Consider the following 47019-nt stretch of genomic DNA (forward strand, 5'->3'; position numbering starts at 1 on the left):
CTTCGACGCCGACCGGCGGCACCTGAGTGCGGTCGCGTTCCAGCTGTTGGGCTCGGCCGCCGATGCCGAGGACGCGGTCCAGTCGGCGTGGCTGAAGGCCAGCCGCGCGGATTACGGCGCGGTCGACAACCTCACCGGCTGGTTCACCACCATCACCGCCCGCGAGGCGTACGACCAGCTCCGCGTCCGCAAACGGCGCGCCGAACATCCGCTCGCCACCACCGAGGAACTGGATCGGCTCGAAGCGGCCGCGTCGCCGGCGGACGAGGAGACCCTCCTGACGGAGTCGGTCAGCAATGCGCTGCTCGTGGTGCTCGCCCGGCTCTCGCCCGCGCAGCGCGTCGCATTCGTGCTGCATGACGTGTTCGCGGTGCCATTCGAGAGGATCGGCGACCTGCTGGACCGCTCGCCGGAAGCGGCGAAGAAGTTGGCGAGCCGGGCGCGCGGGCGGCTGCACGGCGACCCGGGCGGCGAACCGGATCGCGCGGCAAAGCACCTGGAGATCGTGGAAGCGTTTCTCGCCGCGTCCCGCGGCGGTGACATCGCGTTGTTGCTTGAGCTGCTGGCCCCGGACGTGGTGCGCACGGTCGATCGCGCGCTGGTGCCCGATGACGTGCCGACCGAGCTGCGCGGCGCCGGGCAGGTCGCCGAGGAGACCCGCCGATTCGCCCAGCGGGCCCGCGCCGGTGTGGTCATGCTCGTCGACGGGGCACCGGCCATCGTGATAGCGCCATACGGGCACGCCGAGGCGCTGCTGCTGATCACCGTCGGAACCGATGACCGCATCCACGCGATCGACATCACCGGGGATCCCACCCGGATCCGGTCGGCCGCGCTGGCACTCCCGGGCGGGCCGATCCAGCAACACCACAGCCGCATCGGGTACCAAGGACATCAGACGCCGCCGGCCGGGCGGCCGGCAACGGGGCGAGAACGGAAGGACCATGCTCGATAAGCCGTTCCCGCGGCGCCGCCTGCTGCGTGGCGCCGCCGCGCTGACGGCGGCATCGGTGACGCCATGGGCCGCCGGCTGCGCCCCGCAAGACGACGCGTTGACGTTCTTCTTCGCGGCCAACCCCGACGAACGCGATGCCCGGATCCGCATCGTCGACGAGTTCACGCGGCGCCACCCCGACATCAAGGTTCGTCCGGTGCTTTCGGCCCCGGGCGTGATGCAGCAGCTGTCGACGTTCTGCGCCGGCGGCAAGTGCCCGGACGTCTTGATGGCGTGGGATCTGAGCTACGCCGAGTTGGCCGCGCGCGGCGTGCTCCTGGACCTCAACACGATGCTGTCCCGCGATCAGGCCTTCGCGGCCGGGTTGAGATCCGATGGCATCGGGGCGCTGTACGACACCTTCACGTTCAACGGAGGCCAGTACGCGCTTCCCGAGCAATGGTCCGGCAACTACCTGTTCTACAACAAGCGGCTCTTCGCCGAGGCCGGGGTCCCCGCGCCGCCCACTTCGTGGCAACAGCCGTGGAGCTTCACCGAATTCCTGAACACCGCCACCGCGCTCACCAAGCGAAACGGAACCGGGCGAGCCGGCCAATGGGGGTTCGTGAACATGTTCGTGTCGTACTACTCGGCCGGGCTGTTCGCGATGAACAATGGGGCGCCGTGGTCCGCCCCGCTGAAGAACCCGACCCACTTCAATTTCGGTGACGATGCCTTCACGGAGGCGGTGCAGTTCTACGCCGACCTGGCCAACAAGCATAAGGTCGCGCCCAACGCCTCCGAGGTGCAGTCGATGTCGACGCCGGACCTGTTCGCGACGGGCAAGGCGGCCATGGCGATGGGCGGCCACTGGCGATACCAGACCTTCATCCGGGCCGAGGGCCTGGACTTCGATGTCACGTCGTTGCCGGTGGGGCCACGACGGCAGGGGCAGGCCGCCCACTCCAACATCGGCTCCACCGGACTGGCCATCTCCGCCAGCAGTCAACGCAAGGAACAGGCGTGGGAATTCGTGAAATTCGCGGCCGGCCCCGTCGGGCAGGCGTTGATCGGTGAATCCAGCCTGTTCGTTCCGGTGCTGCAATCCGCGCTCAACTCGCCCGGATTCGCCGCCGCACACCGCAACGTCGACAACCTCACCGTGCTCACGCAGGGCCCGGCCTATTCCGAGGGGCTGCCGGTCACCCCGGCGTGGGAGAAGATCGTCGCCTTGATGGACCGCAGTTTCGGGCCCGTGCTGCGCGGATCGCGGCCCGCGACATCGCTGGCCGGCCTGGCGCCCGCCATCGACGAGGTGTTGCGCGCACCATGACATCGGTCGAAACCAGCCCCGCCACCCGCAAACCCGCCCGGGGCGCGGGCCCCTGGCGCCGGCGCGCCTGGGCCGGCCGCCTCTTCGTGGCGCCGAACCTGGCGGCCGTCGCGTTGTTCATGCTTTTCCCGCTGGGATTCTCGCTCTACATGAGTTTTCAGCGGTGGGACGTGTTCAGGCCACCGAAGTTCGTGGGCCTGAAGAACTTTCAGGAGCTTTTTACCTCCGATCCGCTCTTCCTCATCGCCATCCGCAACACCGTCATCTTCACCCTCGGGACGGTCGTGCCGACCATCGTCGTCAGCCTCGTCGTGGCCGGTGTGCTGAACCGCAAAGTCAAGGGCATCGGCATCTTCCGTACCATCGTCTTTCTGCCGCTGGCCATCTCGTCGGTGGTGATGGCGGTCGTCTGGCAATTCGTCTTCAACACCGACAACGGGCTGCTCAACATCATGCTGGGCTGGGTTGGGGTCGGTCCGGTGCCGTGGCTGGTCGAACCCCGCTGGGCCATGGCCTCACTGTGCATCGTCAGCGTGTGGCGCAGTGTGCCGTTCGCCACCGTCATCCTGCTCGCGGCGATGCAGGGCGTTCCCGAGACCGTCTACGAGGCGGCCCGCATCGACGGGGCGGGCGAGATACGGCAGTTCACCTCCATCACGGTGCCGCTGATCCGTGGGTCGATATCATTTGTCGGCGTCATCTCGATCATCCACGCGTTCCAGGCTTTCGACATGGTGTACGTCCTCAACGGCGCGAATGGCGGGCCCGAAACCGCCACGTACGTCCTGGGCATCATGCTGTTCCAGCACGCGTTCTCCTTCCTGGAATTCGGGTACGCGTCCGCGCTGGCGTGGGTGATGTTCGCCATCTTGCTGGTGCTGACCGTGGTGCAGCTGCGGATCACTCGGCAACGGTCCTGGGAGACTTCTCGTGGCCTCAGCTGAGCGCCTGTTCACGCGCAACGTCGTCCGCGCAGTGCTGGTCTACACCGCGCTGATCGCCATCGCCTGGTGCTGGTTGTTCCCGATCGCCTGGGCGGTGTCCGGTTCGTTGAAGAGGGAAGGCGAGATCACCGAGCCGAAGCTGCTGCCGGCGCACCCGCGCTGGTCGAACTACACCGAGGTGTTCTCGCTGATGCCCTTCGCGCGGATGTTCTTCAACACCGTGCTGTACGCCGGGTGTGTGACCGCCGGGCAGGTCTTCTTCTGCTCGTTGGCCGGATACGCGTTCGCGCGATTGGAGTTTCGCGGACGCGACACGTTGTTCGTGCTGTATCTGGGCACGCTGATGGTGCCGCTGACCGTGACCGTGATCCCGCAGTTCATCCTGATGCGGACCGTGGGGTGGGTCGACACACCCTGGTCGATGATCGTGCCGGGCCTGTTCGGCAGCGCTTTCGGCACCTACTTGATGCGTCAGTTCTTTCGGACGCTCCCAACCGACCTGGAGGAGGCGGCGATACTCGACGGTTGTTCGCCATGGCAGATCTACTGGCGAATCCTGTTGCCCCACGCCCGTCCCGCGGTCATGGTGCTCGCGGTGCTCACCTGGGTCAACGTCTGGAACGACTTCCTGTGGCCGCTGCTGATGTTGCAGCGCAACAGCCTGGCCACGCTGACACTCGGCCTGGTACGACTGCGGGGGGAATACGTCGCGCGCTGGCCGATCATCATGGCGACGTCGATGCTGATCATGCTGCCGTTGGTGCTCATCTACGCCATCGCACAACGGTCCTTCGTCAGGGGCATCGCCGTCACGGGACTCAACGGATAAGGCATGGCCTCAGTAACTTTCGAGCAAGCGACGCGGCGCTACGCCGGAACGGATCGCCCGGCATTGGACAGCCTCGACCTGGAGGTCGGCGACGGCGAATTCGTCGTGCTGGTCGGCCCGTCCGGATGCGGAAAGACCACCTCGCTGCGGATGGTGGCGGGGCTGGAGACGCTGGACTCCGGCCGCATCAGGATCGGCGACCGCGACGTCACCACCGTCGATCCCAAGGACCGTGACGTGGCGATGGTCTTCCAGAACTATGCGCTCTACCCGCACATGACCGTCGCGCAGAACATGGGCTTCGCCCTGAAGATCGCCAAGACACCGAAGGCAGAAATTCGTGACCGCGTCCTGGACGCGGCCAAACTGCTTGACCTGCAACCCTATCTGGGCCGCAAGCCCAAGGACCTCTCAGGCGGGCAGCGCCAGCGGGTGGCGATGGGACGGGCGATCGTGCGCCGCCCGCAGGTCTTCCTGATGGATGAGCCGCTGTCGAACCTCGACGCGAAGCTGCGCGTGCAGACCCGCAACCAGATCGCGGCGCTGCAGCGGAGGCTGGGCACCACCACCGTCTATGTCACCCACGACCAGGTTGAGGCGATGACCATGGGGGACCGCGTCGCCGTGCTGCGCGACGGCGTGCTACAACAGTTCGCCGCCCCTCGCGAGCTGTACCGCAACCCGGTGAACGTCTTCGTCGCGGGGTTCATCGGGTCGCCGGCCATGAACCTGTTCACGCTGCCGATCGTTGATTCCGCTGTGTCGTTGGGGGATTGGCACATCCCGCTACCGCGGGAGCTCGCCGACCCCGCGAGTGAGGTCGTCGTGGGGGTGCGCCCCGAGCATTTCGAGCTGGGCGGTCAGGGCGTCGAGATGGAGGTCGACGTGGTCGAGGAGCTGGGGGCCGACGCCTACCTGTACGGCCGAATCACCGGTTCCGGCAAGGTCATCGATCAGCCCGTCGTGGCGCGTGCCGACGGGCGCCGGCCGCCGGAGAAGGGCAGCCGGGTGCGCCTGCACCCGGAACCGGGGCACCTGCACTTCTTCGGCATCGACGGCCGACGAATCTGCTGAGGGGGGTATGGCTATGCCCGACGTGAGCGCATCCCGCGCCGACCTGGTTTGCGAAGGCGGCGGCGTCCGGGGCATCGGGCTGGTCGGCGCGGTCGACGCGCTGACCCAGGCGGGCTACCGGTTCCCACGGGTCGCGGGCAGCAGCGCGGGCTCGGTCGTCGCGTCGCTGGTGGCGGCGCTACAGGTCGCGGGCGAACCGCTGAGCCGGCTTGCGGAGGTGATGCGGTCGATCGACTACCGGAAGTTTCTGGATCGCAGCGTGATCGGGCGCGTACCGCTGATCGGCGGCGCGCTGTCGCTGCTGGTGTCCGACGGCGTATACCGCGGGGCCTACTTGGAGCGGCTGCTCGAGGGACTGCTCGCCGACTTGGGCGTGCGGACCTTCGGCGACCTGCGCACCGGCGAAGAGCCGCAGCAGTTCGCGTGGTCGCTCGTGGTGACGGCCAGTGACCTGTCCCGCCGCCGGCTGGTGCGCATTCCCTGGGATCTCGGTTCCTACGGCATCGACCCCGACGACTTCCCGGTGGCCCGCGCCGTGCACGCCTCGTCGGCGATTCCGTATGTCTTCCAACCCGTCCGGGTGGGCGGCGCCACGTGGGTCGACGGTGGCCTGCTGTCCGACTTCCCGGTGGAGCTGTTCGACCGCCCGGGGGCGCAGCCGCGCTGGCCGACATTCGGGATCCGGCTGTCCGCGCGTCCGGGGATCCCGCCCACCCATCCGGTTCATGGTCCGGTCTCGTTGGGAATCGCGGCGATCGAGACGCTGGTGAGCAATCAGGACAACGCCTACATCGACGATCCGTGCACCGTTCGCCGCACCATCTTCGTTCCCGCCGAGGAGGTCAGCCCAATCGACTTCGACATCGCCGCCGAGCAGCGCGACGCCCTGTACCAACGGGGAGTGCAGGCGGGCGAGGAATTCTTGCGGACCTGGAGCTACCCGGACTACCTGGCGGCCTGCGGCGGCCCGGGGAAGGGCGGGACTGCGCAGAGCCAGAATCCGCGGTGAAGGCTATCCGCGCGCGCAGCGGATCTGATTGAGGCGGTGCTCAATCCGCTCGACATCGGCGGGCAACGGCAATTGGTTGGTGACACGCGTGATTTCCACGCCGATATCAACGGGGTTGATCGGCCAGAATTGGCGTCTCATGAGTTTGGTTGCGATGGCGCGGATCTCGTCGTCGGAAAGTCGCCGGCGAGCCAGGGCCGCCAAGGGGGAATATCCGGTCGTCGGCATGCCGGCGGGGTATCCGGCCCGCACGAAAGCAACGATGCTCGACACCCACAGGGCCAGATCCATCATCCCACCTCGCTCACCGCCGCTTGAGAATTGGCGGCAGATCTTACGACTAGCAACGTACCATCGGCAACGTCATCAGCTCGGTAACGCCACACAGTTAAAACGCACTTTTTACACGCCCGCGAAGTCCGAAAACGAAAAGCGATCTTCGCCACGATGTGCCCTGGCGGGCGCGCCCTAACGACGTTTGACCGCAAGGCTTTCTACTATGGCCGCGTGGCTGATCGCTATGGAACCGATGTCCTTGCCGCGGGCCGGCGCAAGCCCCGCTCGACCGAGCACCCGGCCGAGCTCGGCCTGGTGGTCGAGGACGCGCAGACGGGCTACGTCGGTGCGGTGGTGCGAGTCGAGTACGGGCGGGTCGACCTGGAGGACCGCCGCGGGCACGTGCGTGGCTTCCCTTTGGGCCCAGGCTATTTGCTCGAGGGCCGTCCGGTGATCCTCACGGCGCCACGCCGTGTGGCGCCGGCCGGTTCCACGCGAACGGCGTCGGGCTCGGTGGCAGTTCCGGGCGCCCGCGCCCGGGTCGCCCGCGCCAGCCGGATCTACGTCGAGGGCCGCCACGATGCCGAACTCGTCGCGCAGGTGTGGGGCGAGGACCTGCGGATCGAGGGGGTCGTCGTCGAGCACCTCGGCGGCGTAGACGACTTGGTGGACGTGGTGGCGGAATTCGCGCCCGGTCCGGAATGCCGGCTCGGTGTGCTCGTGGATCACCTCGTCGCGGGTTCCAAGGAGGCACGGATCGCCGATGCCGTGCGGCGGGGACCTGGTGGCGCCCACACCCTGGTGGTCGGTCATCCCTACGTTGACATCTGGCAGGCAGTCAAGCCCGAGCGGCTCGGCCTGGCGGGCTGGCCGGACGTGCCGCGCCACATCGAGTGGAAACACGGCGCATGCCAGGCGCTCGGCTTGCCGCACGGGAGCCAGGCGGACATCGCAAGGGCCTGGCGCCATATCCGTTCCCGGGTGCGCGACTGGAATGACCTCGAGCCGGCGCTGATCGGCCGGGTCGAGGAACTGATCGACTTCGTGACTCAGCCGGGCCCGTGACCGACCGGCGTCCGGCCGGGGGAAGACGCTGTCGTGGATTACCGCTGGCGGCAGCGGCCTTGGTCGTCGCGGCGGCGACCGCCTGCGGTCCGTCCGGTCGCGAGGTGAGCCGCGGGACGCCCGGCGGCCCGAGCGCGGTGAAGGTGACGCTCGCCAACCGGGGCGGCAAAGACGCCTGCACGGTGGACAACGCGAACGTCGCCGCCGGCCCGGTGACGTTCACGGTCGCCAACACCGATGCGCCCGGCATCAGCGAAGTCGAGTTACTCAGGGGTGAGCGGATCGTCGGCGAGAAGGAGGACCTCGCTCCCGGGTTGGCCCCGGTGTCGTTCACCGTGACTCTCGATGGCGGGCCGTATCAGCTGTATTGCCCCGGCGCGGTGGACGAATACCAGACGCTGACGGTCACGGGCCGGGCGGCGCCGGGGCTGGCCGGCGGCGTCGCGGACTCCCTCGACAGCGCCACCAAGGACTACGCGGCGTATGTCGTCCAGCAGATCGGTCAGCTCGGCGACGGGGTCAACGCACTCGACGCGGCGGTGCGGGCGGGCAACATCGACGCCGCGAAAGCCGCTTACGCCAAAGCGCGCCTGTTCTGGGAGCGTTCCGAGTCCGCCGTCGAGGGCTTCATCTTGCTGGGTTTCGCGGTCGGCGACAACGCGGGCCGCCTCGACTATCTGATCGACATGCGCGAGTCCACTCCCGTCGACGCCAAGGTCGGCTGGAAGGGGTTCCACGCCATCGAACGCGACCTGTGGCGGGGCGGAGCGATCACGCCCGGGACGCAGGCCCTCAGTTCCGAATTGGTCGGCAACGTAGCCAAGTTGACCGCCATCGTCGCCCTCCTGCAGTACAAGCCCGAGGACCTGGCCAACGGCGCCAGCGACCTCGTCGAGGAGATCCAGAACACCAAGATCACCGGGGAGGAGGAGGCTTTCAGCCACATCGACCTCGTCGACTTCTCCGCCAACGTGGAAGGCGCTCGGCAGGCCTACGCATCGCTGCGGCCCGGGCTGGAGAAGATCGACGGCAATCTGGTCGCCCAGATCGATCGCGAATTCCACACGGTGCTGGCCACTCTGGACGGATACCGCGATCCGTCTGAGTTGGGTGGCTTCCGGACCTACACCGCGGCGCTGCAAGCCACCGACGCCGCCAAGCTGACCGCGGTCATCCAGCCCCTGCACCAGAGCCTGTCGGCGGTCGCCCCAAAAGTGGCTTCGGCGGGCCGACCATGAGCGAGGTCAGGGCCAAACCCGATGAAGGCGAGGCGGTTTCGCGTCGGCGTATGCTCGGTGGCGCCGTCTTGGCCGGGCTCACCGGCGTCGCCGGGGGAGGGGTGGCCGGTTACGCGCTGGCTGCCGGACACGATGGCGGCGCGGCCGGCGGCGGCGACGACGACGTCGACTTGCGCCGCAGTTACCCCTTCTACGGCCAGCCGCATCAGGGTGGAATCGCCACGCCGCCACAGCGTTACGCCATGTTCATGTCATTTTCGCTGGCCGCCGGAGCCCAGCGCGCGGAGCTGCAAACGCTGCTGGCACGCTGGTCGGCCGCGGCCGCGATCCTGCAGCAGGGAAAGCCGGTCGGCACCGTGCAGCCCCGGGTCGACGTGCAGCCACCTGTCGATACCGGCGAGGCGGTCGGGCTGAGCCCGGCCAGCCTCACCGTAACCATCGGCTTGGGACCGTCGCTGTTCGGCGACCGGTTCGGGCTCGCCCTGCGCCGACCCGCCGTGTTCACCGAGTTGCCCCCGCTCAACGGGGACAACCTGGACCCCCGCCTGCGCGGCGGCGAACTGTCCGTCCAAGCTTGCGCCGACGACCCGCAGGTCTGCTACCACGCCGCGCGAAACCTGGCCCGCCTGGGCCGCGACGTCGTCTCGCCGTCCTGGGCGGTGCTGGGATTCGGACGGGCCTCAGCCGGCCCGGGCCAACACACCCCGCGAAACCTGCTGGGATTCAAGGACGGAACCCGCAACGTCGTCACCGATGCCGAGTACGACCGATTTGTCTGGGTCCGCGATAGTGACCAGCCGTGGATGAACGGCGGAACGTATCAGGTGGTGCGCAAGATCCGGATGCTGCTCGAGACATGGGACGTCGACCGCATCGGCAATCAGCAGCGGATATTCGGCCGCACCAAAGAAGAGGGCGCACCCCTGAGCGGCGAGGGCGAATTCGATGCCCCCGATTTTGCCGCCAAGGGCGGCGACGGCAACCCGCTCATCGATCCGATGTCCCACGTCGCCCTGGCCGCCCGCGAGAACAACGACGGCGTCATGATCAGGCGCCGGTCCTACAACTACACCGACGGCCTCGACGCCAACGGCCAGCTCAACGCCGGGCTGCTGTTCGTTTCGTATCAAAAAGATCCGCAAGATTTTATCCGCCTGCAGAACCGGTTGGGCGCCCACGACCTCCTCAACGAATACATCCGCCACATCGGCTCAGCTATCTTCGCGGTGCCACCCGCGCCCGCCGAAGGCCACTACATCGGGCAAAGCCTTTTCGGCTAAGCAAATCTCGCCGAGCGCGGGTCGCCGTCGGGTGGGGGCCGCGTTTCGGCTGTGTGAGCAGTCGTGTCGGTCAGGTAAATCAAAACCCTCCGCCGTCACGCATCGGCCGCCGCCGAGCACTAACTCCGTGAAGCCGCAAGATCAGCGAGAACGGAGGGATCACATGACCGACGCGCTAGTCATCGACGCAGAAGGCCTCGACAAGCTGTCGTGTAACGCCAGGGCCAACCCGGAGACCGGCAGGAAGACCCTGAAAGCCAAGACGGTCTGCGAAACCGGATTCCGCAACATGACCTACGTCCGCGACCTGGCGCCGATGCTGGTGGGTGAGCCGCCTGCCCTGCTCGGTGACGACTCCGCGCCCAACCCCTCCGAGACCGCCCTGGCCGCCCTGGGCTCGTGCGTCTCGGTGGGCCTGCTGGCGAATGCGACGCATCGCGGGGTCACCCTGACCAAGATCGAGGTCGAGATGGAAGGCGACATCGACATCTCCGCGGTGTGGGGCGTGGGCGACACCCCCGAGGGGAAGCGCCTCGGCTTCAGCGCGGTGCGCTGCAGGGTGACGCTGGCCGGAGACGCCGACGAGGCGACCCTGAAGGAGATTCACGACAACGCCATCGCCTGGTCACCCGTCGTGAACACGTTCCGCAACCCGGTCGCCGTCGACTCGACGCTGGCCACGGAATAGCCACGGGGAAGCTGCTGTGGCAACGGTATTGACGAAGCCCGCTCTCGCCGAGGCCATCAGGTTGGCCCGCGCCAAGCGCGGACTGAGCTGGGTGAAAATCGCAGAATCCATCGGGAAGGACCCGGTGTGGACGGTCGCGGCGTTACTCGGGCAGCACCCGATGACGGCCGGCGACGCGTCAACGGTCGCGGCACTGCTCGGCCTCGACGACGAGGCTGTCGCTGTCCTGCAGCTGATGCCGTATCGGGGTTCGGATGCGACCATGACGACAGACCCGACGATCTACCGATTCCATGAGGCGCTGACCGTCTACGGCCCGGCGATCAAGGAACTCATTCACGAGGAATTCGGTGACGGCATCATGAGCGCGATCAACTTTCAGCTGAGCGTGCAGCGGCGCCCGCACCCCGAGGGCGACAGAGTGGTCGTCACTTTCGACGGCAAGTTCCTCGACTACGCGTGGAAGCACTCGGCACAGGAGGTTTTATGACGGCGACGATGAACCCGGCGGCCGGCCAGCTGGATGCCGGACTGTTGGAGGACATTCGGGCCCACGCCGGGGGACTGGACCGGGGGGAGCATCAGTCCCGCCGCAGCTTCACCGCCCTGGGCGCGGCCGGGCTTCTCGGGGTGGGCGCACCCGCCAACGCCGACGGCAGGCTGCCCGAGATGGCCGAGGTGATCCGGCGTATCTCCGGGGAATGCATGAGCACCGGGTTCTCGTTGTGGGCGCACCGAATGGCGGTGGAATACTTGCTCAGGGCGGCAACGCCTTTCAGCGTCGACGCGGCTCAGTCACTGCTCGCCGGCACCACGCCGGGGGTGACCGGCATGGCGTCGGCGTTCAAGGAGGCGGCGGGCTGCGGCAGCGTCGAGTTGACGGCCACGCCGATCGAGGGCGGCTACCGGGTGTCCGGTCCTATCAGGTGGGCGAGCAACCTATACCCCGACTCGACCATGGTGACCGCGGTGCGCACCGATGCGGGCGAGCGGCTGATCGTGGCCCTGCCGTTGAGCACGGCGGGGGTGGTGGTGGGCGATCACTTCGAGCTGCTGGCAATGGGTAGCACCGCCTCGTCATACCTGAACCTGACCGACGTGCCCGTGCCCTCGGCCCAAGTGTTGTCCCGAGACTTCGAGGGATTCCTGCAGGCGGTCCGCCCGACGTTCCTGGTCCTGCAGTCCGCCATGTGCCTGGGTCTCACCAGGACCGCGGTGGAGCAGGCCAAAGGCGGCCTCGGCGGCGTCAACTCGGTGTTCGCGGCGGAGGTCGACAACGTCGCGGAGAAGCTCGCCACCGCGGAGGCCACCCTGGCGGGTCTGGCCGCGGCGGTGGGCGGGGATGACCCGCCCACCAAGCGGGAGCTGTTGTCGCTGCGCCTCGCCGCGGCCGAGCTGTCCAGCGCCAGTGCCGATCTCGAGATCCGCACCGCCGGCGGCAAGGGCTACGCGAGCAGGACATCGGCGAGCCGCCGCTACCGGGAGGCGGCGTTCATTCCCGTCCAGTCCCCGTCGGAAGGGCAGTTGCGCTGGGAGCTGGCCGCATGCGGCTGAGTGCGAGACGATGGTGACCCCGGTGGCGGTGCCGCCGGGTGGCACCGAATCCGAACGGGCGGTCGGCGGCATCCCGCTGGCTAATCTGGTGCGCGACTTTCACCGGCCGATGATCAATTTCGCGCGCACCATGGTGGATTCGCCGGCGGTGGCGGAAGAGGCGGTGCAGGAGGCGTGGGTGCAGGTCCTGCAGTCCGCGGATTCCTTCGAGGGCCGTTCGTCGGTCGGGACGTGGCTGTTCGGGATCGTCAAGAACACCGCCTCGCGGCACCGGCGCCGGGAATCCCGCATTCGCGACCACGAGGTGCTTTCCGCGGAAGACGTGGACCCCCTGGCGGGCCGCATGCATCCCGCCGGCCATCCCGATGCCGGGCACTGGAGCCTTCCACCGTCCCGGCGCTTCCTGCCGGAGGACCGCACCGTGGAGAACGAGCTCGTCGGTTACGTCCGCACCGCGCTGGACGCGCTGCCGGAGCGGCAACGGCAACTGGTCATCCTGCGTGACATCGTCGGCACCCCGGCCGAAGAGGCCGCCAAACTTCTCGAGCTGACCGCCGAAGGGCAGCGCGCGCTCCTCTACCGCGCCCGGGGAAATCTTCGCAACGAATTGGAAAAGCGGTATCGCCGATGACCGTGCACGACAACACTGTCCCCGCCATCGACTGCGTCGACTTCGTCCGACTGGTGGATGAACTCGTCGATTCCGACCCCCGGCAGTGGGGCCCCATCGTCGCCAAGCACCTCGACGAGTGCCCCCCATGCCTGGTCTACCTGCAACAGATGCTCGACCTCAAGATCCTGCTCAACCACGTCTTCGAAGGGGAGAGGCTCAGTGATGAGCACATCTCGGGGGTCATCAACGCGATCAACGCTTTACGGAAGGACGAGCACCCATGACGATCAATGCGCCAGCGCCGCAACTGGATGGCAAAGCGTCACCACCAAAGCTGTTCGCAGACATCCCGTCTGACACCAAGGCGACGATCCCCGACGATCCGTTCGAGCCGCTGAGCGTGGGCGCCATGGTCGACCGGGTGGCCGCCATGGCGGTCGAGAAGGCTACGCACCCGTGGGCGTTCCTGATGCGTTCCCTGGTCGGCGGCGTGATGGTCGCGTTCGGAGCGCTGCTGGCGCTGATGGTGAGCACCGGGGTCAAGTCCCCGGGCATCGCGAGTTTGCTGATGGGGCTGGCGTTCGGCATGTCCTTCGTCCTGATCCTGGTGTCGGGCATGTCTTTGATCACCGCCGACATGGCCGCGGGATTTCTCGCCGTCCTGAATCGCACGATGAGCGCCGGTGGTTATGCCTTCCTGGTCGTCGTGGGCCTCATCGGCAACGTCCTCGGCGCGCTGCTTTTCGTCACCGTTTGCGGCGCCGCGGGAGGCCCGTATCTGGGTGCCTTCGCCGAGCGGGCCGCTACCGTGGGCACCCAGAAGGCCGGCCAGCCCTTCTTGACCGCACTGCTCCTCGCCGTCGTGTGCACCTGGTTTCTGCAGACCTCGATGTGCATGTTCTTCAAGGCCCGCAGCGACGTCGCCCGAATGGCATTCGCGTTCTACGGCCCGTTCGCGTTCGTCATCGGCGGCACGCAGCACGTGATCGCCAACGTCGGCTTCCTCGGTATTCCCCTGCTGCTCAACCTGTTTCACCCGGCGGCACCCCGGGGCACGATCGGTTGGGGATTCGGCGACCACGGCTTGCTCACCAACCTCGGCGTGACCACCGTCGGCAATCTGATCGGCGGGACATTGTTTGTGGCGTTGCCCTTCTGGGTCATCGCGCAGCTGCAACGGAAAGCCGTCTGACCGGCGAGTGACCGTGGCGTTAAGGGCGCCTTAACGCCACGCCGGTAACAGCCCTCCGTCCCGGTGGTTAGGGACTTAAGCCTCACGACCCACGCCCGTCGGGTTTATAGCGTCGTCGGTGATGGAGGGAGAACGAAATGTCAGCACCTGACCAACAGCGCGGCATCGTCGTCGCGGTCGACGGCTCGACGGCATCGAACGCTGCGGCACGTTGGGCCGCGCGCGAGGCGGCCATGCGGAAAGTTCCACTGACCGTCGTCCACGCGGTGACGACGCCCACCGCCACCTGGCCGCCGGTCCCATACCCCGACTCTCTGGCAGTGCGGCTGGAAGACGAGGGCAAGAAGGCGATCATGCACGCGATCAAGCTCGCCGAGGAGGCGCTAGCGGCGGACCGTGAGATCGCGATCAACCGGGAACTCGTGTATTCCAGCCCCGCGCTGGCCCTGATCAAGATGTCCGACGAGGCGGAGATGGTCGTCGTCGGCACGGCGGGACGCGGGTTACTGGCGCGTGGCGTGCTGGGCTCGGTCAGCGCGACGGTGGTGCGGCACGCGAATTGTCCCGTCGCGGTGATCCATGGGGACGACCTGCCGGACAACGGGGACGCTCCCGTTCTGGTGGGGATCGACGGCTCGCCGGCCTCCGAGCTCGCGACCGCCGTCGCGTTCGACGAGGCTTCCCGGCGCGGCGTCGACCTGATGGCCTTGCACGCATGGAGCGACATCGCGATCAGCGAACTCCCCGAAGCGGATTGGTCGTCACTGGAAGAGGAGGCCCAGCGGAGCCTCGCCGAGAACCTGGCCGGTTGGCAGGAGCGCTATCCCGATGTGACGGTGCAGAGGTTGGTCGAACGCGACGCGCCGGCTCGGCAGCTTGCCGAAAAGTCGGAATTCGCCCAGCTTCTCGTCGTGGGCAGTCACGGCCGTGGCGGCTTGTCCGGCATACTCCTGGGATCGGTCAGCAACGCCGTGCTGCACTCGGTACGGATACCCGTGATCGTCGCCCGGCCGTCCGCGTCCGGCTGACGCTCGCCGGGCGACAGGGCGGTGGCGGTCCACGCGCAAAGGGCGGCCAGGTCGCGCCCGGCGCGCGCCACCGTTCGGTCGGGGCGCACCAGCGCGGCGGTGACGCGACCCCGCCGCAGCCACGTCTCCAGAGCGCTGCCGGGGTCGGCGACCAGCACGGTGACGTCGCGCCGCCGCAGGGCGGCCTCGTCGGCGGCGCCGGGGCGAGTGACGGCGATCAACGCGAAACCGGTGCCGAGGACGTCGTCCACCCGTCGACCGTCGTGCAGCGGCGGGTTGGGGCACAGCGTGCCCGGTAGCTGATGCGGTCGCCGCGATTTAGACACCCACGCTGAGCGGTGCAGCGGCGGCGTTGTGGAGTCGACGACCTTGTCGCGCAGGCCGGGGATGAGCCGCAGCCGCGGCAACAGCGCCCGGCGCGCTGCGTTGCCAAGGTGGCCGCCGCCGGTCATCGCCCAGCCGATACTCAGCGCGAGGCGAATCATGTAGCGAGCGTGCGGCTTTCGTTCGCGCTCATAAGTCTCGAGCACGTCCGGGGTAAGGGCGCCGCGGTGGACCCCGGCGATCTTCCAGGCGAGATTGTCGGCGTCGCGCAGCCCGGCGCCCATGCCCTGGCCGATGAACGGGGGAGTGAGGTGCGCCGCGTCGCCGAGGAGGAAGACGTTGCCGTTGCGCCAGCGGTCGGCGATCTGTGCCCGGAACGTGTACTCGGCGACCCGCACCAGGGTGAGCTCGGCGACGGGTACGGTGCTGGTCCATGGTTTGATCAACGGTCGCAGCCGCTGGAGCGTGCCGAAGTCCGCCGCGGTTTCGCCGGCGAGCAACTGAAACTCCCACCGGTAGCGGGCCGGCCCGATGCGCATGTACGTTCCCGCGCGATCCGGGTCGCACACTTGGTGCACCCCGTCCCACTGGCCCAGGTCCGCCTCGCTGGCGATGTCGACGACCAGCCAGCGTTGCTGAAAGTTCAAGTCCCGCATGGTCGAACCGATCCGTGCCCGCACCAGGCTGTTGGCGCCGTCGCAGCCCAGCAGGTAGTCGGCGTCGACGTGGTGACGCCCACCGTCTGAGCGGTCGGTGAACGTGACGCGGATGCGCGTTCCGTCCGCCACAACATCGGTGACTTCTGCGTTCCCGCGCAGTTCGGCATTGGGATGGCGCTCGAGGTTGGCCCGCAGCAGGGTCTCCAATTCGGGCTGGTCGAACATGTTGGCCTGCGGGAAACCGTGCACGCTGTGCTCGGGGTCGCGGTTGAATTCGGCCAGAGTGCGGAACCGGCTGTCCACCAACCGCAAACCCAGCGTCGGCCGTGATATCGCGGCGAACTCGCCGCCCAACCCGAGGCGGGCGATGATGCGATAGATCTCGTCGTCCAGATGCACCGCTCGTGGCTGGGGGTACACGTCCGTCCAGCGATCGAGCACCAGGCAATGGACGCCGCACTGCGCCAGCCGGGTGGCCGCGGTGACGCCGGTCGGTCCGGCGCCGACGATGACGACGGGTACCCGCCGCGTAGCCGGGGTCGTCATGTGTATCGCACTGGGGTGCGCTGCGTTCCGAGATCGATGGCGCCGTCGTCGGTGGCCACCGACGCCTCGACGATGTCACCGTCGTGCAGGTAATTGCGGTTGGCGGCCTGCCGCGAGAAGAACATCTTCCATTTGAGTCCCGGCGGCAACAGGTTTCCGACGAACTGTACCGGCTTCGGTGGGGCGCTCAGCGCGGTGCCGACCGGGGTGCCGGTGAGCACCAGGTCACCCGGGGCGAGTTCTTGGAACTGCGTGAGCGACTGCAGCGCCTGCAGTGGCCGGTACAGCATGTCGCCCTCGACGAGCGCGTTCTGGCGTTCCTCGCCGTTGACGCTGAGGCGCAATCGCAGGTCACCGAAGCGCTTGAGCTCGTCGGCGGTGAGCAGCACCAGTTCGGGGCCGACCGGGGTGAACGTCGGATACGACTTGGCCTCGTAAAACTGGGTCTGGGGGAGTTGGACGTCGCGCGCGGAGACGTCGTTGGTGACCACCAGCCCGGCGACGAAATCGCCGAGGTTGGCGTCCGAGATGGTGGTGCCGATCGGGACGGCGCGGCCGATCACCAGGCCGATCTCGACTTCGTAGTCGAGCAGCTTCACGTGCGGGGGCTTGACGATGTCGTCGAACGGCCCGGTGATGGAGGCGGACGCCTTGCGGAAGAAGGTGAGGGGGATGGACGCCGGATCCATGCCCGCGTCTTTGACGTGCGACTCGTAGTTGGTCATCTGAGCTATCACCCGGCACGGCCGGGTCACCGGTGAGACCAAGGCGAGGGTGTCGAGGGCGACGGCTTCGGTTTTCGTCGCCGCACTCTCGATGGCGGCCCGGTCGGCCAGCAACGCGGCGGTGGTGGTGGCGGTGGTGTCGATTCTGACTGCGCCCTCGGCGGTTTTGAGCCACCAGGCGCGGTCGGTTTCGGAAGCGGTGTGCAGCACGGAAAGGGTCATGAGGTAGGAACTTTCAGTAGGCCGATCAGGCGGTTGAAATCGAATTCGTTGTGCGAGCGGAGGGCGGTCATCATCGAAACCAGTTCCCGGCGTGCCGACTTGGGGTCGGTTCCGAGGAAATCTCTGCTTGCCGGCGGCCCCCACTGCGCCAACCCGGATGCGGTGAAGGGCGCCCAGCCCGGGTCGAGCGTGTTGTCGAACAGGTCGCCATCGGTGAAGTGTTCGAACAAGTCGCCGTCGGGGTCGCGCCAGTAGTCGAAGATCTGACTGCCCTGGATGTGCCTGCCGATTCCCCAGGACCGGGAATAGCCGTGCGCGCCAAGGTATTCGCCGCCAGCAGCCAGCGCGTCGAGATCGCTGACCTGATAGGCCGAGTGCACGTAGCGGTTGGCCGGCCCCAGGGCCATCGCCAGGGTGTGATGGTCGGCCGGTATCGAACCGCGGTCGCAGCGAATGAAACTCATCGCCGGGCCGCGGTGCCGCTGGCCGGGGAAGTACAGAAAGTCGCTGACGATCATGCCGAGGTTGTCGAGGTACCAGTTGAGGGTCTCGAGGTACTTGGTCGACTGCACCACCAGGTGGCCCAGGCGCTCGACCCGGGCGGGCACCCGCGGGGGACGCTGGCCGGCATTGGTGCGCCGCACCTCGGGGCCGAAGTTGAAGACGTGGGCCTGTTGGCCCGGCAGGTCCGGGAGCTCGTGCATGCCGGCGACGACCCGAACCAACATTCCGCTGGGGTCTGTCAGGTCGACCGACACCCCGCCGATGGCCTCCGGTAGCCGTCGCATCGGTGCCCCGGCGTTGCCCGCCAGCCGGAGCACGTCGGCCTCGTCGCAGGCCCGGAACGCCGCGCCGGTGAACCGGCTGCGCCTGCCGCGACGCAGGATCACGCACGGCGTACCCGCCCGGGTGCCGCGCAACTGCACCTCGCCGGGGCCGTGCTGGGCAGTGTGGAAGCCGAATGCCCGCGCGAACGCCTCGGCGCGCCCCAAGTCTGGCCGCTCGAACTCCAGCCACGCGATGTCGGCGACCCTGATGACGGGGTTGCGCGACCGCCCGGGATGCTCCCCGCGCAGTGCGCCCTGCTCGCTGTGCGCCTCCGGACGTGCGCTTTCGGTCAAATCCATGGTCACTCCCAAACCTAACTGACGAAATCGTCACATACGAGATAACGTTCAGTCAAGAGTCTGACGAAATCCTCATGACTGATGCATAATGCGGGGGTGAGTGCGATGGCGGAGCCGGCCAACCGGCTGGAGCGGCGCAAGCGGCGCACCCGTGCGGCGCTGGTCAAGGCCGCGCAGCAACTGATCGCCGAGGGCAAGGTGAACGTGCCGGTCCTGGAGATCACCCAGGCCGCCGACGTCGGCATGGGGTCCTTCTACAACCACTTCGACAGCAAGGAGCAGCTGTTCGAGGCCGCGGTCGCCGAGGTGCTCGACGTCTATGGGGCGATGCTCGACCGGCTCACCGCGTCCATCGAGGACCCGGCGGAGATCTTCGCCACCAGCTTTCGGATGACCGGCAGGCTGTTCCGCCGCCGCCCGCAGGAGAGCCGGATCCTGTTGGCCAACGGGCTGGAGCTGCTGTCGTCCGAACGTGGTTTGGCGCCGCGCGCCCTGCGTGATATCAAAGCCGGCGTCGCGGCCGGTCGGTTCGACGTCGAGGATCCCGAGTTGGCCCTCGCAATGGCCGGCGGTGCGCTGCTGGGGCTCGGAAACCTGTTGCGGGACAACCCCGATCGAGACGACGCGCACGCCGCCGACCTCGTCACCGAGAACGTGCTGCGGCTGTTCGGGCTTAGCGCCGCCGAGGCGCGGACGATCTGCCAACGCCCGCTTCCCGAGGGCGGATTCCTCGAGGGTTAGCGGTTGCCGACGCTGACCACGGCACCGACCGAGAATGAGACGTTCCTGCCCACGCCGCCGTCGTCCCCGGGGGCACCGGGGCTAGTCCACCGCACCTGTGCGGTCCCGGTGAGGTGCAGGCTCGCACCGGTCCCGAAATCCACGAACAGCAAGGCGGCCTCGTCGTCGACGGCCAGGTTTCCATAACTGTTGAACATGTTGTTCCCGGGGAAGTCCGGCCACCAGAGCCGGTCGGGGGCGTCGACCCGGACGAAGCCGGGTGGGCCTCCGCGGTGCGACGCGTCGCTACCCCGGGTGGGATGGCTCGTGCCCAGAAAGAACGTGTCCGACCTCGCGATCATCGCCTGATCGGACGGGTCAAGCGTTGCGCGTCTCGCGCGCAGTGAAGCGGGTGCGCCGAGGGCGTCGGTGTCGATGGTATGCGGGTGAATGTACTTGGGGCAGTTGCCGTATGACTGGTCGACGCGGACGGCCAGGCCCGCGTCGTCCGAGCCGACGAGCTCGCCGTTCACCCGTAACCGGCGGCGGGTGGCGAAGTCGATCGCGATCAGTCCGACTTGTTGGCCGGCCGGGAGCCGGTGCAGCGGGTCGCCGCTGCGGGGGGATGCCGACACACGCAAGACGTCGTCCCGGCCGCGGAGGAAACCCGGCGCGGCGATCAACGGCGACGTCCACAGCACGCCGTCGTGGTCCCGTCCGGTCAGGGCGGCGAATCGCTGTGCGGCGAGAAATCTTGCGGCGCCGCCGGACAGGCCCGGCGAGTCGAGCATGCCCTCGAGCCGCTTGGCCTCGGCTTCGACGCCCGCTCGCCGCTGTGTCGCGGTCTCTCCTTCGTGGAAGCCCGTCATGGTCATGCACCGCTCAACAACATGACCTCGGGAAAGCTTCCGGGGTATGCGCCGCCGCCGTTCCTACGCGACCGACACGATGCGGGCGACCAGCTTGCCGCCGCGGATGACCTCGATCGTCTGCCCCGCCGCGACCTCATCGAAGTAGCGCCCGGCGCGCTTCCGGAGCTCGTCGAGCTCGATCCCACCCCGGCCATCCGCCGGTGTGGGACTGCTCGCCGCGTCACCGGCGGACACGATCTGCGCCAACAATCGGCCGCCCCGGACGACGCTCAGCGTCTCCCCGGCCGCCACCCGGTCGAAGCACCGGCCGGCGCGGGTGCGAAGTTCGTCGAGGCCGACCCACCCGCCGGTGTCCTGCGCGGCGAGTTTCGCCGAACGCGCCGGGATCGGAGCCACCCGCCAGTCACCGACGGGCAGGATCCGCGCCACCAGCTTGCCGCGACGGATGACGTCGATCGCCTCCCCGGCGGCGACCCGCTCGAGATACGTGCAGGCGTCACTTCGAAGTTGGCCCAGGCCAATGGCTTCCGGCATGTCGCTCCAATCTCTATCGGCCGGTCGACGGCGCCAGCATGTCCTGCCAGCCGTCGTCTCCGGTCTTGTTCGAGTTTTCGACCGCGTACTTGACGCCATCGGGCCCCACCAGTTCGCCGCTCTGCGGGAGGTACACCGCCGGGGGAGGGCCGGCGGGCGTGTACACGCACGGGTTCGGTTGCTGCCCATTGCATTCGACGGTGCCCGATCCCGGCCGTTGCAGCGGATCGCTGGTCGGCGGCGGCGTCCCCGCCACCCGGTCGGAGGGCGCCGGATTGAGGCCGTTGTTGACCGACGGCGCGGGCATCACGAGCCCCGGTTTCACGGGCTGGTCGCAACGCGCGGCCGGCGCAGGACAGGTGACGATCTGGTTGGGGTCGCCGTACCACGGGTTGGTGCCCAACGGCACGTACGGTTTGGAATCGCGGCACTCCCGTGGCGTCGCGGCGCGTTTACCCGGGACGTCGACGCATGGAAGGTTGCGTGCGCCGCGCACGGCGTTCGCGGGGGTGTCCTGCGGGATCTTGCAATAGGTTCCGGACGGCATCGGCGCGAGGCTGGTGTCCGCGGGAGACCGCCACTCGGCCGCCGGGAGGAACCCGGTCAGACACGGCGGGGGCTGGTTGATCGTCAGCGAGGTGCCGAGCGACGCATACCCCGGGAAGGCCGACGTCACGGTTTGGCCCTCCGAGGCGCCCTGCGGGTAGGCGACCAGGAGTTGCTCGACGCCCTTGTGGTAGCGCTTGAGCATGTCCAGCACGATCTCGAGATTCGCCAGGGTCTGCGGCAGCGACTCGCGGACGTCGCCGAACACCTCGTTGACCTGATCGGCGGTCGGGGCCGCCTGGGTCAGGATGCTCTGCACGTGCCGGTCGTTTTCCGCGCTCTGGGCGGCCAGGATGTTCAGATTGTGTGACCACCGCTCGATCGAGTCGCCGGAGTTGACCTGACTGTCGATGACGGGCCCGGAGTTCTGGACGATGTCGTTGATGTCGGAGATGTTGGTCTTGAAGTCGCCGGCGATGGCCTGCGTCGCGTCGACCAGGCGTTGCAGCGCGGGGCCCAATCCGCCTACGGCTTGGGCGGTTTCGTCGAGCAGCGAGGCGATCTTGTCCTTCGGCAGCACGGCCAGCCCGCGGTTGGCCGCGTCCAGCGCGGGCCCGATCTCGGTGGGGATGGTCCCCTTCGTGATCGTCTGGCCGGGCGAGAAGTACTGGCTCGGATTGCCCGTCGACACCAGGTCCAGGTATTGCTCACCGACCGCCGACACCGAATGCACGTTCGCCGACGCGTCAATCGGTATCCGGTAGCGGTCGCCGATGCTCATGGTCACCCGCGCGCCCGTCGCGGTCGGCTCGACGGCGGTGACCGTGCCGATGGTTTCGCCGCGATAGGTGACGTTGGAGGTCTTGTACAGCCCACCCGACGCGGGCAGGTCCGCCCTCAGCGTGTACTGGCCGATTCCCGCCGCGCTGGGAATCTGCAAGTAGTACCAGCCCAGCGCGACCGCCGTGATCGCGGTCAGGATGGTGAACGCGACCAGCTGGCGCTTGATGAAGCGGGTCAGCATTGCCTGTCCGCCCTTTCGACCAGGGGGCCACCCGGAACATCGTTGGGGTTCGGCGTGTACCGGACGTCGGGAATCATCGTTTCGGGGTCGCGGCCCCACGATTGCTCGAGCGCGCGCAGCGCCCCGGAGAATCCGGTCCCGGTGAGGACCGCGTTGTCGACGGCGCTCATGGTCAGGTCGAGCGTCAGCGACAGGTTGAAGTAGTCACCGCGGAACGCCTTGGGCACGGCGTCGATGTCGAACGGCCGCACGAGGATCAGCTTGAGGGCGCGGATGAGGTACGGCGCCGCCCGGCCGAGCTCGCGCAGCGGGCACTGCAGCGACTGCAGGTCCTGGTGGATGTCGCCACGCGCGGCCGACAGGTATTGGTCGGCGACTCCGCTGAGCCGTCCCGTCGCGTCGACGGCGTTGATCAGAAGATTCTGTTTGTCGGCGAAATGCTTGAGCAGTGGCGGGAATTCGGTGAGGACCCGGTCCAACACATCGGAGCGGGGACCCACGTACGCCAGCAGCCGGTTGGTGGAATCGATGGCCCGGGTGATGTCGGCGCGCTGCTCGTCGAGCCGGGCGGTGAAGGTGTCCAGCTTGCCCAGGAAGGCGCGGATCTGGTCGGCCCGCCCGTTGAGGATGTTGTAGACCTCGTTCTGCAGCACTTCGAGGTTCGGGATGCCGCCTCCGTGCAGCACGATGGCGAGGCTGGCCAGCGTCTGCTCGGTGGTGGGATAGGTGGACGCGTTTTTCAGCGGGATGGTGTCACCGTCCCGCAGCGGCTCCGGGGAGGGGTTGGGCGGCGCCGCCAGCTCAACGTGCTGGGAACCCAGCAGGCTGGTCTGGCCGATCTTGGCGGTGGCGTTCCTGGGCAGCTTGACGTTCTTGCCCAGCCGCAGTGTCAGCGTCGCGACCCAGTTCTTGAGTTCGATCGCGCGCACCGTGCCGACGAAGACATCCGCCACCCGCACCCGGCTGTTGTCGTTGAGGGCCAGCGTGTCGGGCATCTGGACATACACGGTGTAGGAGCCGGGCCCGGAGCCCGGACCGCCGGGCATCGGTACGTTGGCGATTCCGTGCCACTTCGCGCACGAGGTAAGCACCGTCGCGGCGGTCAACACAGCAAGCGCCTTCCAGCCCAGGTGGCGGACCCGAATAGCCAAGGTGCGCATCATGATCCGGCTCCCGTAGCGGCGGCCGCCGGTGTCGGCGCGACCGGACCCGGGACCACGCCCGGCCCCGGGGGCGGTGGCGGGATCGGCACCTGCGGCGCACGCAGGCCGATCGGTGGCACGACGGGGTTCTCGTCATAGGCGTTCGGCGGCCCCGGCGGCGTCTGCAAGCCCGGGGGAGGGGGGGGGCCGTCGGGGCCGCCCAGGAGTTCGGCCAGCGATTCGGGGGTCATCAGGCCCCCGGTGACCGGCCCCACCTGGGTGCCTTGCATGCCCGGCGCGGCGACCCAGCCGGGCTGGGTGTTGCGGTGCGAGAACGGAGTGTCGGGCACCCAGATCCCGGGCACCGTGGTGTCTTTGTACCCGTTGGGCGGTTGCAGCCGGGGTTCGGAGTAGGCGACTTCCTTGGGCAGCACCTCGGCGGTGCTGAACAGGTTCAGCCCGAACGGCAGGTAATTGAACTTGATCGCATCGAGGATCGGCGCCAGGTATTGGGCGCACAGTTCGGCGGATTCCTGGTAGCCCAGCCGGCTGCCGGCCTGAATCATGCTGCACATGAACTGCATTGGGTTGGCGAAGTTCGGGATAGCCGGGATGGACATGACGGCGCCGTGGGACGGGTGGTAGATCTGGCTGAGATTCGTCTCCAGCGTCGGCAGGACGTGCAGGGCGGTCTCCAACCCGTTCAGCGGGTCGGGCTGGACCAGCGTGGTGGTCAGGCTGTCGAGGTTGCCGATGTCATGGGCGAGCACCTCGCGGTTCTTGTCCAAGAACGGGCGCAGCGTTGAGAGTAGGCTGTCGAACTGCTGGATAGCGTTGGACAGGTCGCGGTCGGACCCGGTCAACTCGTCGGTGAACTGGGCGAGGTTCTTGTTCAGCGCGACGAATTGCTGGTCGTCTTTGTGCAACGCGTTGACGAACTGCGCCAGGCTGCGCACCACCGCGAAGAAGTCGCCCCGGCCCTCGTTCAGCGCGGTGAGCGACCGCGACAGGCTGTTCAGTGTGGTGTTGATCTGCTTGCCCTTGCCGGACAATCCGTCCGCGAACGACTCGATGGCCTCACCGAACGGGCCCTTGGGTTGCTCGGGCGTCGGGCCGAGTTTGGAGATGATGTTGGCGACGCTTTCGCGCAGTTCGTCCCACTCCGTCGGCATCTGCGTGCGCTCGATCGGGATCACCGCGTTGTTGCCCATCACCGGGCCACCTTTGTAGGGGGGCTCCAGCTGAATGCTCCGCGACGCCACCAGGGTTGGGTTGACGACTACGGCGGACGCGTTGGCGGGCACCTTGTATTTGTTGTCGTAGTGGAACGTCACCTTCATCTTGTCGCCGGCTGGCTCGATCTTGTCGACTGAGCCGACGCGCACGCCCATGATCTGGACCTTGTCCCCGGAATAGAGCGCGTTCGCCGTTGGGAGGTAAGCGATTACGGTGTTGGTGGTCAACTTCTGATAGAGCCGCCAGCCGACGATCCCTGCGACGAGGGCCAGCAGCACCACCACCGCCCCGACGACCGTCCGGCGCTGCGGTTTGCCGATACCGAAGACGCTACTCAATTCTGGTTACCTCCGGTGATACCGCTGCCGCCCGTGCCGCCGGGGTTGATGAACGGCGCCGGCAACTGCTGTCCGGGTCCCGGGGGCGCCGCCGGCCCCGGCGGGAGTCCTGGAGCGAACGCCGACGGTGGCGGGGCGGGGCCTGCGGGTTGCAGGTTCTCGGTGCGCGCGCCCGGCGGGGCTTGGGTGGGCAGTGGCACCGGTACGCCGGGCACGTCGGGAGGCGGGTCGCCGGGCCGCGCGGCGATCGGGATTCCCGGCGTCGGTGGCAGGCCGTTCGGGTTCGGCGGTGACGCCGCGACGTCGATCGGTGCCGGGAAACTGCCGCCGAAGGCGCCGACGTCAACACCCGCGCAGGGCAACGGGTTCCACGGTCGCGGCAGCGCGTCGGCCGGTGGCGTGTACGAGCAGGCCGTTCCCGGCGGCACCGCCGGTCCCGGATGGTCCGGGGTGCCTTCCAGCACCGGGGGCGCGGGCGGCGGCGCGCCGTTGGGGAACCGGGTGCCATTGGGGTCCGGCCACCGGAACTCGGGAAGCCCGGCGCTGCGCCAGAAGTCCTCCGGATCGATGCCGCGCTTCTTGAACGCGGCGTCGACGAACGGTTGCAAGATCCAATACGGCAGCAGGTTGGACAGGACAATCTTGAAGTACGGTCCCGACGCGACCGATTCACCCAGGGAGGCGGCGAATTGGCTGACGTACGTGAGGGTTTGGGCGAGGTCATCCTTACGCGCCACCAGCACGTCGCTGATCGCGCGCAACTGCTCCAGCACGGGGTTCAGATTCGGGTTGTCGTTGATGAATCCCTGCACCTGGGCCGAGAAAGCGGAAACGTTCTGCAGCAGCGCGCCGATGGCGCGGCTGCGCTCGTTGAACGCGACCAGGAGTGTCTTCGCGTTGACCAGCAGCCGGTTGATCTGTTCGCTGCGGTCACCGAGCACGCTGGCGACCTGATGGGCCTGAGCGAGTAGGTGCTTGATCTGGTCGTCGCGTTTGCCGATGGTGTCGGAGAATCTGGTCAAACCCTCGAGCGTGGCACTCAGATGCGGATAGGTCTGATCGATCGTCTGCGACAACACATTCAGCGACTGCTTGACGGTGTCGATGTCCCACCCGGTGGCGGCCTTGGTGACGTCGAAGGCGGCGTCGTAGAGCTGATACGGGGTGGTGCTCTGGCCCAGCGGTAACACGGCCCCCGGCCGCAACGTCTGCGTTCCGCGCGGCTCGATCTCGAGTACCTTCTTGCCGAGGATGGTGTCGGTCTTGATCGCGAGCCGGCTCTCGCTGCCGATGGTGTTGGCGCCGATATTGAACTTGATGCGGACATGGTCGCCGTCGATATCGAACGCCTCCACCTTGCCGACGTTCACGCCGGAGATGCGCACCTTATCGCCCTTGTTGAGTTGACCGGTGTCGGTGAACTGTCCGTAATAGCTCGGGCTGGCGAACATCATCGGGATGCTGGTGAAGCTTTGGCCGACGGCGACGACCAGCACCAGCACGGTGATGCCCATCAGGCCGACCCGGTTGCGGTTGAATTCCGTCAGCGTTCTCATTGCGGCGTGCACCTACCGGTGGGCTGCTGCCAGATCCGGACCGTGCGGACCGGGCCACCGGGCTGCAACCCGTTCCACCTGATGCTGAGGTCGCACAGGTAGAAGTTCACCCAGTCCCCGTAGAGGCCGATGCTGCGTCCGATGAGATTGAGCGCGGTCGGCGTCTTGTGAATCAGGTCGCCGAGTTGATCACGTTGGTCGACGAGCGGCTGCTGCAGAGCCTGCAGGTAGTTGATGGCCTTGTGCAGCAGCGCGCGGTTGTCGGCGAGGAGGTCGGCCACCGTGCCGGCGGCGTTGCTGATGTTCGCGGTCCCGGCCGCCAGCGGGTCGGCGTGGTTTTGCAGGCCGGTGATCAGTCTTTCGAAGTTGTCGACGGTCTGGTCGAACTCCTTGCGATGCCTGACCGTTGTGTCGAGCACGACGTTCAGGTTCTTGATCACCTCACCGATCGCCTGGTCGCGTTCAGCGATGTGCGCGGTCAGCTGCGCGGTCTGATCCAGGATGTCGTTGATGGTGCCGCCCTGACCCTGGAACACCGTGATGATGGCCGACGCGATGGTGTTGACCTTTTCCGGATCGAGCGCCCTGAACAGCGGCTTGAATCCACCGATCAGGGCGTCGAGGTCGAGTGCGGGCGCTGTTCGGGACAGGGGGATGAATCCGCCCGGCGGCAGGATCCGATCGCTGCCGTCACCCTCGCCGCGCTTGAGCTCCAGGTAGCGGTCGGCGAACAGATTGAGATAGCGGATCTGTGCGGTCGTCGTCTGGTAGAGCGGTATGGACCGGTCGACGTTGAAGTCCACCATCACCCGCTGGCCGCCGTCGATCAGCCGCACCGCTTTGACCTTGCCGATCTCGACCCCGGCGGCGCGGACGAACTGGCCGTTCTTGAGCCCGGTGGCGTTCTTGAACTCCGCGGAATAGCTGTTGGTGCTGTTGAAGCGCATCTGGGCGAACACCACGACGATCGACACGGTGATCAGCAGCAGCACCAGTGAGACGATGCCGAGCTTGATGGCGGAGCCGGTGATTTTCATGGGTTGATCGTGTTGTCCCCGACTTGGCGGCCCCAGACGTACTCGATGGCGTACGGTGAGCCGGTTTCCAGATGGTTGTAGGGCGCGAGGCTGGCGCCGGTATCGACCACCAGACTCGGCGCCGGCCACAGGTCATGGGTGATGGCCTGCCAGCAACCGGGCGCACCGCCCGGCCCGCCGCGGGCGTTCACGCGGGGCAGGTTGTCCGGGTACACAAAGGGATTCGGCGCCCCGCCCACCAGCCCGGCCAGGGTCAGGAGCCCCATCGTGGCCGCGGTGCCGGCCAACCCCGGGAGCGTCAACATGCCGCCCAGCCCTGAGGTCAGCTCGGTCATGGTTCTCAGCGCATAGCCGTTGCCGCCGCCGGTGGTGGCATAGGCCGCCGGTTCCTCGTCGTAGTAGTTGCGGATGGTGCAGAAGATCTCGGGGCTGTAGGTGTCGAACAGCTGGGCGGTGGGCACCAGATCGGCGGCGCCGCGCTGCAGGTAGGGCCCGCCGCGCTTGAAGATGTCTTCGCCGGTGTTGCCCAGCCCCGCCGCGGACAACAACGCAGAATCCAGATCGGCCTCCTGCCGGTGCAGGGTGCGCGCCGTAACCACCGCGTTGTTGAGGGAGTCGAGCAGATCCGGCGCGGCTTTGGCGTAGACGTCGCCCAGGGCGCCGAGCTGTTGAATGTCATGCCGGATCTGCGGCATTTGCGGGTTGATGTCGTCGAGGATGGCGTTGGCGTTGACGATCGATTGCCCGAATTTGTCGCCCAACCCGGTCAACGCCTGCGCGGCTGCAGCCAGCGTCAGGTTGAGCTTGACCGGATCCAGCTTCTCCGTTATCGAGGTGAGCGTCTCGAACAGGGTGTTGAACTCCGTTGTCACCGACCTGGCATCGATCACGTGCTGCGACGTGATGCGTTGTGGCGTCGGCTTTTTCGGCGAGGTCAACGACACGTACTTGTTACCGAAAACCGTGGTCGCCTTGATATTGGCGTCCACGTTGGCCGGAATCAGCTCGATCCACTTCGGATTGACGTTCAAGACGAACTTGGCGGCCGGTATGCCGTCACGCTCGATCTCCGAAATGCTGGCCACCCGGCCGATCTCCACGCCGTTGTAGGTGACCTTCGAACCCGGATCCATCACCAAGCCCGCCCGGGGGGCCAACATCGTCAAGCGCGTCGTCGGCGTGAGCTGGCCCCGAAACTGCAACCACACGAACCCCAACACCACCGCGGAGACAATCAGGAACGCCAGCGCCGTCGTCCGGTACGGCGGAATGCGTTGCGGGTTCTCTTTCACCGGGGTCGTCATGGGCGGCTACACGGTGAGGTTGAAGTTGGGGGTCTTGCCGTAGACCGCCATCGCGGTCAGCACGACCACCACGACGATGGTGATCAACGACAACCGCATCGAGCGGCCGACCGCTTCGCCGACGCCGACCGGCCCGCCGGTGGCGGTGTAGCCGTAGTAGCAGTGGGTGGTCATCACGACCACCGCGACCAGGATGACCTCCGCGAACGACCAGCCGACGTCGTTGAGGCGCAGGAACGTGTGGAAGTAGTGGTTGTACGTGCCGATGGACTGCCCGTACAACAACACGGTGGTGACCTGCTGGGACAGGAACGCCATGGTCATCGCCAACCCGTAGAGCGGGACGATGACGATCAGACCCGCCACCACCCGGGTGGACGCCAGAAAGGGGACCGACCGGATGCTCATCACCTCGAGCGCGTCGATTTCCTCGCTGATGCGCATGGCGCCCAATTCGGCCGTGGCACCCGCGCCGACCGTGGCGGCCAGCGCCTGACCGGCGGCCACCGGCGCCACGAACCGCACATTGACCAGGGCGGCCAAGAACCCGGTGAACGCCTCGACACCGATGTTGCCCAGCGTCGCGTAGCCCTGAATGGCGACGAGTGAACCCGCCGACAAGGTGATGAAGCCGACGATGGCGGCGGTGCCACCGACCACCGCCATCGCGCCGGTGCCCATCCCCATCTGGGCAACCATGCGGAGCAGCTCTTTGCGGTAGCGGTGTACGGCGAAGGGGATCTGCCCGACGGCGCTCAGTGCGAACCAGACCATCTGCCCGATCTCGACCAGCGGGCGAGACGGGACGTCCCCGTAACGGATGACGAATGCGCTCGTCCGCGGGAAGCGGACGCGGAGGGCGGCAGCCGTGGACATGTCAGCGCCCCGTCCCGAACCGGACGCCGATGGTGGTCAGCGCCGCGTTGACCGCGAACAGCGCGATGAAGCAGAGCACCACCGTCTCGTTCACGGCGGTCCCGAGGCCCTTGGATCCGCCGCGGACGATCAGCCCGCGGTAGCAGCCGACCAGGCCGGCGATCAGTCCAAACGTCGCGGCTTTGATGAACGCGATCACCACCTCGGGCAGGCCGGTGAGCGCCGTCAACGTGGAGAGGTAGGCGCCGCTCGAGACGTTCTGCAGGTAGACGCTGAACAGGTAGCCGCCCCCGAGGCCGACGGCGACCACGAGGCCGTTGAGCAGCACCGCGACAAGTGTGGAGGCGACGACCCGGGGCACCACCAGGCGGTGGATCGGGTCGATGCCGAGCACCTCGAGCGCGTCTATCTCCTCGCGGATGGTGCGCGCGCCGAGGTCCGCGCAGATGGCGGTGCCGCCCGCGCCGGCGACCACGAGCACCGTCACGATCGGGCCGAGCTGGGTGACCGCGCCGATCGCGGCACCGGCCCCCGACACGTCGGCGGCGCCGATCTCCGCCAGCAGCAGGTTCAGCGTGAAGATGAGCAGCACGGTTTCCGGGATGGACACGGCGATGGTGGGCAGCAGCGATACCCGCATGAGAAACCAGCCGTTCCAGATGAACTCGCGCCATTCGAACGGCTGTCTCAGCGCTTTCCCGGTCAGCACGCACATGCGGAAGAATCCACCGGCCACTTCCGTCCCGGGCCGAATCCGACTGCTCAATTTGCTGGCGGTCAGGTGGGAGGTGGTCATGCGTGCCGTCCCGAACGCGACCGCGCAACGAGGGCTTTCGGTTCCGCCGCTTCGTCAAGCGGGCGATGGGTAGTCGCGGGACGGTCATCGCGTTGGTGATCGTGATCCTGGTTGGCGGGGCGGTCCGCCGCGCGGCCAACCAGTGCAAAGCGCTGCACTACAGAGTGTTTCGAGTGAGGCGGGACGGGGCCGGATTCCTGATTCCTTCGCCGCGGGTCTTGCCGCAAGAGCGGTGGCCCCCATCGGTGGCGTACCGCGCGGGCTGACTCCCGACGCGAGTCGACCCGGTGATCCTCCCGATCGACACTCTGAGATCCCACCCTTCGGCTCCATGCCGCCCTAGTTTGCGCCACGCATCACTATGGCATTAGACCGTACGGTCAGTCAATAACCGCCGGCGGCGGCGAGTATTCGCCGCGCGAGTAATTCGGGGGTGGCCAGCGCCGTGTTGACGTCTTTTTGGTGATTTACAGGGGTTTTGGCGGTAGTCGGTACGCCTGGCGCCACATCGTCGGCCTTTCTTTTGAGAAAAGCCTGCGCACGGAAACCGACCGCGCGTACAGTATTCGGCAGGGCTTTTCGGTGCTTTTCCCGTTCGAACGAGCGTCGGCCAACGCTGACGCGGCGCATCAAGCGGAGCCTCGGTAGGGCCAATTACGGCCCCGCGCAATGGTGTTGGAGGCTAGGCGGCCGGACCCGTGACGGCGGCGAGGCATTCACGCACCACCGAGACGACGTCGGCGGAGGGGCTTGCCCACTTGCCGAGCCCGAGCCGATCGAGCAGTAACCCGCCGAGGAACACGTCGACGAACGCGGCCCCTACCTGTTCCGGGCTGCGGGAATCGGCGGGGCCGAACCACACCCACATCCACTCGAGCGATCCCCACAGCTGCAATGCCGCCAGTTCGATGTCGACGGCTCGGAAGACCCCGCCGTCGATTCCGCTGCGGATCTCCTCAATCGCCAAGCTTTGCAATTGGTTCCGCAGCTTCCGGACTTGCTGCATCGCCGGGTCGTCGGACAACTGGACCACCTCGCGCTGGCTTGCCACCGTCGCCTCACGGGCGACCACCTGGAGCAGCGCGGAGGTGTAAATGATTGCGGCGATGCGTTCCTGCGGTGTACCGAGCCGGGACCATGCCATCTGCACCGCATCGAGTTGTCGGGCGAGGTGGGTTTCCTCGAGCTCCCGCAACATCTGTGCCTTGGTGCCGAAGTGATGAACGATGGTGCCCTTCGACATGCCAAGCTCGTCGGCGATGTCGCCCATATTCGTTCTGTCGTAGCCGCGTTCGGCGACATAGCGGACAAACGCGTCGAAGATCTCGCCACGCCGACCAGGTCGAGGCATCGTGCACCCTTCGGCTCTAACTAACCGTACGAACGGTCCATCATAAGCTTGACGATGTCAAGATCCCCCGAGCCGCGCCACCGGGGCGGCAGACATCGTGCGACGCGTCCGTCAGCCGAAAGCGTGGCGCGTCAGAACCCGCTTGGTTCGGGGCGGCTACACCGCCCTGTGGCCATTCAACCTGTCGGGTGCGGTCACGACATAGGTGTTCGCCTTGGACGCCGGTTTGATTTCACCGGCGGTATACACGGTCATGAGATCTCTGCCATCGCTATCGACGACGCACACATAGGTGTCCGTCTCGGCGTCGTAGTCGAAGCTGTCCCAGGCCAATAGGAACGCCAAGCAGTTGCCGTCGCGATCGGCGACGACGAGCTTGTGCACCCCCGACTTCCGTAGTAGCTCGGCGTCCTGCGCGCGCTGCTGAGGGACCTGGCTGGTGTGGAGCGTGGCGTGTGACATCTGTGTACTCCCTTAGCGAGGATGTCTCCCTGTAGCCTAGGCTCAACTGCTTGGATACTCCGAGCCTTGGCGGAAACGTTTCTCTCCGATCAGGAAGGCGACCAGGGCACTAGGGCCCATCTCAAGGGGCCGTAAGTCGCTTACCCGAGGGGACCGTGTCTCGGGTTTTGGGTCGCACCGCCACCAACACGACCCCGGCGGCGAACAGGGCGGCGGTCGGCCAGGAGAATCGCCCGTTCGGTGCGAAGCCGCCCTGCGCCAACAGATGCAGCCCGGCGGCGGCCAGGACGGTGCCGGTCAGCATGATCGCCTCGGCAAAGCGGTCACCGAGCGGCAGCCCGAACGTGGGCAGCGGAACCGCGAAGACCCGCCGCTGCCACCACAGCAGCATCAGTTCGGCCGCGGTCACCACGCTGAGTATCGTGATCCACTCCAGCCGGACGAGCCACCACGCCACCGAACCCTCGTGCGGTTGCGGGATCAGCCCTGCCGGATAGGCGACGATCGCGACGATGACAACCGGAACCATGTGCCATAGGTAAAGGGCCATCACGTTGGCGTTGGCGGTGGACAACACCCGCTGCACCGAGCGGTGGTGCAGGATCCGGTCCAGTGCCGGCGCCAATGCCATGGCCAGCCCCGCTTGCGTGCACCCGAAGGCCATCATCGCCACCGTCGGCGGCGTCGTGTTCTCGATCGCTTCGCCAGGAACGCCGATCATGCTCACCGGATACGGCCCCACCCGGATCAGCAGCATCAGAGCGACGGCCGAGGCGGCAGCGAGCAGCATCGGCCGGCGGCCGGCCAACAGGCCACCCTGCCAGGCGATCCCGAGCTGGTAGAGCAGGCCCCAGCACAGCAGATAGTTCAGCGTGCCGATATAGGGGACGTGGCCCGCGAGCGAGACGGCGTCGACCAGCACGACTCCCGCGGCCAGTACCAGCGGGACCACGAGGCCCCAACGCCTATGCGCCGCAACGGCAATCGGCGTCAGTGACACGACGAGCACGTACACCGCGAGGAACCACAGGTGCATGGCCACCGCCCAACCCGCGTATTCCATCACGGTGCCGGGCAAATGCCGGGCCCGCAGGACCACCACGATCGCCGAAATCAGTGCGACATAGACCGTGGTCGGTCCGAGCACCCGAGCGAGTCGATGCCGGATCCAGGCCTGGCGCGAGAAGCTCTCGGCGTCGCGGCGGTGAGCCCACGACACGGCCCCGGCATAGCCGGCCACGAAGAAGAACACCGGAACCGCCTGGAAAATCCATGTCAGCCATTGCGTCCATGGCATGTCGAGCAGCGGGTTCTCGCGGCCGAATTGCCCATCGTGGTAAGTCACCGAACCGGCCAGCCAGTGGCCCAGCACGATGAGGACCACGCCCGAGGCGCGGTAGTAGTCGACCGCGAGATTGCGGGCCGGTCGCGCGGTTTCTACGTCGTCCATCGGATCGCGGCGAGATCGATGCGGTGCACTCGCGCAACGGTACCCGCCCCGTCCCGTGAAGTCGCCGGGCGCACAATGACCCCATGAAACAAGCTCGCCTCGCCGACCTGGAAGTCGGCCGCCTGGGCCTGGGCGCGATGGGGATGTCCGTGGCGTACGCAGGCGCAGGCACCGATGATGCCGAGTCGATCCGTACCGTTCAGCGCGCCATCGATCTGGGCGTCACGCTGATCGACACCGCCGAGGTCTACGGCCCGTATGTCAACGAAGAACTGCTCGCCCGCGCGCTGCAGGGCCGGCGGGATCAGGTGGTGTTGGCGACGAAGTTCGGGATGATCTCCCACACGGGGCGCGGCGGGCTGGACAGCAGCCCCGCCAACATTCGCATCGCGGTGGACGGTTCGCTGCAGAGGCTCGGAACCGATCGCATCGATCTCTACTATCAGCACCGCCTCGACCGGGAGACCCCGATCGAAGACACCGTCGGGGCGTTGGCGGAGTTGGTCGCCGCCGGGAAGATTAGGTACATCGGCCTTTCGGAGGTCGGCGTGATGACCATTCGGCGCGCGCACGCGGTTCATCCGGTCACCGCCGTGCAATCCGAATATTCGTTGTGGACACGCGACCAGGAAGACGAGATCTTGCCGCTGCTGCGCGAACTGGGGATCGGGTTCGTCGCCTACTCGCCGTTGGGGCGCGGCTTCCTCACCGGCGCCATTCGCTCCACCGAGGGGTTGCCGGACAGCGACTACCGCAAGACCAATCCGCGTTTCTTCGACGAGAACTTTCAGCACAACTTGAACAGCGCGGACGAATTGCGCAGCATCAGCGCCGATGTCGGGGCCACTCCCGCTCAGGTGGCCCTCGCCTGGCTGTTGGCGAAAGGCCGCGACATCGTGCCGATTCCGGGGACGAAGCGCGTGGCGCGCCTCGAAGAGAACGTCGGTGCGGACGCCGTCGAACTGACCGCCGACCAGCTGTCCCGGCTCGACCGGCTGACCCCGGCCATCGGGGGCCATCACGCCGAGGCGCAGATGAAGTGGATCGACCGTTAGTGGGCGTCGCCAAGAAACTGGTGATCGGGGCGAGCGGCTTCCTGGGCTCGCATGTCACCCGGCAGCTCGTCGCCGCCGGCGCCGACGTGCGAGTGATGTTGCGGCGCACCAGCTCTACCAAGGGAATCGACGATCTCGATGTCGAGCGCTGCTACGGGGATGTCTTCGACGACCGGGCGCTGGCCGCGGCCATGGCCGGGTGTGACGTCGTCTACTACTGCGTCGTCGACGCCCGGATGTGGCTGCGGGACCCGGCGCAGCTGTTCCGCACCAACGTCGAGGGGCTGCGACACGTCCTCGACGCGGCGCTGGGCGCCGACCTCAAGAGGTTCGTCTACACCAGCACCACAGGCACTTTGGCGATCAGTAACGGTAAGCCAGTCACCGAGGACGATCCGCACAACTGGGATCAGGGCGGCCCGTATATCGAGGCGCGGGTGGCCGGGGAAGACCTGCTGCTGTCGTACGCGCGGGACAAGGGATTGCCCGCCGTGGCGATGTGCGTATCCACCACCTATGGGCCCGGCGACTGGGCGCCGACCCCACACGGCTCCTTGCTTGCCCTCGTCGCGACCGGAAGGTTTCCGTTCTATTTCGGCTACTCGGCCGAGGTGGTGGGCATCGAAGACGCCGCAAGGGCAATGCTTCTCGCAGCGGAGCGCGGACGCAACGGCGAGCGCTACATCGTCTCCGACCGCTACATGAGCGTCCGGGAGCTGCATGAGATCGCGGCCACGGCCGTCGGCAGGCGCCCGCCGCGCATCGGTATCCCGATGTCCGTGCTGCGCGCCGGTGCGCGGGTCAACGACGCGGCGGCGGCGCTGCTGGGCCGGGACCTGCCGTTCGCCTACGTCGGAATCCGCATGGCCGAATTGATGTCCCCGCTCGACCACGGCAAGGCCGAACGCGAGCTCGGGTGGACGCCCGGACCCGTCGAGGACTCGATTCGCAAGGCCGCCGTCTTCTTCGCGTCCCTGAAGTGATACGCGGTGGCGACCCGTCCCCGCAAGCGGGGAGATACCCGCAGCGCCCGGCCGGGTAGCTAGTCGACGCCGGCCAGCGCGGCGGTCCCGTATTTCTTTTCGATCAGCGACCACGGGTCGGCGTATGGTCCACGCCCCTCGAGCCGGCGCTGCACCATCAGGACGGTGCGCAGTACCGGGCGCAATACGGGGCTCAGCAGTCGCACGACGGTCCGCAGGCGCCCCTGTGTTTGGGCGATCCACGCCAGGGTGTCGGACCAGTCGTGCTCCTGAAAGTTCAGCAGCGCCTGCGCTTCGGTGGTGTCGTACCAGCCGGTGAAGCTCCAGCCGCGGTCGTCGGTGGGGTCGCCGGGCAGGCTGGCGGACGGGCCCAGGCCACCCAGGCCGACGGCGTCCATGAGTCCGTCCTCGAGGTCGCGCTGGGTGAGCACGTAGGTCTCGTTGCCGCCGATCAGGATCACCTTGCCCGCGATCGCCGACTCACGGTCGACGCCGTTGGCGAAAGCGAGCGCCACATCGCGCGCGTCCACGGCGTGCATGCGGTTGTCGCCGGGCATCGACCGCATCAGCAGCAGCGAGTCGCTGTTGACCGTGGTGTGGGTATCCGGCGAGATGACCCCGCCCAGGCGGAACAGCGCGTACGGCAGGCCACTGTCGCGGATCGCCGCCTCGGCGAGGACCTTGTCCTGACCGTATTGGTCGATGGGGTTCACGGGGGTATCAGGGGTGATCCGCTCCGGCTGGCGGTAGGGGTTGCGCGATCCGTAGACCGCGGCGCTGGACGCCATCAGGAACAGCGGCGGCCGGGGGAGCGCGGCGCAGGCCGCCAAGAGATTCTCGGTGCCACCGACGTTTACCTTGCGGGCCAACGCGGGCTTGCGATACGACAGCGGGGACACGACCGCGGCGAGGTGGACGACCGCGTCGGGCCGATGAGTCGCGGCGAGCCCGCGCACCGCCTCGGCGTCCAGCAGATCGGTGTAGGCCGCAATGAGCGTGCCGGGGTACCCGCCGGCGGCCAGCTCGCGTTCGACGGCGACGGTGTTGTCGTTGCGCAGATCCATTGCGATGACGGTGCGTCCCCGCTCGAGCAGGATCTGAGTGCAACGCTTGCCGACTTGTCCGAACGCGCCGGTGACCAAAACGGTAGAGGCAGTCATGGCTTTGTCATTGTCCCATCAGTCGATTGGCGGCTCTGCCGATCGCGCGTCGGATTCGCTCGGAGACGTAGATCGAGAATACTGGGGTGACGATATCCTCTCGCACGCGAGTTAGCTTGGAGCTCTTGATAAACCACTGACCGTCGACGTTCTCATAGGTCTCGTGGTAGTGGCCGTACCCCACCAAGGTCACGCCTGCTCCGAATCGGACGACGTCTTGCACCGCCCACACCCCGCGGGCGGTGGTCGCCGAAGTGAGCGTGATTTCGGGGGCGTGCACCTGGTGCGCCGTGGCCTGGGCCGGCCGCCCGAGGGCCTTGCGGGTGAACGACACGAACTCGTCCGCGCCCTCGATGACCTTGCCGCCCGCCTCGGCGGTGTCGCTGACGAAGTCATCGGTGAAGACGGTTCGCCACGCCGCCCAGTCCTTGTTGTCGAGGTATCGGCAATAGCGAGCCTTGAGCTGCTTGATCGATTCGATGTCCAGCAGTGTGGCCGCGTCGGCGATCGCGTCGTGCGCGCGCTGTGTCATAGCGGCTCTATTCCTTCGGTGTGCGCCCCTGCGTGACGTTTCACTGGCGAAGTGTAAACCTGTCAGCCCTTGAAGTAGACGACCTGATGCGTGGTCGCCAGCAGCGTGCCCTCCCGCGTCCATACCTGCGCGCTCTGGTCGAAGTAGCCCCGGGAGAAGCGGTTGGCGTGGGCGGTGCACAGGACGAAGTCGTCTCCCAAATGGTCGAGTTGGTGCTGGTCGGCGTGGAAATATGTCGTCAACGAGATGGTCCCCGACGGGATGACGTTGCCGCGGCGCAGGAACACGCGCGGATAGAAGACGTCGCTCAGGGCCGCCAGCGCCGGGTAGTCGACGGGGCGGTGGGCGCCGTCACGCACCCACAGTGTGGTCGTCGAGGATTCGCTCGGTTGCCCGTCCTCCCTGGGAATTTGTCCCTCGACATACCGCATGTCGTAAAGGCTGGTCCATCGAACGATGCCGGGATCGGTGGGCGGAACCTGCTCCGGGTCCGGTGCGCTCGGCGGGCGGCTTTCCGTGTCGCCCCAGCTGTCGCGGCGCAGAGCGAACAACGCGGTCACCGTTGTCTTGACGTCTCCATCCTGGCCGAGTTCGGCGATCCAGTGCTGGTTGCTGCGGTTGGTGCGCGCGGCCCGCAGTGAGATGTCGAAGTCGCCGTCGGCGATGGGGGCGGCGTAGTTGACCGTCAAAGCCAACGGTTCGCCGATGCGCTCGGGGTGCGATTCGATCGCGTGCAGCATCGTCGCGGCGGTGATGCCACCGAAGGGCCCCACCATATTGGCCCATTCCGGATGGGTCCGGCCGCGCCTGGTGTCGGCGTCGATGGTTTGCAGCCGGATGGCGTCGTCGAAGGGGTGCGTCATGAGTCGTCCGCAGACTACCGGCGGGGGACGCGACGCGGCGCCGAGGGCGGGGTCTCGACTGCCTCGGCTCCGCTGCTGTACAGTCGCCCAGCACAAGGTCGACGCTCGAATGAGAGGCCATCCGGTGACTTCCGAGTCGGTCGCAGAATTCCGGAGCCGGGCCAGGGCCTGGCTGGCCGGAAACCTCCCTCGGCTTGATTCCGAAGACGCAATGGCCCTGCAGCGCGACGAGCTGGCTTCGTGGCGCCGCGCGCGTGAATTGCAGAGGAAGCTGTACGACGGCGGATTCGCCGGCATCTGCTTCCCGCGCGAGTGCGGCGGCCTCGGGTTGGGCTACGAATACAAGAAGGCGTTCGACGCCGAGGCCCTGGCCTACGAGACGCCGCTCATGCTCAACGTCCCGTCCTTCGCCATCTGCTGCGCGACGATCCTCGACATGGGCAGCGAGGAACAGAAGCGCACCCACATAGCCGCCGCGCTTCGCGGCGACGAAGTGCTGGTGCAGTTGCTGTCGGAACCCAGCGGGGGATCGGATCTTGCGGGCGTCCTCACCCGTGCCGACCGCAGGGACGGACGATGGATCATCAACGGCGCCAAGACATGGAGCACGTGGGCATTCGCCGCGGACTATGGGCTGTGCCTGGCCCGGACGGACTGGAACGCGCCCAAACACGAAGGGCTGACGATGTTCCTGGTGCCGCTTCGGCATCCCGGCGTCATCATCAACCGCATCAAGCAGGTCAACGGCTCGGTCGAATTCTGCGAGGAGTGCTTCGACGACGTCGACGTCGGTGACGACGCCGTCGTCGGTGAGCCGGGTAAGGGATGGGACGTCGCGTCGCGCCAGCTCTACCACGAACGTCGCAGCATGGGCGACGGGTCGGAGTACACCAGCGGGCCGGGAATCGCCGAGGCCGAGGATGTCTCCGTCGACCTGCTGTCGGTGGTCGAGAAGGCGAAACAAGCCGGCAACGAACGTGTCCGGGAAATGGTCGGGCGAGCTTTGGTGCACAGGGCGGTGCATGGACAACTCAGCGAGCACGTCTTCCACGCCGTGGCCGGCGGTTCGCTGCCGCCCGCCGCGGGATCGATCATCCGGCTCTACATGGCCGAGGTGCACGACGTCGAAGTCGACACCGCGCTGGCCGTCGCCGGACCGGCGGCCGTTATCGACGACGGGACGGGTTTGCTCGACATCGGCACGCGCTACCTGGGCCGCCAGATTGCCAGCATCGGTGGCGGGACCACGGAGATGGCACGCAACGTGATCGGGGAGCGGGTCCTGAATTTCCCGCGCGAGTACGCCGCCGACCGTGGCGTGCCGTTCAACCAGGTGCGGCACGGAAAAGCTTGAAGGAGGCCGGAATTGAGCGACCAGCTTCGTGACATCCGGGAGTTGGCGGGAGACTCCGAGGCATACCGGGACGAGCTGTATCGGCGCTGGACGGGTCTGCTCAGCTACCGCTACATCGGCCGCAAACACTCCTCGATGGACATCGGTGAGGTCGACGACACCGTCACCATTCGCCGTGACATGCGCAACGAGGCCGGTGGAATCATGGTGGCGCCGTTGGCCATCTCGTCCCCCGAAGGATGCCAGACGGACATGGTCGCGGTGCCCAATCCGGTCATCGCGTCGGTGCAGATCATCGACCCGGGCTACGACGTCAGGCGGGTCGAGATCGTGGGTTCGGGCATCGTGCACCAGGGCCGCACCATGGGTTACGGGCGGTGCAAGATCGTCGACGCCGACAATCCGGATCGGGTGATCGCCTTTAACGAGGGGCAGGGAGCGATCATCGGCATTCCGCCGGAAGGCCTGGGCCGGATGGACGTTTCGGGTACGGAATTGGAGATCGAGGACTCGCCGGACCTGCCGCCGCTGTGGCAGGCCTTCGGGGCCAGCAGGCGGGACGATGGCCATTGGGTGCTGCCCGAGCTCAGCACCGAACTCGCTTCGCCGGACGCCGCGCTGCACATCGGCCCGCAGCACGTCGTCCTAGAAACCGCGGCGATCGACCTCGCCGCCGGCGTCGCGGGGACCCGAAAGCTCCAGGTGGTCAGCTGGCACGTCATGTTCATGTCGCGCGGCAAGGTGGGTCCCTTCCGGGTCGAGGGGGTCGCCCACCGCGGCGCCCCCGGCCGCGTCGGCGTGCGCATGCTGCTGCACGACGAGGGGAACGCGGACAAGGCCGTCACCTCCGCTGCGGCGGTCTTCGACGTCCTGGATTCTTGACCGGCCGGTGGGGGACGCCTCGCCTGCCCGGTGCCGCCCATAAACGAACTCGAATATCGGCGTGGCCATCAGGGTCGTGACCACGGCAACCAGAACGAGGATGCTGAAGAGCGTCGGGGTGATGATGCCGGCCTGGAGCCCGATGTTGAGCAGAATGAGTTCGATCAATCCGCGGGCGTTCATCAAGGAACCCAGCGCAACGGCCTCACGAAAAGGGACTTTCCTGAGCCACGCGACCACCGCGCACGAAACGCCCTTGCCAAAGATCGACAGCAGGAGCATTCCCACCGTCACCGCCCACAGTTTCGGGCTGTTCACCAGGCCGATCTGGGTATTCAGCCCCGAGTAGACGAAGAACAGCGGCAGCAACAACGTGGTCACCAACGGCTCGAGCCTGGCGGTGAGTTGGTGGGCGAAGAAGCCGGACGGCATTGCCGCGCCCAGGACGAATGCGCCGAATATCGCGTAGATGCCGATCGCGTCGGTGAACCATGCGCACGTCATGAGCAACACGAGGACGGTGCTGAACGTGGATGTGCTGACCGCGTTGCGGCGCTCGGATCTCGCGCCGAGGGCGGCCAGCGCTTTCCGCCCGACGGTCAGGAGCAGCGCCGTGTAAAGAATGCCACCGGCTATCGCCGTGGCGGCTGTGGTGGGATTGCCTCGATGGATGGCGAGCACGACGGCGAGGATGCACCAGGAGAGCGCATCGTCGATCGCGCCGCAGATCAGGGCGAGCGTACCTAGAGGCGTTCCGGAAAGCCGTTGTTCGAAAATGATTCGGGCCAGCATTGGAAACGCGGTGGTTGCGATCGACGCGCCCAGGAACATCATCGCCAAGGCGAGCGAGACGCCTTTTCCGAACAGCACGCCACTGTTCAGCAGGGGCAGGGCGACAAGCGCACCCAGGGCAAGCGGCGCGAGGATGCCCGCGGCCGACACGGCCGCCGCGGTGCCGGCGCGGTGTTTGACGAGGTTGGCGTCGAAGCTGAGGCCGACGAGGAACATGTACAAGACCAGGCCGATCTGCGCCGCGGTGTAGAGCACCGTGTTCGCCTGCCCGGGCGGAAAGAGATCGTGCTGCACGCCGGGCGCGAGCCGGCCCAGCAGCGAGGGGCCCAAAAGTACGCCGGCAATCATCTCGCCCACGACTTGGGGTTGCCCCAAGCGTTGCGCAACCAGCCCGACGAACCGGCATGTTCCGAGGATGACGGCAAGTTCGAGGAAGAAATGTACGGCGGTTGCTGCCGGCATGATGACGTCCTGAGTGTCTGTGGTCGGCTTGATCAGGGCGCCAAGCGCGACGAACGGTTGAGATCGGCTTTGCCGCAGCGCATCTGGCCGCAATGCCGCCAGCGTCCCGCCACCTCGACGCCGTGGGCTTGCAGGCTTGCGAGAGTCCTCATTTCGTGTAACGTACTTAACTATTAAGTAACTTAATCTCCCTGGCTTTGCAAGAGGTGGACGTGTGGACGTGCGCGCGCAGCTGTCGCAGTTGAGCCCCGAGGCGCGCGAGACGCTGGCGCGAAGGATCAAGGGCCTGTTGGATGCCGACAAGGTCGGCTCCGATCACGACGTCACCATCGTCGGAGGTGGTGCGGCGGGGCTGACCCTGGCGCTGGAGATCCAAACCGCCAGGCCCCAGACCCGCATCGCCGTCATCTCGCCCACCTCCCACCCAGTGCCTGAGATCACCCACACAGTCGGCGAATCGACGGTCGAGGTTTCCGCCCACTACCTCCGTGAACGCATTGGGTTGGCCGAGCACTTGCAGACGTCGCAGATCCGCAAGATGGGCCTGCGAATGTTCTTCTCCCACGGCGGCAACACCGATATCGCCGAGCGGTTGGAACTCGGCAGTTCCTCCTACATCCCCCAGGTGACGTACCAGATCGACCGCGGCAGGCTGGAGAACGAGCTTTACCGACGTTGCCACTCGGCGGGCATCGACGTCCGCCGCGGCCGCGCGGTCTCGGTCGAGTGCGGTTCCGGCGGACACCCGCACACCGTTTCCATCCAGAGCGGTGACACGATCACCCGAACGACGGCGCGTTGGGTGGTGGATTCATCCGGACGAAATCGTGCGCTGGCCCGCCAACTGGGTCTACGGCGCGCCAACGAACACAACTGCAATGCGGTGTGGTTGCGTGTCGCCGCCGAAATAGACGTCGGCCGGTGGAGCGAGGATCCGGCCTGGCAGGCCCGCATCGTCGAGGGTGATCGCGCGCTGTCCACGAATCACTTGATGGGGGAGGGCTACTGGGTCTGGCTGATCCGGCTCGCGTCCGGATCCACCAGCGTCGGCATCGTCGCCGACCCGGCGTTCCACCCGTTCGACCGCTTCAACACCCTCAGCAAAGCTCGGTCGTGGCTCACCGAGCACGAGCCGCAATGCGCGGCGGTGCTGGCAGAACACGAACACCTGATCAAGGACTTCAGGGTGATGAAAAACTACAGTCACGGCGCCACGAAGGTTTACGACGGCCGCGACCGTTGGTGTCTCACCGGAGATTCGGGGATCTTCCTCGATCCGTTGTACTCGTCGGGCCTGGACCTCGTCGCCATCGGCAACGGCCTCATCACCGACATGATTGTCCGCGAACTCGACGGTGAAGACGTCGTCGCGCGGTCGGGAATCAGCGACTCGCTGTTTCGATCCCTCACCGACATGTGGCTCGCCGTGTACTGCGATCAATACGCGCTGATGGGTTCGCCGGCCGTGATGTCCGCCAAGGTGATTTGGGACATCGCCTTCTACTGGGGCTTTGTCGGCTTGCTCTACCGGAACGGGCGGTTCGTCACTGTCGCCGACGATCCACAGGTGGTTCCTCACCTGGAGGGGTTGATCAAGCTCAGCAACCGCACGCAAAGGTTCTTCCGGGAATGGGCCGCGGTCGAGACGGCACGACCGTCGGCCGGGTTCGTCGATTTGTACTCACCGTTGAACTTCATGGTCAGCCTGCACACCGCGATGATCGGCGAAAGCCCGGACTTCGCCGCGCAGTTTCGCGCGAACGCCCGCCTCTTGCACCAGCTGGCCGGCCAGCTCGTGGAGACCGTGATCTCGGAGAAGTGCGACCGGTTCTCCGAAGACGGTGTCATGCAGCAGGTGCAGGCGTGGCAACGCGACTCGCTTCTGCGGGAACTGCGAGCCATCTACCGCCACGAGCAGGAAATCAACCCGATCAGCCGGGCGTGGATCCTCGGCGACGCACCCGTACTCGAACCACGTTGACCCGAACACGATTCGCGCACGACCCGGTTCTCACGGTCGAGGCCAGTGAACTCGCCGGCGGCCGGCCAGCGCCTCGGTCGGGCCGGGGCGCGGAGTATCCCGCACAGCGGACGCGGGATGCGCACGCATCGCACTCCTCGAAGGCGATCCGGCGCGGACCGGTGCACGGTCGTAGGGCGAAAGGATGAACATGCGCGCCGCAGCCGGGACTCGTGAACCCTTGGCGATCGTCGGAATCGGTTGTCAGTTCCCAGGCGGTGCGCGGACCCCGGAAAGCTACTGGCACTTACTCTGCAGCGGAACCGACGCCACCGACACCGTCCCCGAATCCCGGTGGAACGCCGCAAAGTACTACGACCCGAACCCCGCCAAGGTCGGCAAGATGGTCACCCGGCGAGGCGGGTTCCTCAGCGAAATCGACCAGTTCGACCCGCAATTCTTCGGAATCTCTCCCCGCGAGGCGCACCTGATCGATCCGCAGCAACGCCTCCTGCTGCAGACGACGTGGGAGGCGCTGGAAGACGGCGGAATATCCGCGGACAGCCTCGCGGGAACCGAGGTAGGCGTCTTCGTCGGCGGTTTCACCCTCGACTACCAACTTCTGCAGAATCGGGGCCGCTCCAGCCGGTACCGATTCAAGGCCCATTCCGCCACCGGAATGATGATGACGATGCTGGCCAACCGGATCTCGTTCGCCTTCGATTTCCGGGGTCCCAGCATGACGATCGACACGGCGTGCTCGAGCTCACTTGTCGCCGTACACCTTGCGGCGCTGAGCATTTGGAACGGCGAATGCGACGTCGCGCTGGCCGGTGGGGTCAATGTCATGATCGGGCCGAACACCGCCATCGCCGAATCGAAGAGCGGATTCCTCAGTCCCGACGGGCGCTGCAAGGCGTTCGACCGTTCCGCCGACGGCTACGCGCGGGGAGAAGGCGGCGCCGTCGTCGTCATCAAGCCGCTCGAGCGCGCGGTGGCCGACGGTGACGAAATCTACGCTCAGATTCTCGGCTCCGCCGTGTCGCAGGACGGCCGCACCGACGGCATCACGGTGCCCCGCGCCGCGGCCCAGGAGGCGGCCATCATTACGGCGCTGCGCAGGGCGGGTATCCGTCCCGACGAGGTCGGCTATGTGGAGGCGCACGGCACCGGCACCCCGGTCGGCGATCCAGTCGAGGCCGGGGCCCTCGGCAGTGTGTTGGCTGCGAACCGGTCACCGGCCGATCCACTGCTGATCGGCTCGGTCAAGACCAATATCGGCCACCTGGAAGCCGGCGCGGGGGTCGCCGGATTGATCAAGGCGGCGCTGGTGCTCAAACATGGGTACATCCCGGCGAACCTGCACCTCAATGATCCGATACCGCTTGCGAATTCGGGTATCGAAATTCCGGCCACCGGTCGTCCGTTTCCGGGCAACGGGCGACGCGTCGCAGGGGTCAACTCCTTTGGCTTCGGCGGCACCAACGCTCACGTCGTGCTCGCCGAGCCGCCGTTTCCCGGTCCAGCCGGCCTAAAGCGGTCGCCGCAGCTGCCGCTGGCCGTGCTGCCGGTTTCGGCGCGTTCGCAAGAGGCGTTAGCCGCGACGGCCCGTCGGCTGGCGGAACACCTCGACGCCCACCCGGAAATCTCACTGCACGACCTCGGCTACACGCTGAGCCGGCGCCGCACGCACCTGACGCATCGCCGCGCGATCGTCGCGGACGGTGTGGCCGACGCGCTGAGTCAGCTTCGAGCCCTGGCGGAAGGGCAGAGCCCGGTCGACCGGACGCCGCCGGCCAAGCCGAAGGTGGCGTTCGTCTGCACCGGGATGGGGCCCCAATGGTGGAAGATGTGCCGGGGGCTGCTTGACGCCTATCCCGCCTTCGCCGACAGCATCGCGCGAAGCGATCGCGAGCTATCCCGTTATGCCGATTGGTCTTTGACCGACGAACTCCGCGCCGACGAAACGGGTTCTCGGATGTCGGAGACGGATGTGGCCCAGCCCGCCAACTTCGCCATCCAGATAGCGCTGGCCGAGCAACTGAAAGAATTCGGCATCATTCCCGACGCCGTGGTGGGGCACAGCGCCGGCGAGGTGGCCGCCCACTACCTGGCCGGCGTCCTCACCTTCGAACAGGCGATCCGCGTCATCTACCACCGAAGTCGTCTGCAACAGCGCACCAGAGGTCTGGGCCGCATGCTCGCTGTCGGCCTCGGCGCCGAATCGCTGATGCAGGCGCTGGAAATCCCAGCGGTCGACGCCATCGGGCCGGGTGTATCCATCGCCGCGGTCAACAGTCCGTCTGCGGTCACCATCGCAGGCGATGGTGACGCCTTGGGCCGCATCGCCCGCCGACTCGACGAGCTCAGGATCTTCAATCGCTTCCTCAACGTGCAGGTGCCGTATCACACGCACTACATGGACGCGGTGAAAGAAGACCTCTTCGGCGCTCTGCAGGGCGTGTCTTCGGGCCCGGCAACCATCCCGCTGTATTCCACGGTGACTGGCGAACGCCTGGAGGGCTACGCCACCGGCGACGCGTACTGGTGGCAGAACACGCGCGCCACAGTACTTTTCGAACCCGCGGTGAGCCGAATGCTCGACGACGGATACACCCATTTCGTGGAGCTCGGGCCACATCCCGTCCTCGCGACGTCGATCGTCGAGATCGCCTCCGCCCAGAAGGCCGAGGTGGTGGTCTTGCCGACGCAGCGGCGCGACGCCGACGATGGCCGCACGCTGATGAATTGCCTTGGCGCGCTGCACTGCGAAGGGCACCTTGTGAGGTGGGAGGCTCTCTACCCCCGGCACGGGGCGCGGCCGCTGAAGCTTCCGCTGTACCCATGGCAGTCCAAACGGTATTGGAACGAAACGCAGGAAGCCGCGGAGGACCTGCACTACAACCCGGTGCATCCCCGAGGAAGGGCAACATCGCGGTGCTCAACTCCGCTTCCCAGGTGGGGTGCACCGCGCCGCTCACCGGTTGCCCGAGCAGGGGATGCACCGGGTTGTAGTGCAGGTCCTCCGCGGCTTCCTGCGTTTCGTTCCAATACCGTTTGGACTGCCATGGG

At 67.0% G+C, this 47019-nt stretch carries 44 protein-coding genes and 1 pseudogene; 23 read left to right on the forward strand and 22 right to left on the reverse strand.

Features of this window, described 5'->3' with window-relative positions; all coding sequences use genetic code 11:
* The 6 genes from A5691_RS08980 to A5691_RS09005 all read left to right on the forward strand — a co-directional run.
* The coding region (locus tag A5691_RS08980) for a sigma-70 family RNA polymerase sigma factor (protein WP_067888755.1) at positions 1-955 on the forward strand (955 nt) is incomplete at its 5' end.
* Entirely contained in the window at positions 945-2267 is a 1323-nt protein-coding gene (locus A5691_RS08985) for a sugar ABC transporter substrate-binding protein (RefSeq protein WP_067888753.1), read from the forward strand. The genes A5691_RS08980 and A5691_RS08985, both read left to right, overlap by 11 nt.
* The gene (locus A5691_RS08990) at positions 2264-3211 is read left to right on the forward strand and encodes a carbohydrate ABC transporter permease (RefSeq protein WP_067748825.1); all 948 of its coding nucleotides are present in this window, start codon (positions 2264-2266) and stop codon (positions 3209-3211) included. Before A5691_RS08985 ends, A5691_RS08990 begins: the two co-directional genes overlap by 4 nt.
* The gene (locus tag A5691_RS08995; RefSeq protein ID WP_067748835.1) at positions 3198-4040 is read left to right on the forward strand and encodes a carbohydrate ABC transporter permease; all 843 of its coding nucleotides are present in this window, start codon (positions 3198-3200) and stop codon (positions 4038-4040) included. The genes A5691_RS08990 and A5691_RS08995 overlap by 14 nt, the downstream gene beginning before the upstream one ends.
* A 3-nt stretch (positions 4041-4043) precedes the next feature.
* Positions 4044-5114: an ABC transporter ATP-binding protein gene (locus tag A5691_RS09000; protein ID WP_067888750.1), complete on the forward strand. Its 1071-nt coding sequence runs from the start codon at positions 4044-4046 to the stop codon at positions 5112-5114.
* A gap of 13 nt (positions 5115-5127) precedes the next feature.
* The gene (locus A5691_RS09005; protein ID WP_067888747.1) at positions 5128-6123 is read left to right on the forward strand and encodes a patatin-like phospholipase family protein; all 996 of its coding nucleotides are present in this window, start codon (positions 5128-5130) and stop codon (positions 6121-6123) included.
* Between the two features lie 3 nt (positions 6124-6126).
* Here the strand turns inward: A5691_RS09005 and A5691_RS09010 are convergent, their stop codons facing one another.
* Entirely contained in the window at positions 6127-6414 is a 288-nt protein-coding gene (locus tag A5691_RS09010) for a DUF3349 domain-containing protein (protein ID WP_067748943.1), read from the reverse strand.
* A gap of 216 nt (positions 6415-6630) precedes the next feature.
* On the opposite strand from A5691_RS09010, the gene A5691_RS09015 reads away from it, so the two are divergent.
* From A5691_RS09015 to A5691_RS09060, 10 genes are all read left to right on the forward strand, one after another.
* Positions 6631-7464: a DUF3097 domain-containing protein gene (locus tag A5691_RS09015; protein WP_067779678.1), complete on the forward strand. Its 834-nt coding sequence runs from the start codon at positions 6631-6633 to the stop codon at positions 7462-7464.
* 59 nt (positions 7465-7523) lie between these two features.
* Positions 7524-8702: an iron uptake system protein EfeO gene (gene efeO, locus A5691_RS09020; protein WP_082950216.1), complete on the forward strand. Its 1179-nt coding sequence runs from the start codon at positions 7524-7526 to the stop codon at positions 8700-8702.
* Positions 8699-9982 carry an iron uptake transporter deferrochelatase/peroxidase subunit gene (gene efeB / locus A5691_RS09025; RefSeq protein ID WP_067779680.1) on the forward strand — a complete coding sequence of 428 codons (1284 nt, stop codon included), beginning with the start codon at positions 8699-8701 and terminating at the stop codon, positions 9980-9982. Before efeO ends, efeB begins: the two co-directional genes overlap by 4 nt.
* Positions 9983-10145: 163 nt before the next feature.
* Positions 10146-10670, forward strand: a complete 525-nt coding sequence (locus A5691_RS09030) for an OsmC family protein (protein WP_067748850.1) — start codon at positions 10146-10148, stop codon at positions 10668-10670.
* Positions 10671-10686: 16 nt separating this feature from the next.
* Positions 10687-11160: a cyanase gene (cynS, locus tag A5691_RS09035; RefSeq protein WP_067779683.1), complete on the forward strand. Its 474-nt coding sequence runs from the start codon at positions 10687-10689 to the stop codon at positions 11158-11160.
* The gene (locus tag A5691_RS09040; protein ID WP_067779685.1) at positions 11157-12224 is read left to right on the forward strand and encodes an acyl-CoA dehydrogenase family protein; all 1068 of its coding nucleotides are present in this window, start codon (positions 11157-11159) and stop codon (positions 12222-12224) included. The genes cynS and A5691_RS09040 overlap by 4 nt, the downstream gene beginning before the upstream one ends.
* A gap of 10 nt (positions 12225-12234) precedes the next feature.
* Positions 12235-12855: an RNA polymerase sigma factor gene (locus A5691_RS09045; RefSeq protein ID WP_067779687.1), complete on the forward strand. Its 621-nt coding sequence runs from the start codon at positions 12235-12237 to the stop codon at positions 12853-12855.
* Positions 12852-13121, forward strand: a complete 270-nt coding sequence (locus A5691_RS09050; protein ID WP_067888745.1) for a hypothetical protein — start codon at positions 12852-12854, stop codon at positions 13119-13121. Before A5691_RS09045 ends, A5691_RS09050 begins: the two co-directional genes overlap by 4 nt.
* Positions 13118-14029, forward strand: a complete 912-nt coding sequence (locus A5691_RS09055) for a formate/nitrite transporter family protein (protein ID WP_067779690.1) — start codon at positions 13118-13120, stop codon at positions 14027-14029. The genes A5691_RS09050 and A5691_RS09055 overlap by 4 nt, the downstream gene beginning before the upstream one ends.
* 137 nt (positions 14030-14166) lie before the next feature.
* Positions 14167-15057: a universal stress protein gene (locus A5691_RS09060; RefSeq protein ID WP_067748869.1), complete on the forward strand. Its 891-nt coding sequence runs from the start codon at positions 14167-14169 to the stop codon at positions 15055-15057.
* Here the strand turns inward: A5691_RS09060 and A5691_RS09065 are convergent.
* Genes A5691_RS09065 through A5691_RS09075 form a run of 3 tightly spaced genes read right to left on the reverse strand, consistent with a single transcriptional unit; the run spans position 14949 to position 18660 of the window.
* Positions 14949-16586 carry a bifunctional 3-(3-hydroxy-phenyl)propionate/3-hydroxycinnamic acid hydroxylase gene (locus A5691_RS09065; RefSeq protein WP_067779695.1) on the reverse strand — a complete coding sequence of 546 codons (1638 nt, stop codon included), beginning with the start codon at positions 16584-16586 and terminating at the stop codon, positions 14949-14951. The genes A5691_RS09060 and A5691_RS09065 overlap by 109 nt on opposite strands.
* Positions 16583-17533 carry a fumarylacetoacetate hydrolase family protein gene (locus A5691_RS09070; protein ID WP_067748874.1) on the reverse strand — a complete coding sequence of 317 codons (951 nt, stop codon included), beginning with the start codon at positions 17531-17533 and terminating at the stop codon, positions 16583-16585. The genes A5691_RS09065 and A5691_RS09070 overlap by 4 nt, the downstream gene beginning before the upstream one ends.
* The gene (locus A5691_RS09075; RefSeq protein ID WP_067748877.1) at positions 17530-18660 is read right to left on the reverse strand and encodes a VOC family protein; all 1131 of its coding nucleotides are present in this window, start codon (positions 18658-18660) and stop codon (positions 17530-17532) included. The genes A5691_RS09070 and A5691_RS09075 overlap by 4 nt, the downstream gene beginning before the upstream one ends.
* Before the next feature lie 105 nt (positions 18661-18765).
* Here A5691_RS09075 and A5691_RS09080 point away from each other — a divergent pair, with 105 nt between their 5' ends.
* Positions 18766-19401 (forward strand): TetR/AcrR family transcriptional regulator, encoded by a 636-nt coding sequence (locus tag A5691_RS09080; RefSeq protein ID WP_369807381.1) that lies wholly within the window; start codon positions 18766-18768, stop codon positions 19399-19401.
* On the opposite strand, the gene A5691_RS09085 is transcribed toward A5691_RS09080, so the two are convergent.
* The 14 genes from A5691_RS09085 to A5691_RS09150 form a co-directional block, all read right to left on the reverse strand.
* Positions 19398-20255, reverse strand: coding sequence for a pyridoxamine 5'-phosphate oxidase family protein (locus tag A5691_RS09085; protein WP_067748884.1), 858 nt, complete (start codon positions 20253-20255; stop codon positions 19398-19400). The genes A5691_RS09080 and A5691_RS09085 overlap by 4 nt on opposite strands.
* A gap of 57 nt (positions 20256-20312) precedes the next feature.
* Positions 20313-20786, reverse strand: coding sequence for a type II toxin-antitoxin system Phd/YefM family antitoxin (locus A5691_RS28310; RefSeq protein ID WP_067748887.1), 474 nt, complete (start codon positions 20784-20786; stop codon positions 20313-20315).
* A gap of 13 nt (positions 20787-20799) precedes the next feature.
* The gene (locus A5691_RS09095) at positions 20800-22356 is read right to left on the reverse strand and encodes an MCE family protein (protein ID WP_067748890.1); all 1557 of its coding nucleotides are present in this window, start codon (positions 22354-22356) and stop codon (positions 20800-20802) included.
* A complete protein-coding gene (locus A5691_RS09100) occupies positions 22350-23519 on the reverse strand; it encodes a virulence factor Mce family protein (protein ID WP_156669902.1) in 1170 nt (389 codons plus the stop codon). Before A5691_RS09100 ends, A5691_RS09095 begins: the two co-directional genes overlap by 7 nt.
* Entirely contained in the window at positions 23516-25072 is a 1557-nt protein-coding gene (locus A5691_RS09105; RefSeq protein WP_068266537.1) for a virulence factor Mce family protein, read from the reverse strand. Before A5691_RS09105 ends, A5691_RS09100 begins: the two co-directional genes overlap by 4 nt.
* Positions 25069-26628 (reverse strand): virulence factor Mce family protein, encoded by a 1560-nt coding sequence (locus tag A5691_RS09110; protein ID WP_067748897.1) that lies wholly within the window; start codon positions 26626-26628, stop codon positions 25069-25071. Before A5691_RS09110 ends, A5691_RS09105 begins: the two co-directional genes overlap by 4 nt.
* A complete protein-coding gene (locus A5691_RS09115) occupies positions 26625-27665 on the reverse strand; it encodes a virulence factor Mce family protein (RefSeq protein WP_067748900.1) in 1041 nt (346 codons plus the stop codon). The genes A5691_RS09110 and A5691_RS09115 overlap by 4 nt, the downstream gene beginning before the upstream one ends.
* Complete coding sequence (locus A5691_RS09120) at positions 27662-28969, reverse strand: MCE family protein (RefSeq protein ID WP_067748903.1); 1308 nt, start codon at positions 28967-28969, stop codon at positions 27662-27664. The genes A5691_RS09115 and A5691_RS09120 overlap by 4 nt, the downstream gene beginning before the upstream one ends.
* Before the next feature lie 6 nt (positions 28970-28975).
* Entirely contained in the window at positions 28976-29845 is an 870-nt protein-coding gene (locus tag A5691_RS09125) for an ABC transporter permease (protein ID WP_067278674.1), read from the reverse strand.
* A gap of 1 nt (position 29846) precedes the next feature.
* The gene (locus tag A5691_RS09130; RefSeq protein ID WP_369804363.1) at positions 29847-30560 is read right to left on the reverse strand and encodes an MlaE family ABC transporter permease; all 714 of its coding nucleotides are present in this window, start codon (positions 30558-30560) and stop codon (positions 29847-29849) included.
* A gap of 465 nt (positions 30561-31025) precedes the next feature.
* Positions 31026-31271: a hypothetical protein gene (locus A5691_RS27920; RefSeq protein WP_156669903.1), complete on the reverse strand. Its 246-nt coding sequence runs from the start codon at positions 31269-31271 to the stop codon at positions 31026-31028.
* A gap of 52 nt (positions 31272-31323) precedes the next feature.
* A complete protein-coding gene (locus tag A5691_RS09140) occupies positions 31324-31992 on the reverse strand; it encodes a TetR/AcrR family transcriptional regulator (RefSeq protein WP_067748912.1) in 669 nt (222 codons plus the stop codon).
* Positions 31993-32148: 156 nt separating this feature from the next.
* Positions 32149-32454 carry a hypothetical protein gene (locus tag A5691_RS09145; protein WP_067748915.1) on the reverse strand — a complete coding sequence of 102 codons (306 nt, stop codon included), beginning with the start codon at positions 32452-32454 and terminating at the stop codon, positions 32149-32151.
* A gap of 121 nt (positions 32455-32575) precedes the next feature.
* Complete coding sequence (locus A5691_RS09150; protein WP_067748917.1) at positions 32576-33904, reverse strand: acyltransferase; 1329 nt, start codon at positions 33902-33904, stop codon at positions 32576-32578.
* A gap of 83 nt (positions 33905-33987) precedes the next feature.
* Between A5691_RS09150 and A5691_RS09155 the strand changes: the two genes are divergently transcribed.
* Together A5691_RS09155 and A5691_RS09160 are read left to right on the forward strand one after the other, a co-directional pair.
* Positions 33988-34959, forward strand: coding sequence for an aldo/keto reductase (locus A5691_RS09155; RefSeq protein ID WP_067748920.1), 972 nt, complete (start codon positions 33988-33990; stop codon positions 34957-34959).
* Positions 34944-35942 (forward strand): NAD-dependent epimerase/dehydratase family protein, encoded by a 999-nt coding sequence (locus tag A5691_RS09160; protein WP_231968960.1) that lies wholly within the window; start codon positions 34944-34946, stop codon positions 35940-35942. Before A5691_RS09155 ends, A5691_RS09160 begins: the two co-directional genes overlap by 16 nt.
* A gap of 59 nt (positions 35943-36001) precedes the next feature.
* Here A5691_RS09160 and A5691_RS09165 read toward each other — a convergent pair whose 3' ends face one another.
* From A5691_RS09165 to A5691_RS09175, 3 genes are all read right to left on the reverse strand, one after another.
* Entirely contained in the window at positions 36002-37102 is a 1101-nt protein-coding gene (locus A5691_RS09165) for an NAD(P)-dependent oxidoreductase (RefSeq protein ID WP_067748926.1), read from the reverse strand.
* 7 nt (positions 37103-37109) lie between these two features.
* On the reverse strand, positions 37110-37634 hold the full coding sequence (locus A5691_RS09170; RefSeq protein ID WP_067748928.1) for a nuclear transport factor 2 family protein: 525 nt from the start codon (positions 37632-37634) through the stop codon (positions 37110-37112).
* A gap of 62 nt (positions 37635-37696) precedes the next feature.
* Positions 37697-38497, reverse strand: a complete 801-nt coding sequence (locus tag A5691_RS09175) for an acyl-CoA thioesterase II (protein WP_067748931.1) — start codon at positions 38495-38497, stop codon at positions 37697-37699.
* A gap of 124 nt (positions 38498-38621) precedes the next feature.
* On the opposite strand from A5691_RS09175, the gene A5691_RS09180 reads away from it, so the two are divergent.
* Positions 38622-39851: an acyl-CoA dehydrogenase family protein gene (locus tag A5691_RS09180; protein WP_068017676.1), complete on the forward strand. Its 1230-nt coding sequence runs from the start codon at positions 38622-38624 to the stop codon at positions 39849-39851.
* A gap of 12 nt (positions 39852-39863) precedes the next feature.
* A complete protein-coding gene (locus A5691_RS27925; protein ID WP_067781972.1) occupies positions 39864-40733 on the forward strand; it encodes a hypothetical protein in 870 nt (289 codons plus the stop codon).
* Between the two features lie 63 nt (positions 40734-40796).
* Here A5691_RS27925 and A5691_RS09190 read toward each other — a convergent pair.
* Positions 40797-41987: pseudogene (locus A5691_RS09190) on the reverse strand (cation:proton antiporter); the annotation flags it as partial.
* Between the two features lie 214 nt (positions 41988-42201).
* Between A5691_RS09190 and A5691_RS09195 the strand changes: the two are divergent.
* Positions 42202-43968 carry an NAD(P)/FAD-dependent oxidoreductase gene (locus A5691_RS09195; protein ID WP_156675662.1) on the forward strand — a complete coding sequence of 589 codons (1767 nt, stop codon included), beginning with the start codon at positions 42202-42204 and terminating at the stop codon, positions 43966-43968.
* A 190-nt stretch (positions 43969-44158) separates the two neighbouring features.
* On the forward strand, positions 44159-47019 hold a 2861-nt coding region (locus tag A5691_RS09200), incomplete at its 3' end, for a type I polyketide synthase (RefSeq protein ID WP_156669905.1).

This window comes from Mycobacterium sp. E183, assembly GCF_001667735.1.
Taxonomy (GTDB): domain Bacteria; phylum Actinomycetota; class Actinomycetes; order Mycobacteriales; family Mycobacteriaceae; genus Mycobacterium.

Excerpts from the sequence above, each read along its gene's own strand:
- A5691_RS09065 (WP_067779695.1), bottom strand. The coding sequence starts at position 16,586 with ATGACGACCCCGGCTACGCGGCGGGTACCCGTCGTCATCGTCGGCGCC.
- A5691_RS09055 (WP_067779690.1), top strand. The coding sequence starts at position 13,118 with ATGACGATCAATGCGCCAGCGCCGCAACTGGATGGCAAAGCGTCACCA.
- A5691_RS09085 (WP_067748884.1), bottom strand. The coding sequence starts at position 20,255 with ATGACCATGACGGGCTTCCACGAAGGAGAGACCGCGACACAGCGGCGA.
- A5691_RS09130 (WP_369804363.1), bottom strand. The coding sequence starts at position 30,560 with ATGTGCGTGCTGACCGGGAAAGCGCTGAGACAGCCGTTCGAATGGCGC.
- A5691_RS09030 (WP_067748850.1), top strand. The coding sequence starts at position 10,146 with ATGACCGACGCGCTAGTCATCGACGCAGAAGGCCTCGACAAGCTGTCG.
- A5691_RS09150 (WP_067748917.1), bottom strand. The coding sequence starts at position 33,904 with ATGGACGACGTAGAAACCGCGCGACCGGCCCGCAATCTCGCGGTCGAC.
- A5691_RS09005 (WP_067888747.1), top strand. The coding sequence starts at position 5,128 with ATGCCCGACGTGAGCGCATCCCGCGCCGACCTGGTTTGCGAAGGCGGC.
- A5691_RS09095 (WP_067748890.1), bottom strand. The coding sequence starts at position 22,356 with ATGCTGACCCGCTTCATCAAGCGCCAGCTGGTCGCGTTCACCATCCTG.
- A5691_RS28310 (WP_067748887.1), bottom strand. The coding sequence starts at position 20,786 with ATGCCGGAAGCCATTGGCCTGGGCCAACTTCGAAGTGACGCCTGCACG.
- A5691_RS09060 (WP_067748869.1), top strand. The coding sequence starts at position 14,167 with ATGTCAGCACCTGACCAACAGCGCGGCATCGTCGTCGCGGTCGACGGC.
- A5691_RS09010 (WP_067748943.1), bottom strand. The coding sequence starts at position 6,414 with ATGGATCTGGCCCTGTGGGTGTCGAGCATCGTTGCTTTCGTGCGGGCC.
- A5691_RS09100 (WP_156669902.1), bottom strand. The coding sequence starts at position 23,519 with ATGATGCGCACCTTGGCTATTCGGGTCCGCCACCTGGGCTGGAAGGCG.
- A5691_RS09140 (WP_067748912.1), bottom strand. The coding sequence starts at position 31,992 with ATGCCTCGACCTGGTCGGCGTGGCGAGATCTTCGACGCGTTTGTCCGC.
- A5691_RS09040 (WP_067779685.1), top strand. The coding sequence starts at position 11,157 with ATGACGGCGACGATGAACCCGGCGGCCGGCCAGCTGGATGCCGGACTG.
- A5691_RS09110 (WP_067748897.1), bottom strand. The coding sequence starts at position 26,628 with ATGAGAACGCTGACGGAATTCAACCGCAACCGGGTCGGCCTGATGGGC.
- A5691_RS09145 (WP_067748915.1), bottom strand. The coding sequence starts at position 32,454 with ATGTCACACGCCACGCTCCACACCAGCCAGGTCCCTCAGCAGCGCGCG.
- A5691_RS09115 (WP_067748900.1), bottom strand. The coding sequence starts at position 27,665 with ATGAAAATCACCGGCTCCGCCATCAAGCTCGGCATCGTCTCACTGGTG.
- A5691_RS09050 (WP_067888745.1), top strand. The coding sequence starts at position 12,852 with ATGACCGTGCACGACAACACTGTCCCCGCCATCGACTGCGTCGACTTC.
- A5691_RS08990 (WP_067748825.1), top strand. The coding sequence starts at position 2,264 with ATGACATCGGTCGAAACCAGCCCCGCCACCCGCAAACCCGCCCGGGGC.
- A5691_RS09000 (WP_067888750.1), top strand. The coding sequence starts at position 4,044 with ATGGCCTCAGTAACTTTCGAGCAAGCGACGCGGCGCTACGCCGGAACG.
- A5691_RS09125 (WP_067278674.1), bottom strand. The coding sequence starts at position 29,845 with ATGTCCACGGCTGCCGCCCTCCGCGTCCGCTTCCCGCGGACGAGCGCA.
- A5691_RS09120 (WP_067748903.1), bottom strand. The coding sequence starts at position 28,969 with ATGACGACCCCGGTGAAAGAGAACCCGCAACGCATTCCGCCGTACCGG.
- A5691_RS08985 (WP_067888753.1), top strand. The coding sequence starts at position 945 with ATGCTCGATAAGCCGTTCCCGCGGCGCCGCCTGCTGCGTGGCGCCGCC.
- efeB (WP_067779680.1), top strand. The coding sequence starts at position 8,699 with ATGAGCGAGGTCAGGGCCAAACCCGATGAAGGCGAGGCGGTTTCGCGT.
- A5691_RS09175 (WP_067748931.1), bottom strand. The coding sequence starts at position 38,497 with ATGACGCACCCCTTCGACGACGCCATCCGGCTGCAAACCATCGACGCC.
- A5691_RS09070 (WP_067748874.1), bottom strand. The coding sequence starts at position 17,533 with ATGACCCTTTCCGTGCTGCACACCGCTTCCGAAACCGACCGCGCCTGG.
- A5691_RS09165 (WP_067748926.1), bottom strand. The coding sequence starts at position 37,102 with ATGACTGCCTCTACCGTTTTGGTCACCGGCGCGTTCGGACAAGTCGGC.
- A5691_RS09045 (WP_067779687.1), top strand. The coding sequence starts at position 12,235 with ATGGTGACCCCGGTGGCGGTGCCGCCGGGTGGCACCGAATCCGAACGG.
- A5691_RS09155 (WP_067748920.1), top strand. The coding sequence starts at position 33,988 with ATGAAACAAGCTCGCCTCGCCGACCTGGAAGTCGGCCGCCTGGGCCTG.
- A5691_RS09170 (WP_067748928.1), bottom strand. The coding sequence starts at position 37,634 with ATGACACAGCGCGCGCACGACGCGATCGCCGACGCGGCCACACTGCTG.
- A5691_RS09080 (WP_369807381.1), top strand. The coding sequence starts at position 18,766 with ATGGCGGAGCCGGCCAACCGGCTGGAGCGGCGCAAGCGGCGCACCCGT.
- A5691_RS09075 (WP_067748877.1), bottom strand. The coding sequence starts at position 18,660 with ATGGATTTGACCGAAAGCGCACGTCCGGAGGCGCACAGCGAGCAGGGC.
- A5691_RS27920 (WP_156669903.1), bottom strand. The coding sequence starts at position 31,271 with ATGCGCCGCGTCAGCGTTGGCCGACGCTCGTTCGAACGGGAAAAGCAC.